The sequence below is a fragment of the Shinella sp. GW835-FHT14H05 genome, from assembly GCF_058793575.1.
In genome coordinates, this window is the sequence record NZ_JBXAFY010000019.1 from 1 (window position 1) to 54509 (window position 54509).

A 54509-nucleotide genomic window follows, 5' to 3' on the forward strand; every position below is an offset into this window, starting at 1 on the left:
TGGTCGGTGTGCCGTGTGGTGACCAGTCGGACATTTCTACTTTGCAAACCGTCGGACATTCCAACTCATCCGCCACAGTTATAACGTAACGTACAAAGAGTTAATGTTCCGCATCGAACTCGCGCTCTCTACCGGCATCGATCTGTAAGATCGCCTACCCGACGTGAAAACGGGATTGCCTGACGTTAGATTGATCATCCATGGAGCGCGAGGAATGCGCAGACATTGCAGCAATGAAAGCTGTGGGCGTATCCAAGTATTGCTCCAGCTTGCCCTCACGCATTAAGGATACAAACAAGGCGCACGATTTCGCCTGACAGTTCACCGATTTCCCTGGATTGAATTCGATATCGGTGAAGCCCGCGTACTGCTTTTCACCGTCCACTCGGTTTTTCAGCCAAACTCGGTGCGGAAAAATCGCATTAAGGTAGAGCCAATCATAGAACACCGTCGTTGGTTTCAATGGAAAGTCAAAACCGTCGAATCTAAAACCTATAAGCGCACCGGAACCGCGAAGGCGTGGATCGCGTTTTGCCTCCCTTGGCTCGAAACCATAGAGATCCGTAAACGGACCGCCGTGCTCAAATATCTTGCTTCCCTGAAAGGCGTTCTCCAACGGCATATCCCCCACAGTGGTCATGACGCGAAGATGAAAGGCGCTGAGATGCCGACCGGCCACCTCGTCCGATTTACTCGAGACCTCTAATAGTGGCTCATATCCACACTTCCTTGCGGCTGCGTGCAACGAACGGATGTTCTTCTTCTTTTGGACCTCTGCGAACCCTCCCGCCCATTGGATTTCAAAATCAATCCGCCTGACGTAGCCATCTTCCTCGGTCGTGGGAATGAAGATAGGTCGCTCTGCCATGCTTAGATATTCCTTATATAAGCGAGTGGAATGACATGCGGGACTAACACCTCATACTTTTCCGCTTGTGAGAGGCGCGCTCGGATCTCTGGGTCTTTCCAATCTGTTCGAGTATACAGGATTTCGAAGTCAATGAGCGCTTCTGCATCTGTGATTGCGACAGATTCGACGCCTGCCTTGTTGGCTACATCGTTGGTAAATCGAACACCTTCCAATTGGATAACTGAGGGGTGAATTTGGAGGAAGATGGTATCCGTAATTCTCGCCTCCTGACGTGCAACGAACTCCATGGGATGGGTGTTGCGAAAGCAGAGGTGAACGTAATTCCCCATTCCTTTCAAGGCGTCTGCATCTCTGCTCCACTCATTGCCGCCGGGAGCGGGCACCTTGACGTTCTTTTGGTTAAGTTGCGATAGCGGGTAAAGCCCTCCCATTTCTTTGATTACTGGGAGGTTCCTCCGGTCTGTAAAGTGATAAAGTAGTGGTATTTTGTCCAGTCTATCGATTGCCATGGTTCCCATCCCCTCGATGGCCAATATTGTGGGCGAAAGATTTCATTCAAATATTCGGTAATGCGATGTACGTGGAATAAACAAATGCAGCCAGTCGATTGCTGTGCGCGTTGCCAATGTCGCTGTAACCGATCTGGCGTTCCTTGTTTTCGTTAGGGCCAAGCTAAGAGAGTGTGAGCCACTTCGATGACATGCCCTGGCGCACAAGCGTGCGTCGTATGAAAACGAACGGGCCGGCCGTCTGCATTCGGAGCATCCCGTTCGGACTGGAGCCCGATGGTGGTCGAGCGAAGTGCCATAATTCTCCTGACACCACGCCTTGCCCGATCCGATTTCGCGTTCATCACGTAGCCAAGCATCATCGCCAATGGCAGCCCACGGGAATACTGGCCGGTCACGAACCGCATCAGCCCTTGATCGACATATTCGCCGACCAAGGCACGCACCCCTGTATGGTACGGAACGTTGAGCCGTTTGCATTCGCAAGCCAGATAGACGTCCTCATCGTCGCCGATCGTCAGAACGAAGTCGATATTGCTTGGTGCCGATACGTTGCCATCTGAATCCGCCGCAAGCAGAGGATACTGATAAATAATACGCCCCGGCACCAGCTTCGTTCGGATCAACGCGTAAACGAGGTGCTCAGTGATGTGATCCTCGTGCGTCAGCGTATTCTTTTTGGACTGAAGCGGCGCGATGCAAATGGGCCATGCGGCCTCGACTGCCTCGGCGACGCGCTCTTCATGTCCGCGGAACTGGGGGAGCCAAGCGTTCAGATCACCGGCCAGCATGTTGACCACCGGTTTGGCTGTGGCGCGCAACGACAGCATTGAACTCGGCCGCGATCTGCTCCGCGTCCGACAAGGCCGTCGATCTTAGCCAATGCCGAAGTTGCATCGGCTTGACGAGATACATCTCGCTGCCGATCACGAAGCGAAGGTCTGGCACGACCTGCACATTTCCTGGCAGGCGAACAGGCAAGCTGGCCTGGATCGATTGAAGAAACGGCCCGACCTCGGGAGACAGGTCTTCCCTGTATTCATCGTCTGTGGACGAAAGCGTCAGTTTCAGGACGGCGACATCGCCAGACCTAGCTGCGAGCGAAGCGTGGATCGGTTGCCGGAAGCAGGGCGCAAGGGCAGCGCGAAGCGTGGCGGCATATTCCGCGCGATGCTCATACCCGCTGTTGGCCCAGATCTTCTGCAGACCGGCGCTACGGCGGGGTTGCATGGCCGGGATGATGTACTTGAACGTGTCCTCGATCAGCGCGACGTCGTGCGCGTCTAGGCCGTAATAGTCGTAGATCAGTCGATCGATGTCATCGAGAGGATCGGATTGCACAGAAAGCAATGCGTTTGTCTTCTCGACCTCCCGATCGATCAGTTGGACGATCTTCTCCTCCGCGACCGTAGCCCTTGCCGGATCGGGCATATTCGCCGGCACATCGAATGGCAGCTTCAACAGCTCACTTTGATGAACCTTGGCGCGATCCGCGCCGAGATTGGCGGTATCGTGGAAATACACCCAGGCCGCTAGGCTGCTATTCAGGACAGCGGTGAGCACCTTCGCCGAGCGCTTTTCAGCATCGGGAAAAGCGATGGCCTGAATGGAATGCTGGAATACTAAGCTTTGCTCACAATAGGACGCGCGGACGCGGCCGACGGAACGCTCAACGCCTTGCGGGATGAGGATATGCGGGCCTGCGAATCCTTCCGTGAATCCTGCACGATGGACAAGTGATGTTGCCCATGAATCTGTTTCGACCTTCGCAAGGGCGATTGGTCGAAATGCGCGGGCGTTCAGATACGGGAAACGGGTGACGATCTCCGCCGTTATCGTGTCGTAGGTAGGATCGTTCAGCCGGTCTTCCTGAGCGGGCTTGAACCCTTGCCCGATAACCCAGTCCGTGGCCCGATCGACGGTGCCGTGGGCCTTTCGGACGTCTTTGTATTCCTTGATGAGTTTGCTCAGGGCTGGGATCGTCTTCAAATACTGAAGCAGTGTTTCATCCGGCCCACGGGTCCATAGCCGGCGCTTGAATAGCGTCGGATCAGCACCGACCAGATCCGACCGAAAGCGCAGACGGTCCGCGCGCGACAAAGTCATTACGCGCTTGAGGCGTAGATTGAGATCGGCTTTTGGCACCCAATATTCGAAGCGATAGGGAGGCTGGTCTCCCGTCGAGGGTGCATAGAGAACGAACGCGGTAGGGCGCTGCGCTCCATCGAACAACTGAAAGCAGAGGTCTGACAGGTTCAAGATCCGCCGCACGCGGGTATCGCGAAGAAGTCGCCGCCGCGCGTCCTGAGCCTCTTTCGAGGTGTTGTGCAAAACACCCATCGCCGGCAACAGAAGCGCGACCAGCCCGTCGGACTTGACGACTTTCAAGGCCTTCCAGACGAAGCCCCAGGCGATATCCTTGGCAGGATCAGGGTAGCCATTGCCTTTTGCCCATGTCTGGGCGGTCGTGACCTGACCGCTCCGCCCCTTCCAGGGCGGATTCCCGATGATGGCATCGAACTTCGGCACATCCGCAGCCGCAAAGAAGTCGGACGCCGGGAGCAGAGTATCGCCATAGAGCGATGGCAGCAGCTTTCCAGCCTTCAGGAGAGCGGGAAGGTCGGGCGGGTTGGATTGTTCAAGCAGCGCTATGTAGAGGGAGAATGCTGCCACCCGCACGGCGGAGGCGTTGATGTCGCCGCCATGGAGGCGTCGCGCGATGGACTTTAGATCGCCCCATGCCGCATGACGCTTGTTGTTCACCCGGCAATGGTATGCGACCAGGCGCTGGAACAGTCGCACAAGAAATATTCCCGACCCGCATGCCGGATCGCAGAAGATGCCTTTCGCCCGTTGGTCATCAGACAGCTCGTCCCAGAGCTGGTTGACGACGACGTCGGCCAGAAACATCGGGGTATAAAATGCACCGTCAGCGCTCTTCTTCTCGGCCTCTTCCTTCAGGAAGCGGTCATAGACCGCGCTGATGAGCCCGATCGACATATACCGGAAATCATAACCCCACAGGCGAAGCTGACCGGACGCCATTTCTTCGCGTCCATGCCGGAAGCTGGCCAGCGTTCGCAAGTGCCGCACCGCTAGTTTCGGCGGTGGCGCATCGCCTGTCTCGAATGCGCAGGGGGCGTTGAAGAGGTTACCGTTGAACGCCCCCTTCAGCCAGGTGAACAGCGATTCAAAATAGGCGGGTGTATCCGCCTCCAGCATCTCTGCGAGGCTGGAGCACATCTTGTTGGATGACTCCCGGAACACATTCTCCTTGATGATCTTGCGATCTTCCAGATACGCAATGAACATCGTCTGCATCAGCAGCGCTTGGGCGGCTTCGCCGCCGAGGTCTTCGCGCATATCGCGAAATGCCTCCAGCAGGTTCGACAGCAATACGCTATCAACGCGATCGTCCGGGTCAAAAAACGTGTCGTTCTCGAACCAGAAGCGGCCGGATTCCGTGGCATCGATGAGTTCACGGAGCTTCAGCGCGTCCGAGAGAAGCGATAGCGTCGTGATTACGCGGGGATCGGATCGCTGACCCTCCTGGCGTTCGAACGGCCTCTGAACAAGGGAATAGGCGACAAGTTCGTCCTCCTTGAGGACGAGCAGCAGGCTCATCAGGCCCTGGTTCCAGAGTATCCGGTGCAGTTCGTCGATCCGCGCAAGCGGTACGTCGGGCTCGTTCAGAAATCCGACAGTCGGCACGCCCTCGATGCAGAAGACGCCGGCGAGACCGAGATCGGTCAAAGCGAAGCAGATCGCGTCCCTATGCGGGCCTGGCTCGACTTCCGCGGCGGCGGTGTAAAATTCGGGAGCTACCCGGCGCTGAAGAGCGAGCGCCTCTCTCCAATGCGAGGCGAAGCCGTCAGCCATGCTTCACCTCCTCTAGGCTCATGCGGTGGGCATTCCTATCGTACAAATTAGAACAAATCAAGAACGATACGACCTTGTGGACTGCACAGCCGCTCACTTGTCCAACTCCAGTACCCCTTGCGGGTCGCCGGCGAACTTGCCGGACTTTGCTGCACCGCGCGGCTTCTTCCTGGCGGGTTCGAGACGCTCGAAAATTGGACCGTAATCGATATTCCGGCTCGACAGTTCGGCGAGAAGACTGGCAATTACGGCAAGATGCACGGGTATCTCACCACTTCTCTTGTTGTTCGATACCGAGTTCGGCTGCATGCCCATAAGTTCCGCAAAGCGCCGGACGGTCAGTCCTGCCTTATTCAGCTCCGTGATGAAGTCGTCGTATGTCACAGCGCCGATCACCCATGATTTAATGAGTGTAGCACATAAAATTATGTGTCTACAATTGGGTTGTTTCGAAAGAATAAAGCTCGCGGCCGGCGTTGGCTGGCCCAATTGCGGATTGCGACTACCGGAAGAAGTCAACAGGCCCTACCAGATCGCACTCTATTTCGCGGGCTTGCAAATCAGTGGTCGAAGCTCCTGCACGATGACACCAGCCTTCGGCGAAAGCATCGCGCCGATCCAGTTGTCGGAAAATGTCCCCGCCGCATCGGCCGGTGACAGCCAGATGACCTCGTTTGTATCGAGTTCGATTTTCACCTCACTGCCGATCGGACTGCCGGCGACAGTCTGGACGTAGTGGCGCTTGATCGGATGGGGCTTTCCCTCGGCGTCAATCAGTAGATTCTCGCGATATGCCATTTCGATCTTGCCGCCCCCCCCGCTCGACTCGCAATCGGTTGCCCGTTCGCATCGGATGACCGAGGAATAAGTGCAGGACCAGGTGAAGCCGCTACGCCACATCGGATTGTCCGCAGCCCATGCGGTAGGTGCCATCACCACCAGCACCGAGATCAGTCGATACTTCAAGATTCGCCATCCTTCAGTTGGCTCGAACGTCAGGTTCGGCCGTGAACATGCAGGGATGACGATAAAATATAATTTACGTTATGCGCAACGAAATCGTCGCGACGTCCGAATTGGACGTATCCACAAGACTCAACTGTCGTCCGATTTCATACCAAGCATCAGGTCTTGCAGAGGCACCTTCAGATTGGTGCTTATCCGCGTGATGACCTGAAGGGATGGATTCGCCGTCGCATCGAGAATCTGGAAATAATAGGGCGTTGTGATCTCACAAAGCTTCACCAGCTCCTTCTTTGTCAGGCCGCGCTTCTCCCGCTCACGCTCCATGACGATCGCCATGTTTCGCAGGATCATCGTCCCAAGGTCTGTATCGGCCTTCTTGCGTTTGCTCGGTGCCATAGAATAAACTATAATTTACTCGTTCGTGTTTTTGATGAGAGAGTTGCCGATGTCAGCCAAAGCCTCGCCTGCCAACGTCATCGCCGGGATCCTCCTGGCGGTCGTCATGCTGCCCACGCCCGCTACAGTGAGCGAATGGGGCTGCGAGGTTCTGTTGTGTGCTTCGTCTTCCAACCCGTCCTGGAGGGGTGTACCGGCTTGCCATCCGCCGATGAACCGGCTGATCTCCGCGATGAAGAAACCGGGCTTCGACTGGCCGACCTGCCCGGAAGGCGGAACGGGAGAGCCGGGCTATCAGAGATATGCGGAGTGCCCGGAGGGCTATCAGGTCGGGAGCAGCAGGGACCGCAACGGCTTCGCCAGGGAAGGCGATCTGTGCGTCAAGACAGTCAACGTTTGCCAGGGCAATACGCACGGTCTTTATAACTCTGATCGGCAGCGGAGCTGCATACAAACGGTCTCCATGTCTCGACCGCTCAGGTCAGAGCCTTACTTCTTCGACATCAAGAATGACACCCTTGGCCAAACCGAGCGGCATTGGTTCGAGTTGCACAAATAACCGGATTTCAGCGGTTAAGGAAGGTTTAAATCCATGCGGACTGTCAACCGTCACACCCTGCTCGGCCACGTCGGCAACATCATAAAGCTCAAGAATGTGCTAAAGGTGAACATCGCCACCAATCGCGAATGGCAGGCCGACGGCGATCGAAAAACCGCCACCGACTGGGCACAGGTGACGATCCTCGACAGGAAGCAGGCCGAGTGGATCGAAGAAAATGTCGGGCCGGGCGATCTCGTCTATGTCGAGTCCCGGATCTCGAATTCCAGCTACGAGCGGGACGGGGAACAGGTTTACACCACCGACGTCATCGCGCAGCTCTTTAATCTCCTCTCGAAGAAACCATCCTGACCACAATTTGTCGGCCACCGCCCGTTCCGGTCGGCCGCGCTCTATGCGAAGCACGAAGCCGGCCTGCGGCCGTCTCCGCCGATCCCGGTGACGATCGCTTGTCCACTCGGTGGCTATGCCCCCGGCACTGAGGCCCGACCGGGCCATATCTCTGTTTCCGCCCCATGACAGCGCCGGCCGTTCGGATCAAGGGGCAGGCGCGGCACAGCCGCTTGTCGCGCCGGCAAAAAAACGGCTTTCCGCCTGCGGCCGAACCTTCCGTTTTTTCCCCGTCACGACCCCTTGACCCGACCGACCGTCGCCGCAGGGCGGGCTGCGCCCTCCCCGCTCCGTCCGGGGGAATGTCAGAGGCCATTCCCCCGGAAAGACCGGGGAGGCTTCGCCCAAGGGGGCTTCCCCCTCGGGAAACGGGAAAAACAGGAGACAGAAAATGAGCATCTACACCGAGACCGCCCGTTTCGACACCGGCCGCGCCCTGACCGAAACCGAAATGCGCCGCATCGCGCCGTCGATCTTTGCCGTGACCGCCCATGAGAGCCGGTCCGAGCGTTTCAAACCCATCCCGACCATCGAGGTGCTGCGCGGCCTCATGAACGAAGGTTTCATGCCGGTCGGTGCCAAGCAGTCGCGCAGCCGCACCGAAGGCAAGGCCGATTTCACCAAGCACCTTATTCGCATGCGCCGCGTCGATGACGGCAAGGTCTACAATGTCGGGGATACCGTTTGCGAAATCCTCCTGAAAAACGCCAATGACGGAACCAGCGCCTACGAACTGATGGCCGGGCTTTTCCGGGTGCGGTGCCTCAATTCCCTCGTGACGCAGACCGGCACCATAGACGCCATCAAGGTCCGCCATTCCGGGGACGTGCAGCACAAGGTCATCGAGGGAACCTATCGCGTTCTCGGCGAGGCCGAACGCACCCTTGCCGCTCCGCAGGATTGGTCGACCATGCGCATGAACCCCGAGGAGGCGAGAATTCTGGCAGATGCCGCCCATGTTCTCCGCTTCGGAGACAATGAAGGCGAGACGACCACGCCGATCAAGCCGGAGCAGTTGCTTGTCCCGCGCCGTCACGACGACCGCGCCAACGATCTGTGGACGACGTGGAACGTGGTGCAAGAAAACGCGATCAAGGGTGGTTTGCGCGGCGTCGGCCGCGACGATCTCGGCAGGCCGCGCCGTGCAACCTCCCGTGCCGTCAACGGCATCGATCAGGATATCAAGCTCAACAAGGCCCTGTGGCTGCTCGGAGAAAGGATGGCCGCGCTGAAGGCGTAAGCATCGCATCTATTGTTGCTAAAGGGACGCCTGGCCGTAAGGTCGGGCGTCCCTTTGCATTTGCGAAACCGCGAGTTCGGTCAGCTCCTGTAGCCGTGTGCCTGCCCCTCGCCGCATCGAGCGGCGCGGTCCAGGACGAAGGGCGCCCCAAAGCCCCGCCCCTCGAACTCCCTTCCCGCCCATAGCTATTAGGATTTCGAGGACAAACCGTCCCGATCGCCCACCTTGTCGAGCTGGCCGCGAATATAGGCGTCGATGTAGTCGAAGACTTCCACCGCGCCAGCATCCGTCTCAATCAGGTCGATCGGCCGCCGACCGCCGAGATGGGCGTTTGCTTGGCGCGCCCATTTCAGGATTTCGCCATCGGTGCGCAGCACCGGGCGTGCCATATCCAGCATTGTCGCGAGATGGTGCGGCTTCGCATACCATGAATGCGGCTTTATGCTCGCACGGCGTCGGCCAGGGACGACATCCGGCAGTTGCGACGCGCGCAGTTCGTCCTCCGTGATATGCCGCCGGACCCAATGGGCCAGCTTTGCCAGCGAGACGTTGGCTTCCCGCTCGAGGTCGCCACCAGCGCCAACCTTGCGAGTCGGTATAACCAGGCCACGGACAATATGCGGGCAACGCGCCTCCAGCATTTCCAGGGCCGGCGCAAGGTCCGTATCGTTGGTGACGAGCACCACCTGGTCGATCTCTCCGCTGAGGGCGTCATCATAAAGCTGGAGCGCCAGATTCACATCCGACTGCTTCTCCTCCAGCTTCCAGACCTGGATCTTGTCGCAATCGCGCGGCCACCGTTTCGGGTCGTCGGCTGGAACAATATGCTGGTTGGCCTTGTAGAGGGAATAGTGACCCATCACGAAAGAAAGCCGGCCGCCGCAATGCGACGTCAGCGCATTGTGATAGTGGGCCTGCGACGAGACCGAATCCTCGCCCTTGGAAGCACTCTCGATGATCTTGGCGGTGAAATACTTGATCGCGCAGTCCGGATGCAGGGCCATCGTTGCCGGATCGGCTTCCGGCGCCGCGCGATAGAGGATTGTCGGCAGAATTTGCGTCTCGAACAGGCCCAGGACGTCAAGCCATTTGAACGCCGTCTTGCGCAGGCAGCCGTAATAAAGATTGTAGCCGTCGATATAGACGCGTGTTCTTAACGCCGGCACTCCTTGCCCCCAAGACATAAAAAAACCGGCTTGCGCCGGCTTTTTCCCCCAACCGCCCGGAGCCCATGTCTCTCAGGATGCTGGGTTAGTTGTTAGCTCTCAACATAGTGTCATGGGCCTCGCTCGTCAACCGGTTTTGACCGTCGCCTATGCGTTTGAACCAGCGATTTCGCCGTAATTTCTCGTAAAATAGACATTCTACAATCAATCTGCAAGCAGTCACCAACTGCCCTGGTCACGGTCGAGAGCCGGAGAATAGGTCAGCGGCGGTTGCGGTCCGTCCGGATGCCGTTGAGCGGGCGTAATCTTACGCTCTATCTTTTGGAGCCTCGACCATGCGTCTTGAAGTGCTCGTAGCCGGCCTGATCATGGCCTTGATCGCCCACAACTGCAAATGCCGAAATCGCGGCGTCTTGTTCAAACGCGGCGAGACATCCTGCCTTCTTGTCGACGGCGGCTCCTATCTCGCGCTGCGAGATGAAGCTGAACCTTTCGTCCTGGACCATGCTTCAGGATGGGTTGCCCATTGACCGAACGGGTGCTGCCGAGACCGACGCTGTTCAACTGATCGCTACTTCGGACGGCGTCGGAGGCGTTGTGTAGGGTGAAACTAGCCCTCACCGATCGTCTCGATGACCGCGCGGTCCTTGACGATGGCGGCAAAACCATCGTTCAGCGAAGCCATGACCGCCGCGGCCGTCATCGGGACGGTTTCGATCCTTTCCAGGCAAAGCGGGCTATCGTTGGGATCGCGACCAGCCTGCAGATGAGCACGCAAGTCCAGCAAGGCCTGCTTCGCCATGTCCCTGTCCTCGTAGAAATAGGGCGGCACGGAAGGGTCGTCCCAGCAATGTTCGCCAGGGCGCGATTTGGCGGCCACGGTATAGAGGATGAGGGTTGGCGCCGTCTCCATTGCATTTCTCCTTCAGCGATAAATCCCTGTCGGAACGGAGCGTAGCTGCAGGTTTGACGCAGGCAACTCGCAGAAATGCGAGTTGGGCCACCGCCCGTTCCGGTCGGCCGCGCTCTATGCGAGCACGGAGACAGCCTTCGGCCGTCTCCGCCGATCCCGGTGATGATCGCTTGTCCAGTCGGTGGCTATGCCCCCGGCACTGAGGCCCGTCGCCGGGCCGCATCTCTGTTTCCGCCCCATGACAGCGCCGGCTGTTCGGATCAAGGGGCAGGCGCGGCACAGCCGCTTGTCGCGCCGGCAAAAAAACGGCTTTCCGCCTGCGGCCGAACCTTCCGTTTTTTCCCCGTCACGACCCCTTGACCCGACCGGCCGTCGCCGCAGGGCGGGCTTTCGCCCTCCCCGCTCCGTCCGGGGGAATGTCAGAGGCCATTCCCCCGGAAAGACCGGGGAGGCTTCGCCCGAAAGGGGCTTCCCCTTCGGGAAACGTAAACTCAGGAGACAGACCATGACCGAACTCGCAAACTTCATCCGCATCAGCGAAGACAACACGATCAGCGGCAACATTGCCTCGATCTCTTACGACCTCGATATCACCGGCGAGGCCTTCACCAGCACCAACGCAAAAGCGCCGGTCTACCGCCTTTTTGCCAAGTCCCCGCGTGGTCGGCGCATCGAAGTCGGCGGCATCTGGAAGAAAAAGAACCAGACCGGCGGCGACTATCTCAGCCTCTCCGTCAGCACGGGGCACGGCAGGCTCAATGCCAATCTCGGCCGCTTCCCCGGTCAGGACGACGAAGACCTGATGGCGGTCATCCCGTGGGACTGATGGCACCACCGAAACACCTGATGACCGAGGGGGATCGTTCCCCTTCGGCGCACCGGGAAACCTTCGACGACGATTTCAAGGATGTCATCATGGATGCCCCCAACATCGACACGCTCGGCGTTGCGCTGGTGGAGAAGGGCTTCGCGCCCAACCTCGCCCTTCTCGACATCAACAATTCCCTGTCGGTCCCGCAAAGTTTCGACATGCCAGCGCCGTGGAGCCTGCCGTCGCGCATGTTCCGCTTTCCAATCGAGGTTTGCCGCCCCGATGACGATCAGCCGCGCACCCTCGGCCTTCGCCATCCCCTCTTGGCCGATCATCCCTACGTTCGGCATGTTGAGACCCGGCTGGGTTTCGAGATCGCGCGCAGCGGCGCGCCGAACCGTCACGGCTATTCCACCGGGCCGACCGCCCGCTGGTGGCATGCCGTCGATCTGGTCATGGCGGGGAAATGGCGCGAATTGCTGGAAACGCGAGAATTCACCGAGCGGGATTGCATCATGCAGGCCGTCGCCTTCGGGTGCCGCTACTCCCATCACGAGGACAAGAAGGCATCCGGCTATCTCTCCATCCCAGACGCCCGAAAGGTCATGGACGCAGTCGGTTCGAAAGAACCCGGCGAACATAGCGCGACGATCCGCACCTTCTCGGCCCCGAGCCTTTGCCGTCAGGAAAAGGGCGCGGAGCATTGGCCGATCAATACCGGCCGCCTGTCGGCCGAGGCCGTGGCATGGGGAATGATTTTCGGTATCGAGGATGGCTGGTTTCGCCATGACCGCGCCGGTTTCCTCCAATGGTCCGAGCTGGGGCGCGAGCGTTATGCGGCGGGCGATAGCGCCTCATATGTGCAGGCAAGCGGTCAAGCCGCCTTCGCCTTCTAGGCACTGGTCCAAGCGAGGAAGGAAAACCCCCATGGGTAAGCAGGCCGTTACCATTATCCAGACATTCCGCACCGAGCGCCGGATCACCGTGGAGGTCGATGCGGCCGATCACGAAAGCGCCATCGAGGAATTCGAGAGTGGCAGCGCCGAGGTTCCTGCCTTTGACGATCCGAGGTGGAAGACGGAGTGGAATTTGCAAAGCGAGGACTACGAATGAGCCGCTATACGATCACCCTCCTGAAAGGCGAGAGAACGGACGACGAGGCTGTCATCGGATTCGACCCGCCGTTGCGCACCTTCTTCCTTCAGGGCTTCGACACGGACGACGATTTCGGCTCGCCGGAAATCTGGCTCGGCACGCTCCTGGAGGAATTTCCGACCTTCGAAGGGATCATCGAGGCGGCGCGCAGTCGCGGCTATGAGATTCGCGGCCTTGAGCGCGCCGCCATGATTACGCTTCTGGCGGAGGCGGGCCATCGCTACGAGCCTTCCATCGCCGAGAAGCTTGGTTTCATCCTGTAGTTTCCCCCCTGCCCCGCCCTCATCTCGGAGGGGCAGGACCGCTTTTGACCGATGGCGTCCGCATCGAGCGGGCGCGCATCGGTTCGAGGGGAGCCCTCTCCCCTCCCCTCGCTCTCCCCTTCCCGCCCAAGCCTCGCAAATCGGCCATGCCTGGCTAGATGCGGGCGTTTCCGGATCCTGGTACAGAGGTAGCTAGCGTCGATTGTGCCTTTCAGCGGACCTCGCAGGTTCATAGGTTTAAGCGGAAGGGCGGAATCTTAAAAATAGATTCGTTTTGATTCAAAGACTTACACTATCCGGTCTAGACCGATTTGCGGCGCCGAGCGCGCACACCCCCTTGGCGAGCCTCTGTGGTGTGATATTTTCCGCAGCAAGCAGCCCGGTTCTTTCACGTTTTCTTTTGGTGAAAGGACCAACACGATGCAGCCCCTCAACAAGCTCAATCTCGAAGTCGTCGGCATCAGCGTTGGTGTTGAGGGCTACTTCGCCATCTCCGCCGTTCTCTTGACCTTTCTTGTGGCAGCGGCGGGCTTTTTGGCGGGTCGTAAGCTTGGCTGGTGGTGACGGTTTGCCATTGCCGCAAAGCAAAGGGCAGCTTGTCCGCGCGCTTTTCTTTCTGCCTGTGTCCCGGTGATGATGCCCGTTTTCCAGCCGCAGCGCCGTGGGACGGCGCGGCCGCGGCCGCAGCGAGCCGCAGGCGAGCGGAGCAGGCGGAGGAAACCCGCGCTCCCCAACAGCGCTGTAGGGTTTTCCGGAGCCTCGTGGGAAACGGGCGGTTTTCCATGATGGTGATTTTCTTCGGTATCCTGGTGGGGCACTGCCCGTTCCGGTTGGGTGCGCTCTATGCGAAGCATAGAGCCAGACTTCGGCCGTCTCCGCCGTTTGCCTGTCCCTTGCCGCATCGAGCGGCGCGGAGCAGGGCGAGGGGTGCCCCGAAGCCCCACCCCTCGAACACCCCTGCCCGCCGAAGAAAAAGCGGAGCGCTGCGAGCGGGCGCAGTCGGTCCCGGCTCGCCCTGCGGGCCGCTATGCTGAGCCTCCTGCGGCTGCGCTCCGTCCGCTCTCGCGCGACGAGAATTCCCGAAATCCCGCCCACGGGCGGCGCGATGCTGATTTCTCCGATGCTCTTCATCGTTAGAGGACAGCGCCTGCTCGTTTCACATCGCGGCGGCGCGTCCCGCGCGCTACGCGCCCCCTCCCCCGGCGCGGCGTCGCTGCGCTACGCCCGCCCGCCCACAAAGCCTCTCGATTTGCGCCATGGAAAGCGTCTGGCCGTAGCAGCCGCGTTCTTGTAGCTTGCCTTTGCCGCGATCTCGTCGTGATACAGTTGCGACAGGTCCAGCTTTTGCGGCACGACGCTTCGGTCGGGACAAATCTGCTTGACCTCCTGGATCGACACTACGTTCTTGACGCCGGCGGCTTTTGCGTCCCTCGGACAGACCATGACGGCTATGCGGCCGGTTCTCGCAAACGGCATAACACCGACCGGGCGACCGCGCTCCCGCCTGTTGCTCCATCGAGGCGAAAGCCCAACGAAATCAAGATGAGCCGCTCGATATCGTCAAGTTTTCGCAGGGTCGGCTCCGCTGGAATGGGCGAGCAGAGTCTACCCACGCACAGTGACGTGCATAGGAATAATTGCTCGGAATGAGCATATGTTCCCTATTTGTTCTTGTTCCCATTTGGAGTCAATCCGTCTCGTATCGAGCATTGTGGATGGGAGGGGCCAACGCCCGTTCCGGTCGGCCGCGCTCTATGCGAAGCACGAAGCCGGCTTGCGGCCGTCTCCGCCGATCCCGGTAACGATCGCTTGTCCAACGGGCGCTACGCGCCCGAAGGGGAGGCCCGTTCCGGGCCGCGTTCCTGTTTCCGCCCCATGACAGCGCCGGCCGTTCGGATCAAGGGGCAGGCGCGGCACAGCCGCTTGTCGCGCCGGCAAAAAAACGGCTTTCACCGCTGCGCGCCGAACCTTCCGTTTTTTCCCCGCCACGACCCCTTGACCCGAACGACCGCCGCCGTGGGGCGGGCTGCGCCCTCCCCCCTCTGTCCGGGGGAATGTCAGAGGCCATTCCCCCGGACAGACCGGGGAGGCTTCGCCCAAGGGAGCTTCCCCTGCGGGAAACGGGAAACCAAGGAGACCGACAATGACCGACACCAGTGCAGCAACCGAAACCATCATGGTGGCGCTGAACAAGCTCGACCGCGACCCCCTGAACGTGCGCAAGACCTATAGCAAGGAAGGCATCGAGGAACTGGCCGCGACCATTCGCGGTGACGGCTACCGCATTCTGCAGAACCTCGTCGTCCGCAAAGGTGACAAACGGGGTCGCTTCTTTGTGACAGCTGGCGGTCGGCGCCATGCCGCGCTCGACCTTCTGGCGGAGTTGGGCGAGATTGCGAAGGATTTCGCGGTCGAATGCAAGGAGCGCAGCGCCGCCGAGGCGACCGAAATCAGCCTCATCGAAAACACGCAGCGGGAAGCCATGCACCCGGTCGATGAATACGAGGCGTTCCGCGTCATGGCCGACGCCGGAAAGTCCGTCGAGGATATCGCCGCCCGTTTCGGCACCACCGAGGTCATGGTGCGCAAGCGCCTCGCCCTGGGCCGTGTCGCCCCTGCCCTGCTCGATCTTTACCGCAACCAGAATATCAGCTTCCAGCAGCTTTCGGCCTTCACCGTGTCCGACGATCACGAAAGGCAGGTGGAAGTCTGGAATAGTTTGCCATCGTGGAATTGCGATCACCGCGCCATTCGTACTGCCCTGCAAGGCGAAGCCGTAAAGGCCACCGACAAGCGCGTGAAATTCATCGGCGGGCTCGACGCCTATGAAGCCGCTGGTGGAGCCGTCAAGCGCGATCTCTTCGATGAGCAGAACGGCGGCTATGCGCTCGACGTCGCTCTTGTCGAAAAGCTTGTCGGCGACCGGCTTGAAGTCGAGGCCGAAACCGTTCGCCGGGAAGGCTGGAAATGGGTGGAGGTCGTGCCGATCATCCCGGACGAAGCCCATCGCATGCACCGGGTTTATCCCACCGGCGTTCCGTTGACAGACGAGGAACAGGCCGAGGAGGAACGGCTGGAACACGAACATGACGAGCTGGCGGAGCAGATCGAGGAAGAGGTGGCCAACGGCGAGGCCGAGCCGCGCATCGAAGCCATTCGGGCGAGGCTGGCGGTTCTATCGACGGCGCAGGAAGCCTACACCTCGGAGGACATCGCCAAGGCCGGTTGCTATGTCACGATGGACTATTACGGCAACGTCGAAATCGAGCGCGGTCTTGTCCGGCCCGATGATGAAGTCGAGGCCGGAGACGTGGGGGGAGACGGCGACGAAAGCGCCGAAGGCGATAACGAGGAGACGGAAGCAGGTGAGATGACGGTTGCGCAGCAGCCCGAACAGCGCCCCGAACCGACGTTCAAAATTCCTGCCCTGCTTGTGCAGGAGCTTACGGCGCAGAAGACAGCCGCCATCCGGGCCGAGCTTGCGCATAATCCGGACGTCGCCCTCGCCGTCGTGGTGCATGCCATGCTGGTGAACCTCTTCGGCAACTACGGCGGCAATGAGTACACGTCCCTTGAGGTAACGGTGAAAAGCGAAAGGCTGGAAAACAGCATTGCCAATCCAGCGGAGTGCAAGGGCATCGTGGCGCTGGACGAACTCAAGGAAAACTACGGGCATACCATTCCGGGCAAGCCGAGCGATCTTCTGGAATGGTGCCTTGAGCAGCCGACGTCAACGCTTCTCGACCTCCTGGCCTATGCGGCGGCAAAGTCCGTCAATGCCGTGCAACACCCGCACTATGAGCGGAAGTCGCAGCGCGCCCATGCCGAACGGCTGGCACAGGCCCTCAAGATCGACATGACGCAGTGGTACGAACCGACCGGCCAAAACTACTTCGGCCGGATCAGCAAGGCGGGGATCAAGCAGGCGGTCACCGAAGCCGCTGGCGAGGATTTCGCGCTCGGCGTTCCCGGCATGGAGAAGGCGAAAGCCGTGGAATATGCCGAACGGAAGATCACCGGAACCGGATGGCTGCCCGCGCCGATGCGGATTGCTCTCTCCGCCGAGCAGGAGCGCGAGCGGATGGCGGAGGCCGATGGCGAAGATGACGGCGTTTGCCCGTTCGACATCGAGGACAAGCCGAACGCCGAACACCAGCAGTTCCCCGAAGCAGCCGAGTAATCGGTTGCGGCAGGTCGCGCCAGTCTCCGGCGCGGCCTGCTCCCCTCGCTGAATTTCCCAAAACCAGCCGCGATGAGACGCCGGGCATCGCCCCGGCGATTGGCGACGTGCGCCCTGCGGCCCGGATAGGTGATCCCATGACCTCCCCCCGTCTCAATTCCATCGTCAAGCTGTTTGAAACCTGCCGCTACAAGCATGACCTCTACACCGTCTTTGGCGACTGGTGCGAATGCTCCGCCATATCCATGAGCAATGCCGTTGATCAGGCAAACTTCGAGAAGCGCGAGGCTCGCTATGTCGAAATCGCTCGAAAATACGGGAGCGAAACCATGGCGATATTCTCGAAAATATTCGGTGAAGTGGTCATGGCGCTGGAGGAAAAGCCGCAGGACATCCTGGGCATGACGTTCCATGCGCTCGAATTGCACAACAAGGCGAGGGGGCAATTCTTCACGCCGTATCCCATCTGCCAATTGATGGCCCGCATCATCGCCGGGAGCGCCGAGGACATGCAGCAGGCGATTGCCAAGCGCGGCTTCATGCTTGCGCAGGAACCCGCCGTAGGGAGCGGCGCAATGATCGTCGCTCTGGCCGAAGCCATCCTTGAAGCGGGCTTCAATTACCAGCAGCTTCTTCATGTGACCGCCGTGGACATCGACCCGCGCGCCGTCCACATGGCCTATATCCAATTCTCGCTCCTGCACATTCCGGCGACCGTCATCGTGGGCGACAGCCTGGCAATGCGGTTTCGGGAGGAATGGCACACGATGGCCCATGTCATGGGCGGATGGTCGGCCAAGCTTCGGCACGCAAGAGAAAACGCCGGGGGGCAACCGGAGGCGGCTCCTTCTGTTGCCGTACCGCACCGGGCTGCGGTGGTCGCCGGTGGCCCCGCCGCGCCGAAGCAAGCGACATCCGCGCCGGTTATTGAGAGGAATGGGCAACTGCGTCTGTTGTGAATTGCAGGGTACAGGCTAGAAGCCCCGACCGGATTGACCGGCCGGAACTTCTTTGAGAGGGGGGCTGGCCGGCCCCTCTCAATCTCTCCCCCATGAGGGGGCAGGGCAGAGCCCCGCCCCCTTCAAACCCCCTACCCATGGAGGGGGTGGACCACCCCCTCCAAACCTCCCCGGCCCATACGGACACGGCCCCTGACCGCGGCCGTGGGCTTATCTCTCTCTCTCTCTGATTTCCTAGTGTCGCATTCGCCCCTGCGCCGTAAAGGACGGGCGGTTCCCCCAAAATGCTGACGCATTTCGGCTCCCCCATCCACCGCCTTCGGCGGTCGCTTCGCGTTCCTTGACTGCTTGGGTCGCCAATGCGGGCTCCTTTTCGTCAGAGCGAAAAGGAGGCTTATATGACAGACCGGAAAATCACCGTTATCGACGGCGGTAGCGCGCAATACTGGAGGCAGCGGAAAGAAGGCTTCCGGCTTATCCACGAGGCGGAGCGCGCTGCGGAGCGGCTGGCCGATGCACCGATGTATCTTCACGGCGGCTACGACGAGGATGGCGACGTGATCGCGATCGAAAATCTCCGCTCTCATGACGATATGGAGGATGCGATCCGGGCGATCGAGGCGAACGAGACGGCCGTGAGTATCCTCGTAGCGCAGGGACGCACAAGGATAGGAGGCTGCGAGATCAGGGCGGTGATCAAGGCGATGGCGCCCGACTATAAAGGCATCGAGGATCCGGAACGCAATGCGCTCTGGGGACCGGGCACCGACTGAGATGCAGGCGAAAAGCGGCTACGGCCGCCTTTCGCCTTTACCTCGACGAGTGAGCCCGGTCAGCCGGTTCGACCGGCCGACCAAGCTGATGAAAGAGGGGCAAGCCCCCCTCTCAACACTCACCCCAATGGAGGAAGGGGCAAGCCCCCTCCTCCAAACCGCCTCCCCAAGGGAAGGGCCGGCCCCTCCCTTGAACCCACCCCTGGGGAAAGGGGACGGTTCCCTCCTCCCTTTCCCCAAGCCCCTATCCCTCTCCCTGGGGCGAGAGACCTGGCATCTGTGGTATATCGGGCGGGTTAGCTTCGTGGATCAGCACGAGGTTTCGCAGCTTAACAGCTGTTAAGTAGCGACCGATGCGGCCAGTCATATCGCCGAGAACTGTGCCATCTCAGGCGAACTTAACAGCTGTTAAGTCGCTAATTTCTGATCACTTGAATTCCATATCAGTGATATGTGTGGTTCCGCACGCCGCCTGCGTTAACCTTTCGTTAACGAAAAACGCCTTGAAGAATCGGATTCTGTCTGGCATCCATGACGGAAATGATCGCGTATCGCGTCCAAAACCGTCAAGAGGAAGAAATGCTTCAACCGGCTTCTCGAAGCGTCACCGATACGGCATCGAAGATCGGCAATTACACGTCGAAGCTTTCCGCGGAACTGCATGAGATGCGCGAAGGTTTCTATCCGCCGACCGCGAAGAAGACGTTTGCGCGCACCTTCTCGACGACCGACCTCGTGCGACTGCTCAAAGTACCTGAAAGCACGTTGCGGCAGCTCACCATCGAGGGGAAGGGGCCAGTACCTGAGCGGGCCGACAACAATCGACGCACCTATACCGTTGAACAGGTGAGAGAGTTGCGCGCATTTCTCGCGGAGCTTCGTCCGGACGATGCCCAAACTCTGCTGCCCCATCGGCGTGCGGGGGAGAAACTGCAAATAATCGCGACAGCGAATTTCAAGGGCGGCAGTTCCAAGACGACGACTTCCATCCACCTTGCCCATTTTCTTGGCCTCCAAGGCTATCGCGTTCTTTGCATTGACCTGGACCCCCAAGCGTCAATGACGGCATTGTTCGGGCTCCAGCCGGAATTCGATCTCGGGGAGAATGAAACGGCCTATGCTGCGATCCGGTATGATAACGACCGACGGCCGCTGACAGAGGTTATCCGGACCACGTATTTCCCTGGGGTCGATCTCGTCCCTGGAAATCTGGAACTCATGGACTTTGAGTTCGACACCCCTTCCTACCTCTCGCAGAAAAATCGTGATGATCTCGGACTGTTCTTTGAACGGCTCAACAATGCGATCGCTGGCGTAGAGGATCGATACGACATCGTGATTCTCGATACGCCCCCGTCGCTCGGCTACTCCACGCTTGCAGCACTTTATGCAGCTACGTCCCTGATCATCACGGTCCATCCCGCCATGCTGGATGTTGCGTCGTGCAATCAGTTTCTCATCATGATCTCCGATCTCAGTGAAACCTTGGCGCAGTTCGGTGCCCGTTTCGAGCACGACTTCTTCCGTTTCCTATTGACCCGCGTAAACCCGAACGATGGGCCGCAGAAATATATGTCGGGAGTTATGCGCCGTCTCTTTGGAGGCGACGTTCTGGTTGCCGATGCCTTGGAATCGACCGCCATCGCCGGTGCGGCAGTCGCCAAGAAGACCCTCTACGAGCTTGAAGCAGGCGAGGTCGGCCGAGAAGCGCTCAAGCGGGCTATCGAGAGCGCCGACCGCGTTAATTTCGAAATTCTTGAACTCGTTCACAAGGTTTGGGGGCGTAGCGCATGAAGAAGAGCATACTCCAACGGATGGCGGCGGATGCCGAGAATCGCGGTGATGCAGCTCCTGCCAGTGATGGGACGGACAGGATTGGCCTTACTCGTCGCCACTCGTCGCCCGTCATTTCCAACGTAGGAAGGGCGCTTTCCCACCTCAGCGAAGACGTCATTGTCTCTCTCGATCCCTCGAAAGTAGATGCTTCACCCTTCAAGGACAGGTTTGAGTACGATGCAGAAGCCGATGAAAAATTCGGTGCCTTGAAGTTCTCAATAGCCACGGAAGGCCAGAGAATCCCGGTCCTTGTCCGGCCTCATCCAACCAAGAGCGATCACTATCAGCTTGCTTATGGGCGCCGTAGGCGCGATGCCATTTTGGCGATCATGGCGGAGGCTGATCGTCCTGAAACCATCAAGATCAAGGCCTATGTGCGTGACCTGACCGATCGCCAGTTGATCGAGGAGCAAACGCTCGAAAATGGTCCACGAGAGGATCTCAGCTGGATCGAGAAAGCTATGTGGGCCGTGCAGCTGAAAGGCAGCGGTATTTCTCAGCGTGAAATCGCTTCGATCATGGGGCTATCCGAAGTCGCGGTCTCACAAATGTTCCGCGTAACGTCCGCCATTCCGGAAGACATCATCTTTGCAATAGGCCGCGCTCAGGCAGCGGGCCGCCCGAAATGGACCGCGTTTGCAGAACTGCTGAAGGACGCGAGCAAGATTGACGCCGTCCGAAAAATTGTCCCCACGGCCGAGTTTCAACAGGCAGACGGTGCTGGGCGTATTTCCCTGGCAATGCGGGCGACCACCTCGCCGGTGTCTCAGGCGGAAGAACACGTACAGGAAGAAATCCTTGATTTCGTCATTGGCGGCCGTGTTTTCGGCCGCATGAAATCTACCTTGTCGGGAACGATCGTGACGATCCCGAAAAAGGAGCAGGTCTTTGCGCGGTGGCTGGCAGAACGAATGCCGGAGCTGATGCGTGAGTTCAACGCGGCCGATCCCTCGCAGTAAGCGGGGTTTCGGCTGAGAAAATCAATTGGTCGGAAGGAGAGACCGCCGCAAAAGAAAAAGACCCCCAAAGCGTTACCGCCGTGGAAGTCTTCCTCTGATCTAAGCACCCAGAGAATCGCATTTCCACGAATCACAGTCAAGAGTCTTTGGCGCCGTTTTGGTGAGTGGATTTCTTTTGCCTTTTGAGAGGTGAAGGAAAATGCAGATAGGACGTGTAGCAACGCCCCACGGGCGGCCGATGACGCTTGCCTTGGTGAGAGGTCAGCTCGAAACGGCTGATCGCCGCCCGAGCGAGGCGGTCAACAAATGGAAGGTCTTCAACGACATCGGCGAGACGAAGGACGTTTTCGGCCTTCAGGATCGTTCAATCACTGTTCTGCAGGCGCTGCTGAGCTTCTATCCAAGCGACGAGCTTTGCGATGAAAGCGGCGGCCTTGTCGTGTTCCCATCAAACAGCCAGTTGTCCATGCGCGCCCACGGCATTGCCGGCACGACCTTGCGCCGACACCTCGCGGCGCTGGTAGACGCCGGTTTGATCGAACGTCGCGATAGCCCGAACGGCAAGCGCTATGCGCATCGGGGCAGGGGAGGGGAGATCGAGGCCGCATTCGGCTTCAGCCTGGCGCCCCTGCTTGCCCGTGCGAGCGAGTTGGCCAGCCTTGCGCAGCAGGTCGCCGCAGAGCGCCTTCAGTTCAAGCGCGCCAAAGAAGCGTTGTCGCTTTGCCGGCGCGATGTCCGCAAGCTCATCTCCGCGGCCATGGAAGAGGGCGCTGATGGTGATTGGGCGACGATCGAAGCTATGTTCATCGGCCTCCTGGCGCGTCTCCCGCGCTCGCCTCACCGCGAAGACGTCGATGCGGTGCTCGAAGAAATGGAGTTTTTGCGCGAGGAAATCATCAACCGCTTGGAAATTCAGGTAAAAGCAGAAAAAATGGACGTCTATGACCACCATAACGGTCGTCACATACAGAATTCAAAACCCGAATCCTTCCATGAACTTGAACCTCGCTCAGAAAAAGAGCAGGGCGAGAAGCCGAGCAAGAAACCGAAACAGATCGCCGAGCCGCTGAAGGCATTCCCGTTATCGCTGGTGCTGAGAGCGTGCCCGCAGATTGCCGATTACGCGGCGGGCGGGCGGGTTGAAACCTGGCGCGACCTAATGTCGGCCGCGGTCTTGGTCCGGTCGATGCTGGGCGTCAGCCCGTCGGCCTATCAGGAGGCGTGCGAGGTGATGGGGCCTGAAAATGCTGCGGTTGCCGTCGCCTGCATCCTGGAGCGTGCCGAGCACATCACTTCCCCCGGCGGCTACCTGCGCGATCTCACCCGCAAGTCGGCGCGCGGTGAATTCGGCCTTGGGCCGATGCTGATGGCCGCGCTCAGGGCGAATGGCGAAGGCGAGAAGCGAAGCGCATGATCGCCCGCCTCCTGCCCGCATCAAGAAATGTCGGGGATCCGATCGGCAATCTTCAGCAGATAGTCATCGATGGCTTCCTCGATGTAGCTGTTAAACTTGCGCCGCTCGATAGCGGCGAGGATCTTCAGCTTCTTGTGGACCTCGACGCGGATATGGATACCGGTCGTGACCTTCTCGGTGTCCCGGAAACGCTTACCGGCGATGGGATCGCGGCTTTCGCCCTTAGCGACCAGGTCGCGGAACTGGGTCCGGCCGGCCGCCGCTATTGGCGATGCGCCACCATCATCGTCGGTTTTCGCCGGCGGAGGAGAGGCCATGGGCTTTTCGCGGACGGATGGCCGGTCGCGGCCGGTCGAGATCAGCCCGAGGACGAGATTCTTGCTGTCCGATCCTTCGCTCATAGCAGAGCCTCCTTCGCCGTCGACCTGTAGAGGGTGAGCAGCTCGCCGAGTAGCGTTTCCATCTCGGCGATTGCCTTCGGGTCGGATTTCGCGGCGGTCTGGAGCGTGCCGGCGGCGCCGATCGACTGATAGGAGGCGCGCCGGGCGATCGTCTGCGACGCAAGGGCGACACCGCTCTCCCGCAGGATTTCGCGCAGCGGCTCGTGGGCCTTGGCCCGGCCGGTGACAAGGTCATGCTGGTTGATGACGATCATCGCCGGCAGCTTGCGTTTCTGGTCTTCCTCGACCACCGGAATATGGTTCAGTGCAAGCTGCATTCCGGCGACCACATCATCCTGGGTGGTTTGTAGCGGGATCAGAACGATGTCGGCACAATAGAGACCGGCGAACAGGTTTTCGTTCGTGGTTCCCTCGATATCGATGAAGACGATCTTTCCTTCGAATTGGCGCTCCAGCGCCATCTTGTAGATCCGGTTCGGGTCGAGGCAGCTTACCGCCTCCAGCCGGTCCGGCCAGACGTTCATCTGTTTCGACATCGTGACCCAGCGCATGGTGTTGGCGCGGCTGTCTGCGTCGATCAGAAACACGTCGTTGCCAGCATGGGCGGCCGTTCCTGACAACGCCCGGACAAGCGTGGTTTTCCCGGTTCCGCCTTTCGGGTTGGCGATGGTGACGATCATTGTGGCTCCTTATAGTGGTAAACTATATTTAATTCCTTCGTCCTCTCTCCGCAACGAAATCGTTGCCCGTTGTTCATTGCCCATTGACGATTGACGATTGATGACTGCCCGCTGACAACGGGCAACGGTGAACGGGCAATCATCAATTGCCCGTTGATTATGAGCAATTTCCCTTTTGTAACTAACCGTTGTTAATGGGTAATTGCCAATTAACCGCGATGCCGCTGTTAACCAGAGCACGAACAACGGGCAATTGTTGATATGAAGCGTATTGGCGGGGAAGCTTCGTCCAGGCAGGGGATCGAGAGCGCTTGTCCGTTTGAAGCTGTTTTGGTGGATAAAATATAGTTTAGTTTTATGTGGCAGGATAGTCAAGTTTGTGGTACAAACTCGACGTCGCCCCGCCTCCGGCAGGGCAGTGGTTCGCGCCTCTGGCGCTCCGGGTCGCCTCCGGCAACCTGGCAAGCGGGAAGGAAAAGATGCGGAGCGAGGTGTTGAGGGTCCGACTGCAGCCAGAGGAGCGCGATGCGCTCGCCGCGCTGTGCGAGGAAGGGCGCACCGCCAGCGACGTCATCCGGCTGCTGTTTCGCGAACAGGCGGGCCTTCCGCTCCCGGTCGGGCCAGCCGAGGCCGACGCCCTGCGCGGGACGAACGAGGAACTGCGGCGCATCGGCATCAACCTCAACCAAGCGGTCCGGGCGATGAACGAGGGTCGCGTCGGTTACGAACCGCATCTCGACGCGGCCCTGCGCACCCTCCTCGATGGCGTGTTCCGGCTGCGCGCCGACGTCGATCTGATGCTGCGGATCAGCCGCAAGGAGCGGAGGGGAGCTGGCCGTGGCGCATGACTGGTCCGGACTGCTTGGTGAGATCGAGGCTTTTTCCGCCCGCCGCGCCACCTCGTTGATCGACGAGGAAGAGGAGCTGCGTCGCCGGCGCGTGATCGGGGTCGCTCTGTCGGGCGGGGAGCCGCCGCGCCGATTTGTAGCCAAGGGCATCGCGAGCAAGGCGCACCCTGGCGCCGTGTCGAGAAGTGAGCCGACAATCGCGTCGATCCTGCAAGCGCCGCTGTCATCGCAAAAGGGTGTCATTGCGCTGGTCGGAGCTTTGGGTGTCGGCGACCAGAGGGGGGATGATGACGAGCTGAAGAAGTCGGCCGGCGGGGGAGGGGGCGGGGCGTCCTTTGCAGCCGCGCCCAGTGTCGCCCGTCCTCTGAGCGCGCGGGGCGCAGCGAAGGACAGGTCCAAAGCGGAGACGGCAAGCCGCGCGGCGATCGCCGCCGGTGCGCAGCCGGTGGTGATCAAGGTGACGTCGACCGTATCGAGCCGGGCGTCGGCTGCTGGCCTGATGAACTATCTCGGCACACGGGAAGTCGAGAACGAAAACGGCGAGAAGGGCAAGGTGGATATCCCGGTTTACGATCAGGATGGCCTTGCCATCACCAGCCGCGAAGAGCGCGCCGCCGCGCTCGCGGAGTGGGGCGCGGATTTTCGCGACGCCTATGCGGTCAACGCGCTCGCGACCTTTTCCATCACCCTTTCCGATGAAGTCGACGACGACACGCTCCACGATGCCCTGAACGCCGCCTTCGGGTCGAAGCCCTTCCTCTATTCGCGACATCCGGACGGCAGGGTCTCGATCTATGCGGTGACCAATCTGCCGGCGAAGAAAATCGCCGGCGCGTTAAAGGCACGCGAGAAAGGCGAATGGCCGGCGCGCGCCTTGGAAAATACAGAGTCCGATTTCGCGCGCCGGCTGGCCGACGCCGGCGTGTCGGCCGAGGTCCGCATTCTCGGTGCAGCCGTTTCGGAGAAATCCGGCCGCTACTTCCTCGAAAAGTTCCTGCGCACCGAGAAGTCCATCACCACCAGCGAAGGCGATCCGGTCAAGCGTGGTTCCAGCGTCAAGGAAAAGGCGGATGGCATCTGGCGCGCCTGGTCCTCGCACATTCGCACCGTTGAGCCGCGCAACGCGTTCCATGTCATCTTCTCGGCACGGGCCGGGACCGATCCGGAGGCGATGACCCGCGCTGTTCGGGATTTTCTTAGCGAGCAGGTCGCCGGCCATCGTTGGATCACCGCCCATCATCCCGATACCGGTCACGTCCACGTCCATGTGATGATCTCGGCGCGCGACGATGTCGGCAAGGCGCTGCGGCTGACCAAGCCCGAGCTGTACGAATGGCGCGAGCGGTTTGCGACGAAGGCGCGGGAGCAGGGCATCGCTATGGTCGCCACCCGGCGTGCGGATGTGGCGGCCACGCGGCCCTATAGCCAAGCGCAGGCCGGCGCATATGAACGGGGCAGACAAGATCCTCGCTATCTCAAGACGCCGGCTGTCACCAATCGCGTCGAGCGCAAGCGTGCCGGCGTCGTCGATCGCGCGTCTCTCTCCAATGGAAACCTGGCGCTCGCCCCGAAATGGCAGGCGACCGCGAGCGCCCTGAAGCGGGCCGGCGCGGAACCTTCCGTGATTGCGGCGGCCGACCGGTTCGTAGCTGCGGTAACCGCTCAAGCACCGCATGCTGCTCGGGCCAGCGGCTTCGTCCTGCTCCGGTTGGACGTCGAACAGACCATGGAACGCGAGACGGTAGCTGTCATTATCGAGGGGGCCGTCGGCGTCGAGGCCAAGTTGATTTCCGCCGAGGGGAAGTCCGTCCGGGTTCTGGCGCCCACGACCGCGAGCGTCAGCAAGATCGAGCGCGAGCTAGCCAAGCAGAACGACGAGTTTGGCCCCGGTTCCGAGATGCGGTCCGTTGCCCGAGATTTCCAGGCGCGGTTGCTGGCGCATGGATTGCGCGCCGCCGTCATCGTCGAGGCGGCCGGCTCCGTCAAGCATGGTGCGCCGTCTCCTTGGCTGCAGAAGAAATTCGATGCCTTGGCGGGGCAGTCCGCTGCGCCGCCGGACGAGCCTTTGGCGGAATTCAAGACCCTGATCGCAACCATTCAACAACAGAAGGAAAAGGCCATGCCCCTATCGTTGGAACAGTTCGACGAGCGCGTCTCACGGGCGAACAAATCCATGGACCGCCTGGAGACGATGGTCGATAGCAGCGCTGAGCGACAGGCCGTCGAGGAGATGCGCAAGGAAATCTCCGCGCTGTTCGAAGAGCAGCGTCGTGACATCCAGATGCAGCAGATGCGCTCGGTCAACGACACAGCGGGGGCAGGGGGCACGCCGCCGCCGGCGCGCGTCGACGAGGCGCGCACTCAGGATCGGCCAGCGCCGGCAACGGTCGATCCCGCAATCGCGGCCCAGCAGCAGGCCATTGCCGCGGGTCGCGCTTCCCGCGCGGCGCGAGAACAGGCTGGCGCGTCGAGGGCTGCCCAGGACGAGCAGCGTCAGCAGATCCTTCGGCAGGCGGAACAGGAACGCCAGCGCGGCAACGACCGCGACGGGGCCGAACGGTAGGTGCGCTTCCCTATTCCTCCATCAAGCCGTCGAAGACTTCCAAGAGGGCGTTGACGATGGCCTGGCCAAGCGCATTGGCAGAGACGGCAACCTCATCGTCGCCCTGGTCTCGGGTGGCGATCGCAAGGTTGCCGCCTTCCTCGGCGACAATCGCTTTCGCCCGCTCGATGGCCCAAAGAGCGAAATCGCTCCGGTTGGAGATCGTCATCGTCTCGGTGGTCTCATCCATGGCGTTTACTCTCCGTCGGCGCAGCACAACCCGCTGTCAGTTTTCCTCTTGCTGAGATCCAGCCATATCGCTTGGCGGGTATCGGGGGAACCATCTTCAGAATCTGGGGTCAGAACAAGAGCTGCTCGAAATCGTACGCTAAGACCGAACGGAGCGGGAACGTCATGCAGCGCGGAGGATTCTTCCAGGAAGTCGCAATGGCCTGAAGCCTTCGGGCATCTGCTGCTCGGTGTCCCAGGAATAGATGCCGGTGAGATTTATGTGCTCCCAGCTGAGTGGCGAGACATGCTTGAGCAATATGTCGGGGATAGTTCGACCACTTTGACGCAGATGGGCTACGGCACGGCTGAGATAAACGGTATTCCAGTGGACGATGGCGCTGACGACAAGGTTGAGGCCCGAGGCACGGAATGCCTGACTTTCGAACGATCGGTCGCGGATTTCGCCGCGCTCATGGAAGAAAACGGCCCGCTTGAGCTTGTGGGCGGATTCTCCTTTGTTAAGACCGGCTTGACATCGCCGGCGAAGTGCCGGGTTGGAATACCATTCGATCATAAACAGGGATCGCTCGATGCGCCCGAGCTCACGCAGGGCTTTCGCCAACTGGCTCGGTTTCGAGGATGCCGCCAGCTTTTTGAGGATCATTGAGGGCGCAACAGAGCGTGTCGTGATTGATGCCGCCAGATGGAGAAGGTCATCCCAGTGTTCCAGAATGAGGGCGGTATTGATCGGCGCGCCGATATGGTTGGCCAGTGCTGGATATGAGTCGGCCTTTTCGAAAGTATGGAACTTCCGGTCCTTGAGATTGCGCAGCCGAGGCGCAAAACGCTTTCCGATCAGAGTGAAGAGGGCAAATACATGATCGCTCGCACCTCCGGTATCGGTAAAGTGCTCCTCGATCTCCAGGATGGTGTCGTGGTCGAACAGGCCGTCGAGAACATAGGCTGCCTCGCTCTCGGTCGGGCTGATCGGCAGAATGCTGAAATAGCCGTACTGATCGGAAAGGTGGCTGTAAAATTTCGAGCCTGGCTCGCTGCCATAATGCAGGTTGATATCACCGCGTTTGGCGGCACGATCACTGGCCCGGAAGAACTGACCATCAGATGATGCGGTCGTCCCTGTTCCCCAGAGCTGGGCGTGGGGATGACGCGCATGGGCGTCGGTCACACATGCCTGCGCTGCGCGATAGGTTTCCGTGCGGGCATGGAACATGCGCATCCATCCGATCTGATGGGCGCTGATCCCCTTGGAGGCTCCGGCCATACGTTTCGGGCCAAGATTGGTGGCGTCCGCGAGCGTGCCGGCGAGCATGGCCGGAATGTTTTGCGGTGAATCGCCCGTTCGAACATGGGTGTCCGTTGCGGTCGCCGTTTCGACGGCGGATAGTAAGGCGGCGCGCCGGTCCTGTGCTGTTGCTGTTCGTTTTCCAAAATAGGAAAGCAAATGCGCGATATGCTCGCGGCGAGTTTCCTCCCGCCTGGCATAGGAACGGAAACTCTCCGGATCAGCATCCAATTGTTCGGCTATATAATTGAGCATCGCCCTCGGCGGAATTTCGTGCACCATGAGAGCCCGGCCCGGATGCCGCATCATGCAAAGCTGGACAGCAAAGCCGAGCTGGTTATGTTTTCGCCTGCGGACTTCGATCTCCAGCCGGTCCGATGGAGATAGAGTGTAGTGACGGATCAGACTATCCTCATCGGTCGGTACGCCGAACAGCTCCTGTTGATCCTGAATTTTGAGAAACTTCCGCCGCGCCATTTTTTACTCCATACAAACTTGCGTCGATGGTTCCGGGCATGTCCGGAAACGGTCGTTTGCGTACAGGCCTAAATCACCCTGTCCACAAATTATCTTGACTTATTTGTGGACAGGCATCACCTTTCGGACAACCTATTCGGACGAAATTGAACCTTATGCCACGCACCTTTGCCTATGTCCGTGTCTCCACGACCGGACAGACCACCGAAAACCAGATTCAGGAAATCGAAGCGGCCGGCTTCCACGTCGAGCCACGCCGTATAGTCACCGAGACCATCTCGGGCAGCGTCGCCATTGCGCAGCGCCGGGGTTTCTCGCGACTGATGGATAAACTCGAAGCCGGGGACGTGCTCATCGTCACCAAGCTCGATCGGCTCGGCCGAGATGCGATCGATGTCAGTACGACGGTCAGGAAACTGGAGGAGCTGGGCGTGCGGGTCCATTGTCTGGCCCTCGGCGGCGTCGATCTGGCGAGTTCCGCCGGGAAGATGACGATGAGCGTCATCAATGCCGTCGCTCAGTTCGAGCGTGATCTGCTGATCGAACGCACGCAGTCGGGCCTCAAACGAGCCAAGTCGGAAGGCAAGACCCTCGGCCGTCCCGCTCGGCTCAATGAGAAGCAGAAATTGGATGTTCTCTCGGATTTGGCGGGCGGGATGAGCGTTTCCGCACTCGCCAGAAAATTTGACACCAGCCGCCAGACCATCATGCGTGTCAGGATCGAGGGCGACCGCTCCGTTTAAGCCGTGACTTGAGTAGGCACCCGTTTCCCTTTCGCCTCACCCCGCGCAGCAGGACAGTTTTTTCACATCCCTGTCGAAGGTCTGAGCCGCAAGCTTCAAACCTTCGACAGTCGTCAGATATGGAAAGATCGTCTCCGAGAGATCATCGATCGTCAGGCCGCAGCGGATGGCCAAGGCTGCCGTCTGAATGCTGTCAGCACCCTCTGGTGCAAGGATGTGAGCGCCAAGGAGTTTCCGGGTTGACCCGTCGGCGACCAGCTTGATCAGGCCGCGCGTGTCGCGCGCCGCCAGCGCCCGCGGCACATTGTCGAGGGAAAGGACGGAGGTGCGAACCGAATGTCCGGCAGCCCGCGCCTGCGCTTCGGTCATGCCGACGCTCGCCACCTGCGGATCGGTAAAGACCACGGCGGGCATTGCGGTGTTGTCGTAACTCAGGCTGTTGCCGTTCAATGCGTTCTTGGCGGCGAGCTTTGCGCCATAGGCGGCCATGTAGACGAACTGATCTTTTCCGGTTACATCGCCGGCGGCATAGACGCCCGCCTTCGAGGTGCGCATGCGATCATCAACGATGATGGCCCCGGCCGGTGTCAGGTCTATACCGGTTTCAGCAAGCCCAAGGGCTTCAGTGTTCGAGCGGCGTCCCGTCGCCACAAGAATCCGCTCGGCAGTCAAGATTTCCGGACGTCCGTCCCGCGCGATGGCGAGGGCAACACCACCATCATCGGTCTTGCGGGCGGACTCGTAGGTAATGCCGCTGACGATTTTAATCCCCTCATCGGCCAGATAGGTGGCAAGCGCAGCGCCGATTTCGGGTTCAGCCTCCGGCAGAAGCCGGCTGCGGAACACGAGTGTCACTTCGACACCGGCCCGTGCGAAAGTCTGGGCAAGCTCCACGCCGATGTAGCCGCCGCCAAGCACTATCATCGAGCGTGGCAGCTCGGTCAGGGCGAGCGCTGTCGTGCTGTCGAGCGGCGATACGTCAGCGATCCCCGGAATCCCCGGCAACGCCGGACGCGCACCGGTGGTGATGATAATTCGCTCGGAGCCGATGTGCTGGCCCGCGACCTGGACACCGCCGTCAACGAGGCGGGCCGGACCTTCGTGGTAGACCACATTGTTGTACTCCGGCAGCAGATCAGCGTATTTCGCCTGTCGCAGACCGGCAACCAAAGCGTCTTTCTGGGCGATCTGAGCGGTCCAATCAACCACGCGTGCGCCGCTTTCGATCCCATCAAACCGGGCAGCCGCATCGTTGGCGTGACGTACAGCCTCCGTGGCCCGGATCAGGGCTTTCGAGGGCACGCAGCCGATGTTGACGCATGTACCGCCGATCGTGCCATGCCCGACAAGAGCCACTTGGGCGCCTAGTTCGGCGGCCGTGATCGCGGCGGAGAAACCGGCCGAGCCAGCTCCGACGACCACAAGATCATAACGGCCGTTGCCTTTGTTGGAAGTTGGAACGTCGCAAGCTTCACACATTCAATTCACCTTTGTTGTCTTGTTATTCATCGAGCAGCAATTGGCATCCGCTGATGAGGCGGAACGCCGACGCCGGTAAAGATAAAGTGCGGACGCCCCAATCGCGGCGAGAGCGATCGGGATCAGCACATAGCCGGCCGCTGCGAACCATGCGGAAAAGCCAAAAGAGCCAGCGGCGACCAAAAGAAATGGCGCGGCGCAACAGATGACGGCGAGAAACCCGACTTCGCCAAGGCCGATGAACTTTCCATCTGTCATGCTGAACCTCCTTACTGCGAAACGCCGGACGGATAGCCAGCATTGGTGGTTGCGGTGATCAGCGCGGCGACATTCGTCTGGCTGTCGTCAAAGCGCACCTTCGCGATCGCCGCGCCGGTCGCCTCCGATACATCAACATCGAGCACGCCTGGAACGTTGCTGAGCGCCCGCTTCACAATCGGGCCGCAGAGTTCGCAGGTGGCATTGGCAACATTCAAGGTTACGGTCTGCTCGGCGGCAAAAGCGTGACCACCCGTCAGCAGGGACGCAGTAAGGGCAATGAGGGGCAGGATTTTCATGAGATTCTCCTTGGGATTAAGCATCGAGGACAAGGCGGGCGGCGTAGGGAAAGCCCACGGCGATAATGATCAAGACAGTTGCGACCCAAAGGCCGATCTTGGCGTTCCGATGGGATGATGGACGCGCGCAGTAGGAACCCTTGGCGCATTCAGCCGCCTTCGGCCTGCGATAGACGAGATAGAAACCGTAGCCGAGGCAGGCGAGCGCGATCGTGATAAACACAGGCTGGTAGGGTTCGAACGCGGTCAAATTGCCGATCCACGCGCCGCTGATGCCAGCGAAGAACAAGGCAAAGGGCAGCACGCAACAGGTTGCTGCGCCCAGTGCCGCAACGATGCCGCCGACCGACAGCAATGCTGCCCGATCAAAACCCTTTTCGGCTGGCTCTGTGACTGTATTTGCCAGCGTCCGTGTTTCATCCTGCATCATCGTTCACATGCTCCCGCAATTGATCTATCGTGACCCTAGTGCCTGTAGCGACTACAGGGTCAAGCGAGAAATTTTCACGGATTTGTGCGAGCTATGTGATGACACAGAATGATGAATTTTCGATCGGCGTGCTGTCCGAGCGCAGCGGCGTCAACATAGAGACGATCCGCTATTACGAGAAAATCGGCGTCATGCCGAAGCCCGCCCGCAGCGCAGCGGGTTATCGTATCTACACAACTGAACACGCAAGGCGGCTGCATTTCGTGCGGCGCGGCCGTGAACTCGGCTTCAGCCTGGACGAGCTGCGCGGCCTGCTTCGCCTGGTCGATGGGCATACCTACACCTGCCGGGAGGTCCATGCGCTCACCATCGAACATTTGAAAGATATCCGTCAGAAAATCGCCGATCTGCGGCGTCTGGAGCGGGCCATGTCGAATATGGCGGCGCAATGCACCGGCGATCAGGTTCCAGAATGTCCGGTCATAGATGCCCTTTTTGAAATGCGGTCAATCAAGCGTTCCCGCTCCGTTCAAGCTTAGCGTACGATTTCGAGCAGCTCTTGTTCTGACCCCAATCTTACCTTGGGACTGAATTCCGATCCCTGGGATATCCATGAAGCGGCGCATCATCTCGATACCGGCGGCGATCGAGTGGATCTTCTCCGTCAGCGGTGCGATTTTCTCGCAAGCTTCCATTACAGATGCAGCAATGGCAGTACATATGACCGCGGCTGTCGACCAAGCCGACGGTGCGCAGGTGTATTTGGCCCGGAAGGATTGCGATAGGCATCCCCGATCAGACCCCTCTGTCCATTTCCTTGTGTCACATCTGCAGTCGAGTCACTGTTAGCGCAGTACCGTTCGTGCTATAAAGCAGGGGATCCAATCCCATTGGAGTGTCTCATGAGACAGCTCGGCGCGATACTGACAGCGATCACTCTGGCGACGCTTGGAACCGCGAGCGAAGCTCAAGAGCGACAGCCTTTTCATGTTGCCGAGTTCCCGGACAACAGGATTATCAGCTTGGCCATTCTCATGTCCGAAGCGTCCGCCGACTTGCAGTTTGATTACGACGTCGAGGTGGAGCTGACCGAGCATGACCCTGATGGCCAGACGATCTTTGCCGACGATGGGCACCATCTGGTTCGGGTGCGGTGCACGGCGCCGAGAGCTGTCAAGGTGGGGAGCATTCTCTACAAGCTGGGGACGCCTGCTGTGGCGGACGACTGGAAAGGAGACCTCTGGAAGACCCTCTGCTTCCAGCCTGTCTCATAGTAGAGTTCAAAGCGGCAGCACGGGAGTCGAAAAGAAGTATTTTTCCTCTGAGCGAACAGCCGCGCCTCGTGCGAGGCGCGGCTTCGCAGCCTTACTTAACCTGGGTGACGGTCAGCTTGCCATTGACCCGCTCGGCAACGAACTGGACCTTGGCGCCGACCTTGAGCTTTTCCAGAAATGCTTCGTCGGCGACTTGGAAAACCATGGTCATAGCGGGCATTTCGAGGCTTTTCAGTTCCTCGTGAATGAGCGTGACCTTCTTGGCCTTCTCGTCCACCTTCTTCACTGTACCGTTCGTAAACTCTTGGGCGAATGCGCCAGCGGTGGAGGCGAGCGCGATTGCGGCGGCGAGGGTAATCTTCGCGATGGTTTTCATATCAGCTTCCTTTCTGATTACTTCTTGGCGACCGTGACGTCGCCGTGCATGCCCGCATCGTAATGGCCGGGCACGAGGCAAGCGACCTTGAAGACGCCATCATTGGTGAACTTCCAGACGATCTCCCCGGTCTTGCCCGGGGCGAGGCGGATCGCATTCGGGTCGTCATGTTCCATCTCCGGGAACTTTTCCATGACGGCCTTGTGCTCCATGACCTTGTCTTCCTGGTCCAGAACGAACTCGTGATCGAGTTCACCGGCGTTCTTGATCGCAAACACGATGGTCTGGCCCTTGCGAACCTTGAAGTTGTTCGGGGTGAAAATCATCTTGCCGTCGTCCGTCTCCTTCATGGTGACGCGGACTGTCTGCGTTGCCTTGGACTTGTCGCCAGGTTCCCCGACAGTCATTTCTCCGTGGCCACCTTCATGGGAGCCCGAGGCAAGGACCGGCGTCGCGAGAGTGGCCAGCAGGAGGCCAATGAGTACAGTTTTCATAACTCTGTCCTTTGGTTGAGAGTATTTAATCAGCCGTGATCCGAGTGCTTCGGAGTGAGCTTTGTCTTTGCATCCTTGGCCTTAGGAATGTCCGGAAGCGCTCCCGTCCATTCCCAAGCCTGCGTACCGGGTGGGTTTTCATACCAGCCCGGGTCGCTATAATCGCCCGCTGAGATGCCCTCGCGGACCTTCACCACGGAGAACATGCCCCCCATTTCGATAGGGCCGTGGGGACCCCATCCAGTCATCATGGGAACGGTGTTTTCCGGTATCTCCATCGACATTTCGCCCATATCCGCCATACCGGCGGTTCCCATGGGCATGTACTCGGGACGGAATTGCCTGATCTTCTTCGCAACCTCCTTCTTGTCGACACCGATGAACGTCGGGATTTCGTGTCCCATCGCATTCATGGTGTGGTGCGACTTATGGCAATGGATTGCCCAGTCGCCGACATACTTGGCATCAAACTCGTACGCCCGCATCGCACCGACCGGGATGTCGATGCTGACTTCCGGCCACCGCGCCTCCGGCCGAACCCATCCACCGTCGGTGCACGTCACCTCGAAATCATATCCGTGCATGTGGATCGGGTGGTTGGTCATCGTCAGGTTGCCGACGCGCACACGCACCCTATCGTCCTTGGAGACGACCAACGGATCGATGCCAGGGAAGACACGGCTATTCCAGGTCCACAGGTTGAAGTCCGTCATTTCCATGACACGCGGGACGTAAGTCCCGGGATCGATGTCGTAGCCACTGAGCAGAAATACGAAGTCCCGGTCGACGGGCATGAACTTCGGGTCCTTTGGGTGAATAACAAAGAACCCCATCATGCCCATCGCCATCTGGACCATTTCGTCCGAGTGCGGGTGGTACATGAAGGTGCCGGACTTCACGAGATCGAACTCGTAGACGAACGTCTTGCCGACGGGGATGTGGGGCTGTGACAGACCACCGACACCGTCCATGCCTGACGGGAGGATCATCCCGTGCCAGTGGATGGTTGTGTGCTCCGGCAGCTTGTTGGTCACAAAAATGCGAACACGGTCCCCCTCGACCGCCTCAATTGTCGGTCCCGGGGACTGGCCGTTGTACCCCCAGAGATAGGCTGTCATGCCTTCCGCCATCTCGCGCTCGACAGGCTCCGCGACAAGGTGGAACTCTTTGACGCCATTGTTCATGCGGTAGGGCAATGTCCAGCCGTTCAGCGTTACGACGGGGGTGTAGTCCGGACCTGTCGTCGGGCGCACAGGCGTCTGCGTGGTGGCGGAGTCCATCACGGCTGCTTCTGGAAGCCCCATGTTTGAGGTCTGTCCCCAGGCAGTGGATGAGACGATTGCCGCGCTAGCAGCACCGGCTCCAAGAAACTGTCTTCTATTGAACATCTTCGTTTCCTTTCTCAGTGCCCGCCGCTTTCGGCTTCCTCAGCCGACGCGACTTCGGTCTCCGCCGATGCGGAACCAGTGCTGCCGCCATAGATGACGGGTGCAAGGTTCGCTTCCGCGAGCCAGAAGTCGCGCTTGGCGTTGACGGCAAGGATGGTGGAGTCGATCTTTTCGCGGGTGTCCGCGATCAGTTCGAACGTGCTGGTGATCATGCCGTTGTAGGTAAGGAGGGACTGTTCCTCGATTGCACTACGAAGCGGCAGAACACTGTTTCGGTAGTGACGGGCGATGTCATAGTTCGACCGGTATGCCACGTAAGCGGACCGAGCCTCGGAGCGAACGTTAACCGCTTTTTCCGCAAGCTGATTGGCCGCTCGCATATAGGCGAGTTCGCCTTTCCGCATACGGGCCTGACCGGAATCGAAGATCGGTATCGTGAACTCCAATGACGCGGTCTTCGAGATGCTGCGATGGGTTTTCCCATCCTCACGCTCTCGTTCCTGCTCCAGTGTGCCGACCAGCTCGATGTCGGTGACAAACCGGGTGACATCCTCCAGCTTGTAGGACTGGGCAGTCGCATCAAGCTCCAGGCGTGCGACCTGCAGGTCCATACGTTTGTGGATCGCTTCGGCTTCGATGTCGTCCCGCTTGATCAAGCCCTTCGGCAGCGAAGGCAGGCGGTTCGGAATCTGGAAGTTGATGTCCGAACCCGACAGCCCCATCAGCCGGATCAATTCTTCCTTGGCGAGTTTCGCTTCCAGACGCGCCTTCGCAGTTTCGCCCGTCAGCTCGGCATAGAAAACGTGCTCACGCGCCTGATCGGCCTTCGCCATCGATCCGGCTTCGCCTATCTTCTTCGCCAACTCAGAGGCGGCGTCGGCGGCAACCTTGGCCTGGTTGAGATAAGCAACATTCTCCCATGCAGCTACTGCATTGATCCATGCGCGGCGGGTTTCTGAAGCCAGCGAGATGGTTTCCAATGCTGCGTTCAACTGTGCCTGCCGGAACCGGGTCTCCGCCAGTTTGATGTTCTTATCATAGGTGACCAAAGCAAGAATGTTTGCGGCAATGGCACCTTCCAATACCCGGTACGCTTCGAGACCAGGGGTGCCGATACCGGAAAGTCCCACCGAGAACGACGGGAGGACAGACAGTTGTGTCTGCCAAGCGTCAGCCGCACTGTCGCCGAGATCGGCGTAAGATGCCTGCAAGCCCTTGTTGTTCAAAAGTGCGACCTGTACGGCGGTCTCGACGTCTATGGTCTTTTTGGCCATCAGCGCCTTTACGCGTTCGCGTGTCTGCTCAGCTTGTTGGCGGTTCTGCACCCAGACAGTCTGCTTACCGGTCGCCTCGGAACCCCTCGCAGAGGCGTTGGCGAAACCCGCATCTTTTGCTGAGTACCCCGTGCTGACGCAACCCGTTGCGAAAATCGGAAGCACCAGGGTCGAGATCAGTTTGATCTTCAGCGATCCCATCATGCACCTCCGCCGGGTGCTTGAGCATCGTTGAGACCACGCCACGGCTTGGGATCGACCGGCATGCGGTGGGAATAAGCACCCACGGCGTTCTGGTAGGCGATGGGGGCAACATCGACTACCGTGTCGGGATGATTAGACGAGGCAACGACTTCGGGCAGCGTGGATGCGCATCCGCTCACAACGAACGGAAGAGCAGCCACCAGTAACAAACGGTTCATGGTGAAAATCCGAGAAAATAGATGACAGGCGCGTCAGAGCGCGTAATCGCGCAAGACACAGCAACACCCTCAAAGGGCCGCTATTTCTCAGATATTAGGAGGCAGATGCAGACGTGGTGCCAAGCCAACATAGCGCGTGTCATCGATAAAGCCGTGGACCGGTTCGAGACGCGGATGGGCTAGCGTCGTGCTGCCGCAGTCAATGGCCGCGACGCCACAATAGTCCTGACAGCAGCTTTTCTTCGAGCTTTTGGAGTCGGCATGGTCGTGTTGATCGCCATGGTGATCAACGTCGGCCATGGCAGCGTGATCGCTGCCATGGGACATTAAATGGTCCGCCTCGACCTGGGGCGCTTCGACCGGCACTTCCGGATGCATTGCAGCGTTGACCGTAGACAAGCTATATCCAGCCAGTGACACGAGGATCACCAGTCGAAAGGCCAGCGCTACCGCTGCAGATGCGAATCGAAAAATTCCGCTCATACTTAAGTAAATCGCTAGACCCTTGAACATTGTCAATCGACGCTTCTCTCAATCATGGATTCGCGACGTTTGTGTGGCATATCCACCACGCGCTAAAATAGGGAAGCACGCTCGGCAGCTCGTGAGCCGACGAGCGTGTGCTGGCAGTGCCGTCAGTTGCTGCGCTGTTTTTTCAGGTAGTCTGCCTGCGGATCGATGATCGATACTGAGCCGTACCGGCTGTTGGTACGTTCGACCCTGCCGTTGTCCAGAACGCGAAAGCTGACATCGGGGTCGGACACGGACGATGCTGCATCACCCGGATTGCCGTGTCCCTGCGTAATCTTCGCGATGGGCGAAGCGGTTTCGCTGAGAATGGTGTTGGCGAAGGCACCGGAGGTGACGGACAGCAAGGCGACAGCGGTGACGGCGATTCGTTTCATCATGATCTATTCCTCGTTTAAGACTGCTACGTGCAGCATCTGGAATTTAGATCGCTCGTTTTTCGCCCACCTGTCCCGCACTATACAAATTTGTAAACCTGGGATCACAGCATCTGCCGCAAGAATGCCCAAATCTCAGAGCGTTGAAGTGAGCTACCGGTTTCACTACAGGGCCAAAACTCAAGAAGAATTCTTTGCCGCATGAAAATACTTATAATCGAAGATGATCACATCACAGGAACCTACATTCAAAAGGGTTTGAGCACTGCAGGGCACGCAGTAGACTGGCTCCGGGATGGCCGTGACGCGCTCGCGGCGGGCTTGGACCCAGGGTACGATGTTCTCGTTGTAGATCGAATGATCCCTGGTCTGGATGGCCTGAATCTCGTCAAAGGCTTACGAGCAGCGTCGGTACGAACGCCGGTGTTGTTTCTCACGGCGATTAGCGGTGTGGACGATAGGGTCGAGGGTCTAGAAGCAGGCGGTGATGATTATCTGGTGAAGCCTTTTGCGTTTTCAGAACTAACTGCTCGGATTGGTGCCCTCGTTCGACGCCCCCCAATCGCAATAGAAAGGACAAAGTTGCGGGTAGGCGACTTGGAGATGGACCTGGTCACCAGAACCACCTGTCGCGCGGGGCAGCGCATCGAACTCCTACCGCGCGAGTTCTCGCTACTGGAATTGTTGATGCGGAATGAGGGGAGGGTCCTTACAAAAACGATGTTCCTCGAAAAGATATGGAACTTCAATTTCGACCCGCAAAGTTCCGTTGTGGAAACCCACATCAGCCGCCTGAGGGCGAAGATTGACAAACCATTCGAGAATCCACTTTTGCACACCGTCAAGAACACCGGTTATACCTTGCATGCTCGCGGGTAGCGTATTCAAGAGCACGGCTGTCCGGCTCGCAATTATCTATATTGCACTTTTTGTGATTGCCTACCTCGTAGCCAATATCGCGGCCTACCAGATGGTGATTCGATTCCTCGATGACAGGTTGAATGCCAACGTCATGGAACGATATCGGGAAATTACCTCAGCTTACGAGGGGCGCGGTCTCGTCGGCGCAGTTCGGATGATCGAGAGCCATGGCCCTGCCATCAGGGGCCAGGAGACGATGTACACACTGCGAGGCCCCGCTGGCGAACTGGTCGCCGGTAACGCGGAGCTGGCAGATGTGCCAGCAGGGTTCTCGCTGCTCCGGCCGGAGGACCAACACGCAAGCGCGTCGCACTACAAGTTGTTCCGAGGCCCATTGGGTGAAAACGATCTGACCGTTGGTATCAGCTACCGCGACACCGACGAACTGGCCCGGATAGTTTTGATAAGTTTCGGGTGGGCGACCGCGATCATCCTTGCCGTCGGTATGACTGGAGCGGCGATCCTGGCCTATCGCACTCGTAAGCGCATCTTCGTTCTCTCCCGCACCGCGCACGAAATTGGACATGGCGAGCTTTCCAAACGGCTTCCAGTTTCATCTCGGATGGATGAAATCGACGTCCTTTCGTCTGAGGTCAATGTCGCGTTGGCGCGGCTGGAATTGAGCGTTTCTACCCTGAAACAGGTAACCACGGACGTCGCTCACGATCTGAAGACACCGATTGGGCGGACCTTCCTTGTCCTTGAGGATGCCATGGAATCCGATGGGGTCGGGGATATGAGAGGCGGGATCGAAGCCGCCTTGGTCGAACTTAAATCCATTGCCGACACGTTCGACGCCCTCCTGCGGATCGCGCAGATCGAGGCGCGCATCCGAACAGAAAACTTCACCGTGTTCGATCTGAAGCCCTTGGTCACTGACCTTTACGAAATCTACGAGGCTATCGCTGTCGAGGGTGGATACGAGCTGTCCCTGAGTATCGGAAGTGGAGCTTGCCTTATAAATGGTGATCCCGATCTCATCCGGCAGTTGTTGGCCAACCTTCTGACGAACTCAATGAGGCATACGCCAGACGGGTCGAAAATCGCTTTAGAACTCTCGCGTGGCCATCGCACCATCAGTTTGGGCGTTTCAGATAACGGCTCTGGGATTCCTCGTGAAGAACGGAAACGCGTTTTCGACCGATTTTATCGCCTCGAAAAGAGCAGAACGACAACCGGGTCTGGATTGGGTCTCAGCCTGGTCAAGGCAATCGCCGAGTTGCACGGCGCAAATACGGAACTGCTGGATAACGAGCCCGGTCTCCAGGTCGTCACAAAGTTTCGAGAGGCGGAGAACGGGAACCTTTAAGCTCTACCAGGGTTTGCATTTGAGTTTTGGGAGCTTTGAATGCAGGTGCGAACCCAACTTCGGGAAGTTCTGCGCGCGATCAGTGTTTTGCTGATGGTGCTCCACGTCATGGCCGCTACACCCGCTGGGGTACACCAAATGGGGTGTCGCGAGGTTGAGGTTAGCACAAGCGATTCCCACCGGGAGATGCTGCCCACGGGCACTTGCTGCACCAACCTTCATTGCTGCCCGGTCATCCAGGACGTTTCGACACCTGGGGCACCGCTTGCGATCCGATATCTCCCAGAAATGCGGCTTCAGACAGATGTCGCCCTCGTGCTCGACAAATCCATCGACCCGCCCCCTCGAACCCTGTCGCTGTGACGTGTTTTCCTCTCACAAACAGGAGTTCAAAATGAAAATCCTTCTGAAATCATCCGTCGCCGCAATCCTACTGGCCACCGTAGTCGGCTCGTTCCCGGCCGCAGCACAGATGGCGTATCCGGAGAAATGTAAGTCCGACATGGCCAAACCCGGTGACACCACGATGCAAGGCCACGAAATGTCCATGCCCGAAATGACTGACTACCAGAAAGACTCGATGGACGGCATGAAGATGATGAACATGAACATGATGCAGGGAATGATGAAAAAAGACCCTGACGTCTCGTTCGTGTGCGGAATGATTGCGCACCATATGGGTGCAATCAGCATGGCTGAGGTCGAACTGAAACACGGCGATAACGCTGAGGCCAAAGCGGCAGCTCAGAAAATCATCGACGATCAAACGAAGGAGGTCGAAGAGCTGACGTCCTGGGTCGAGAAGGAGGTCAAGTGATGCATCATCAATCCTCCGAGATGAAAGCCTGCATCGAAAGCTGCTTGGCCTGTTACAGCGAGTGTCTATCTATGGCGATGGGGCACTGTTTGGAAGTGGGCGGCAAGCATACTGAGCCTGCGCATTTCAAGCTGATGATGGCCTGCGCCGAGATTTGCCGGACGTCGGCTCAATTCATGCTCATCGGTAGCGGGCACCATAAGCACATTTGCCGAGAATGCGCCGAGATTTGCCGCCAGTGTGCCGATGATTGCGAACGGGTCGGCGATATGCAGGGCTGCGTCGACGCATGCCGCAGATGTGCGGAAAGCTGTGAACAGATGGCCGCGTGACCTGACGTGGGCCCCGCCACCCCCCCTCTGGGGCCCCTCCCCCTCCTCTTCGGCCCCACCACTTCATTTACGTGCAGCGCGCAACGATGACGACGTTCGTGAGCATGTAGAGGTTGGCACGAATTGTGATTTCCTCTTGGCTGCGGGTACTCACTACGGTGCGTTGGGGTCCATGGTAGGCTCGCAGAAATCTGAGCTTCCCTGTGTACCGCTACAGAACTCACGTCTAGGCTATCATAGGGCCGCGCTTCTAAGCCTGAGCGAGTTGCCAATTACGCTCACCGACGACAGCGCCATGGCTGCCGCTGCGATGATCGGAGACAAGAGCAGCCCGAAAGACGGGTATAGAATACCGGCTGCCACTGGCACACCCGCCGCGTTGTAGATAAAGGCGAAGAACAGGTTTTGGCGAATATTTGCCATCGTTGCTCGGCTGAGCTGACGGGCACGTACAATTCCCTGTAGGTCGCCTTTCAGCAGGGTGACACCAGCACTTTCGATAGCAACGTCGGTACCGGTACCCATGGCGATGCCAACGTCGGCAGCTGCCAGGGCAGGAGCATCGTTGACACCGTCGCCCGCCATGGCAACGATTTTGCCCTCGCTTCTCAGTCTGGAAACAATCTTGCTTTTGTCTTCGGGAAGCACCTCTGCCTCTACTTCCGAAATCCCCAGACGACGTGCCACCGCAAGCGCCGTCGTCTTGTTGTCGCCAGTTAGCATCACCACCCTGACCCCTTCCGCGACAAGGTCCTTGACGGCTTCCGGGGTTGTCGCCTTCACGGGGTCGGCGATAGCAAACAATCCCTCGACATGCCCATCGGCAGCCATGAAGATGACCGTTGCGCCCTCGTTTCGCAGTTCTTCGGCGTGAACTGTGACCGAGGATACGTCGATACTGTTTTCTTCCATGATCCGGTGGCTGCCGAGGATTAGCTTTTTGCCATTGACGACCCCCGTCACGCCCTTGCCCACCGGGCTGTCAAAGTCCTGAGCATCCCCAACGGCGATTCCGCGTTCTGTCGCCGCGTTGACAATAGCAAGGGCGAGCGGGTGTTCGCTCGACCTTTCAAGCGTCGCTGCCGTCTGGAGCAGGTCAGTTTCGGAGACACCGTCACGCGGAACGATAGCGGTTAATTTTGGCCGACCCTCGGTTAGGGTTCCGGTTTTATCGACTACGAGCGTATTGACCTTTTCGAACCGCTCAAGTGCCTCCGCGTTCTTGATGAGGACACCAAGCCCAGCACCTCGGCCAACGCCGACCATAATCGACATGGGTGTAGCGAGGCCGAGCGCGCACGGGCAGGCGATAATCAAAACTGCGACAGCTGCAACAAGCCCATGGGCGAAGCGCGGCTCAGGGCCAATAAAGAACCAAACAAAGAAGGAGATGATCGCCACGGCGATGACTACCGGCACGAACCACCCGGAAACTTCGTCTGCCAGACGCTGGATAGGAGCCCGAGAACGCTGAGCCTCTGCAACCATTTTCACGATCTGGGCAAGCATGGTGTCCTTGCCGACCTTACCGGCTTCCATGATGAAGCCACCGGTCTGGTTCATCGTGCCTCCGATCAGCTTTGAACCAACTTCCTTTGTAACCGGCATCGATTCGCCGGTTATCATGGATTCGTCGATGGAGCTGCGACCTTCCAGCAGGGCACCATCGACCGGGATCTTTTCACCCGGCCGAACACGCAGGCGGTCTCCGACCGATACAGCGTCGAGGCCAATATCCTCGTCGCTACCGTCGTCGTTGACGCGCCTTGCGGTCTTTGGAGCCAGATCGAGAAGCGCACGTATAGCCCCCCCGGTCTGTTCCCGCGCCCGAAGCTCCAGTACCTGGCCAAGCAACACGAGAACCGTGATCACCGCCGCCGCCTCGAAATAAACGGCGACTGCACCCTCGCTGGAACGAAATGTTTCCGGGAAGATACCCGGCATGATCGTCGCGACCACGCTGTAAATCCAGGCGACGCCGGTGCCCATCGCAATGAGCGTAAACATGTTCAGGTGGCGGGTGATGATGGACTGCCAGCCTCGTTCAAAGAATGGCCAGCCGGCCCAAAGAACCACCGGTGTCGCCAAAACCAGCTGGACCCAGTTCGAGGTCTGTGGCCCGAGCACCATGTGCAGGTTCGTCAGGTGCCCGCCCATTTCCAAAACAAGCACCGGCACAGACAGGATTAAACCGATCCAGAATCTGCGGGTCATGTCGGCCAGTTCGGGGCTTGGGCCCGTCGCGACCTCCGGTGTTTCCGGTTCCAGAGCCATGCCGCAGATTGGGCAGTTTCCCGGCCCTGGCTGACGAACTTGGGGATGCATCGGGCAGGTGTAAACGACACCCTCGACTTCATCGACGGACGTTGCAGTCTTTAGTGGAACCACGTTCGATGAGTGATCATGGCCATGTTCGTGTCGATGGTGGGCATGCCCACGATGTTCGCTCGTCATGTCAGCCTCCCGTTAAATTGCGCCGTCATAGGTGATGAACGACATCATACCCGTCGCCATATGGTAGAGGTGGTGGCAATGCAGCGGCCAGCGACCCTGGTTTATCGCATCGAAGGCGATGGTAACCTGGGTCATGGGCGGAAGGACCACAGTGTCGCGCACCGCGCCTGTCAGTTTCTTTCCGTTGATCTCGACGACCTGGAAATGGTGACCATGCAGGTGCATAGGGTGAGCCATCATCGACATGTTGTGCATCGATATCTGTACTCGCTGCCCCTTGGCGACACTCAGCGGCTCCGTCTCTCCGATACGCCAAGTGTACTTCGCCATGTCGCCAGTGAGCATCAAAGTGTATTGACGATCAGGAGGACGGACCGCCAGCGGCGTCAGGCTCAGGAACTGCTGCTCCAGTGCGAGGTCGAGGACGGGACCCTTTTCCGTGCCCAGGGCATCGATTTTGTCCACTTGGGCGTCGGCGGTGGCAAGGACGATGCCTGTTCGTTCCTTGGCTCCTTCGCGCAGGGCCAAAATGGGAAAAGTGCCCGGTCCGGCGGGCAGTTTCACTCTGATATCGACGCGCTGGCCCATGGAAACAGGGAAGCGACGTCCGACGATTGGGACGATATCTATTCCGTCGACTGCAATCAGCTCACCGTCGACGGAGCCTGTGTCGATGGTGAAGGCCGTCGCTGTGGCACCATTGATGATGCGCAATCGGACTCGGCCACCCTTCTCCACCTGAACAACCTCGGGATCATCAAGGGTCCGGTCGTTGGCGAGATAGGCGTCGTATTCGATGTCGTTGAGGTCCATGGTCTGCATGTCCATCGTCGGCATCGCCGTGGCTGCATCACCATCCATCGGCATCTGGTGACCGGCATGCTTGTTCGTCAGGATGGTCGACATGTCGCCATGGTCCATCAACATCCCCTGCGCAGACCCTTCAGACTGGAGGCCCGCCAGCAACTCTTCGGGCGATCTGAACGAAAAATCATGGAGGAGGACCACCACTTCCTGTTCGTCAGTTGCCCGATCTCCGGCGGTACGTACAATCAAAGGTGCCGCCAAAAGGCTCTGTTCCTGAAGGGTGTGGGCATGCATCCAGTGGGTGCCGCCGTTGCCAACGGGGAAATCGTACAGTCTGGTTTCTTTCGCGTTCAAAAGCGCCGCAGGATTGTCAGGAACTCCATCCATACTCCATGGAGGCGTTAGCCCATGCCAGTGGATCAAGGTTTCCTCTGCTGTTTCATTGAGGAGGCGGACATTGAACTGTGTTTCCGCGTCCAGGACGAGTCCTGCTCCGCCGTTGCGGTTCGTGAGCCCGAACACGGATGCAGGCTTACCGTTCACTTCAAGCACACGTTTTCCGATAATCAAGTCGGTCACGGGTGCGCTGGCTCGGGCGACGGCGGCACCCAGTGGAGAAATTGCCGCTGCGCCGATGGCCAGCGTTTTCAAAAAATGTCGACGATGCATGGTGTCTCTCTCGATCTCGGTCGGCATGCCGACCATGTTGTTGATGATTGTGCCGCGCGTGGGCACGAGGTCGTCAGGCAACAGATCGAGGGGGTTCAAACCCAGGTGAGGGGACATGCCCTGAAAGGCGCACCAGCCAATGTATTTGTGGGCGAGCGGAAAACGGCGCTCTTATCTCTGGGATTGAATCGGCAATCGTCGTAAGGCAGACCGGGCAAGGGGAGCTGCAGCAAGTCTTGTCATTGAGCGCATCATTTGACTTCGCCGCACGGTGGTGATCCTGCTCATGCACGACGGCTGAACTTTGTGCGCTATAACATGTGTGGGCGACGGCGTGCGAAACAGGCGCGCTTGAGAAGATTGCGGCGGCGATTAGCGCTACCACAACCCTCCAGAAGCCCGATCTCTTGTCACACCAGCTCATTGCTCAACTCGCCTTCGCCCACATTGAACGTTACTCGTTCAAGCCCTGCTGACATTGATCTCTGTCAACACAGCCGCTCGTACGGTCATCCTGCGCCTTCCAACAGTGGGAAGGTCAAGAGGTTTTTTGAATATTGCGCTTTCATCCCCGTCTGGCCGCAGGGCACTCCGAGGTGATTTACCACTGTTCGGTTATAATTGGGGCGATCCTGCATCTATGACGCAGTTCGGTCATAAGCCTCTGCCAGCTAGCAATGGACGTGAACTCTTGGACAAGGTTTCCCCAGCGATGATGAGGTAGCAAGTCCAGCGTTTTTTCAACGGAATGGCAACCGCTATCGCACCGGTTTATTCAATCCACGACATACCTGAGCGTTGGCGCAGAGGCTTAAATGGCAAAACACATCCCGAAAGTGAGCCACATGTCGCGATGTCTGGGGACTGTCGCTGTGCTTGTGCTCTGCGTCACGCTTGCTGAAGCCGCGGCCAACGTGGGCAGCGTTGTCGTCAATCGCCAGCGGGACATGAAGGAAATTGCGGTGGCGGCGAAAACCATTGCCGCGATGTTCAAGGCACCCGATACGTATTCGTCGGCTACCTTCGGAGAAGCGGCGAGCACGGTTAGCGAGCGGGCGGGTCAGCGATTGACCGATCATTTCGGCGTGATCGGAGCCGCAGAAGGGTCGAAAGTAACCGAGGCACTTACGACCGATTATGATCGATTTGAAAAACTGGCTGCCGATCTCAAGGCCTATGCAGAGGTATTGGCCAAGGCTGCTGACGAACACCCGAATGCCATGACGGACGATATGCGGATGAACGAGGGGGAGCTTATGGAAGGTGGCATTCTAGGTTCCCGGAAAAAGATCGATGCATCCGCGATGTCGGCGGAGCATGCATTCCATATGATGTTGCAGACCTGCACGTCGTGCCACTCGAAATTCCGCGCGAAGTAGCGCGACTCCTTTGAGGAGCCGACAACCTTCATTCGGATGCCGGTCGTCAAATCGCGTGAACACCGAACTTGGCGTCGATTCCTGGAAGATCGTTGTCGGGGGCTTTGGCGATTTCGTCGATGATCGGACAGTCGGGCCGCTCGTCACCATGGCAATTGTGCGCCAGGTGCTTGAGTGTTCTGGACATCGCCTGGATAGCCGCAGCCTTCCTCTCAAGCTCGGCAACATGTTCAAGCGCGATGGCTTTGACATCCGCGCTACTGCGGGATTTATCGCGCCAGAGGGTGAGGAGGGTCTTCATCTGCTCAACTGAGAACCCCAGGTCCCGGGACCTGCGGATGAACTTCAGTGTGTGGATGTCGTTCTCGCTGTAGGTTCGATAGCTCGATTCCGTGCGGTGGGCAGGCGCGATGAGTTTGATCTGTTCGTAGTAGCGGATCATTTTGGACGAGACGCCGCTCGCCTTGGACGCTTCTCCGATGTTCATTTCTTGTCTCCCTATTGAGTAGGGCTGCCCATAGGACAGCCTATAATTACGGATTAACCGAGCGAAGGCGCAGCGCGTTGCCGACGACAAAGACGCTGGACATCGCCATAGCGGCAGCCGCGAAAATCGGCGACATCAGCGTGCCGTTGACCGGGTACAGCACTCCCGCAGCGACAGGGATCAAGCTGACGTTATAGGCGAAAGCCCAGAACAGGTTCTGCTTGATGTTCCGGATCGTTGCCTTGCTGAGAGCGATAGCTTTCGGCACGCCGTTCAGATCGCCAGACATCAGCACCACGTCCGCACTCTCGATTGCGATGTCGGTGCCAGTGCCGACCGCCAGGCCAACATCCGCCTCCGTAAGAGCAGGAGCATCGTTGATGCCGTCGCCGATAAAGGCAATCTTGCGGTTCCCGGTGCGCAAGCGCTTGACCGCATCTACCTTTCCTTCGGGCAGGACCTCGGCGACCACCTCGTCGATGCCGAGTTGGCGAGCGATGACGTTGGCGGTGCGCTTGTTGTCGCCGGTTATCATAGCGACCTGCAAGCCCAAGGCATGCAGCGCCTTGATAGCAGCCGGTGTTGTGTCCTTGATGGGATCGGACACCGCAATGACCGCAGCCAACTTGCCGTCGATGGCGGCGTACAGGGGAGATTTCCCTTCATCGCCCAAAGTAGCAGCCTTGTCGCTCACGCCTGATAGATCGACACCCGCCTTCCGCAAAGCACGATCCGCGCCAACAAGGACCTTGCGATCATTCACCGTGCCTTCAATTCCGAACCCAGGGGTAGCCTGGAACGCAGATACGGTTTGTGAGCCGATACCTTCTTCCTTTGCCGCGGACACAATCGCTTCCGCAATCGGATGCTCAGACAGGGCTTCGAGACTGGCGATGAGCCCAAGAACCTCCTGCCGGGTGAACCCATCTTGAACGATCAGATCCGTCAATTCCGGTCGCCCCTTCGTCAGCGTACCAGTTTTATCGAGCGCGACGACATCGGCTTCACGAAGGCTCTGAAGCGCTTCGCCCTTCCTGAACAGAATTCCAAGCTCGGCAGCGCGCCCAGTGCCGACCATGATCGATGTCGGTGTCGCGAGGCCCATGGCACACGGGCAGGCGATGATCAGCACGGCGACGGCGTTCACCAATGCAAAGCTCAACGCAGGCGAGGGGCCGAGCACATACCATGCCGCAAAGGTGAGAACTGCCGCCAGAATGACGGCGGGGACGAACCATCCGGTCACTTTGTCGACCAGAGCTTGAATCGGAAGCTTCGATCCTTGTGCCGCTTCAACCATTTTGATGATCTGCGCCAGAAGGGTGTCCCCGCCGACCTTGGTCGCTTTAAAAGTGAAGGAGCCGGCCTTGTTGATGGTCCCTCCGACCACCCCAGTTTCGGTGGTCTTCTCGACCGGTACAGGTTCGCCTGTGATCATGGACTCGTCGACATAGGAACTCCCATCGACGACAACACCATCGACGGGCACTTTCTCACCAGGCCGGATGCGGATGACGTCACCGACGACAACATCAGTGATCTCGGTCTCCACGAATTCGCCGTCACGCGAAACGAAGGCTGTTTTTGCCTGCAGCCCGATCAACCGTTTAATTGCCTGGCTGGTTTGACCTTTGGCGCGGGCCTCCAGGAATCGACCCAGCAGGATCAGGGTAACGATGACCGCCGCAGCTTCGTAATAGACATTGGCCGTACCCGCTGGCAGCAGATTGGGAGAGAAGGTGGCCACAACGGAGTAGAGCCATGCCGCTGCTGTCCCCAGAACGACCAGCGAGTTCATGTCCGGGGTCCAACGGATTAGGTTCGGCACGCCCTTTTGGAAAAACCGCAGTCCGGGTCCAAACAGCACGAAACTCGCCAAGGCAAACTGCAGATACAGATTGTTCTGCATGCCAATGGTGTTCATGATCAACTCGTGAACGCCGGGAATGAAGTGGGACCCCATCTCCAGCAGAAACAATGGGAGGGTCAGGGCCACTGAGAAGATGAGAAGCGATTTCAGCTTTTTGATTTCTTCGCCACGACGATCTTCAGCGTCGTCGGTAACCGCAACTTGATGCAAGCGGCGGATTTCATACCCAGCCTTCTGAACCGCAGCCTCCAAGGCGACCATGTCGGCAGCACCTGCTGCGCGAACAGTCGCCCTCTCGGTAGCCAGGTTGACGGTGGCATCGACTACGCCGGGTACGGCTTTCAAGGCCCTCTCCACGCGCGCCACGCAGGACGCGCACGTCATTCCTTCGACACCGAATTCCTGGACGACAAGTTTGGGCTCATAACCAGCCCGTTCAATCGCTGATACGACCGCTTGGGTGTCTGCTGCGCCCGTAAACTGGACCGTCGCTCGTTCCGTGGCCAGGTTCACGTTCGCCGATGCGACGCCCGGCACTGCAGCAATAGCCTTTTCAACGCGCAGAACGCAGGATGCGCATGTCATTCCCTCGATGCCAAAATCGGTGGCGATGGGTAGCGGAGAGGCTGGGGTGATCTTAGAAATCGCAGTCATCGAAGGAATCCTTTTCCTAACTGCATAGATAGGTAAGGCTTCCAAAGATGGTAAGGTCAAGCGTTTCTTTGGGGAAATCGGTCCCTTGGGAAAATGGGGCCGCTCCCGACCCGTTTGGACCGGTTCTGGATCAACCAACTTCCTTGGACGTGATCGACATACTGTTCTCGCAATGTCCGGCGATCATTTGTCGGCTCGACTAGGCGTCTCGTGGTGAACTGAACGTTCCGTCACTAGCTCGAGGTTGGTTTCGTGCTGACGAGAGGGATGGCACTCGCAGTGCCGTTAAGATAACTGCGGCTTCGAAAGTTGGCTCCTGTCCGTAGAGCCCGGTCGCATGACGCGATCCCGGATGAGAAGGAACGTTCTCTCCACACAATACCAAAGCGCTGCTGCGACAGCGAAGCTCGTCGCAAGATAGATGAGGAAGCCCAAACTTCCTTGCAGGTTCTCCTCTCCAAAAAGGAGGCGGTCTACGTGGTAAACTGACTTGTGCGAGAGATAGAGGCTGTACGCTAACGTTGCTATGGAAGCCGCGCCTGGAACTGGCCATCTCGTTATGACGTGGTCCAGATCGAGCATAGCGCCTAGAATGAGGGCGATGCCCAGGGAGACAAGCGGAAATCCGACGACTGCACCCAGCTGCGCTTGGAATACGAGGAACAGGTTCGCGCCTTCGAGAGGGCCGCGTAGTGAGAACAGGATCAAGGCAATCGCGACAAAAGCGACGCCTAAAGGCAATGCCACCTTCGGTGGCGCGTAGCGCCGGTAGGCATCGGGATAAAAGTGTCGAAGACCGGCAAGGGTAACGCCGAACAGAAGGCCATCAAGACGTGTATATGTGGGATAATACACATCTCTTAGATAGACAGAGAAAGCATCTCTGAAGTTTCCGGTTTCCACGAGCACAGCGACCTGTGTTTCCCAAAGTGTGTACCGGAGTATCATGCTTGCGAAAATCGCTGCGGCCGCAACCACCAAGGCGCGTTTTGTGTTGATCCGACGATACAACAACAGAACAAGGATCGGCAGAATGAGATAGAAATGCTCCTCCACACAAAGCGACCATGCCTGGGAAAAGGCTCTCCCGATACGTGGATCAAAGTTGAAGTTCACCATGAATGTGGCGAAGCTCCAAAGCGGTTGCATTGTCGGGGCGTCGCGCAGAGGGGGAAAAAGTGCGTATAGGCCCAGGACAGTAAAGAAAGCTGGGAAGATGCGGAATGCGCGACGAATGTAAAACGACTTGATGTCCAAACGGCCCGTTCGCGATATCTCCTTGAACAGCTGGCTTCCTATCAGGAATCCGCTCAACACGAAGAAGACGTCAACACCCAACCACCCATAGGTTCGGACACCAAGGAGAACCGACGGTGTCGCCTCCACAGGAAGGTGCACCAGCATTACGAGAAGTATTGCGGCCGCCCGCAGGAGGTCCGGCCCGATTGCTCGTGAGCGCATGCCCACTATCGTATCGCCCGGAGAGAATTGCGTAGGAATGGATTGAGCGGAGTCCGCTCCTGAAGCAGAGGTCATCGTGTTCATCCTCAACGCTGCACGGCAAGACAGCGCCTTCATGGGTGTGTAGCGAAACCTTAGCTTGTATTTTCCCTATCGGAAGGAGCGGTAATTTTTCCACAGTATTAAGCTAAATTTTTCATTAAATTTTAGCGAGGCGACATATGTGGCTTTTTGTGCCTATCGGCGCAGAAATTGAGAGCGGATTGAAGGGCTGAAACTACTCGCCGGTCTGCTTTACCGAGCATCTGACCACCAGAGCAGAACTCAGCTTGTAAATCAGGGCTACTGTAAAGGAGCACCGAGGCAGCAATTACAAAGTAGCGAGTGCATGCATACCGACCAACGTAGCGATCATACACGCTGCGATGAATCCTAGCACCGCCAGACACCGATTTGCCTTGCGGACAATGTTCGGCCGGGCCCGGCGTTTTGGACGCGGACGATGGGGCGGAATCAACTGGCCACCTTGCCGAAATTTTTTCTTACCGCCGGTCGTGGCAACGCCCTCGCGCCAGAATGAAGACGAGCTGCGGGGTTGGCGCAGCTCGTCCAATCGATCACTTCGAGAGTGACGGCGTGTAACCCGCGTCAGTGATCGATGCGCTGATCACCTCCGTCGCAACACTGGTTTCTATCGTCACTGTCCTGGTGCCAAGATCGATTTTGGCGATGGCGTCGGGATCGACTGCCTTTATCGCCTTGTCGACTGAGCCCACACAGTGGCCGCACGTCATATCGGGAACATCGAACTTAATCATGGGAGGTCTCCAATTGCTTTGACTGACCGAATGTGGGGCTTCCAACAATGGGAAGGTCAAGGGGGGCTGGAAAATTTCCGCGTTAGTCCGTCGCGCCTGTTCGTGTAATAGCCTACTTCACAGCGAACGTTCCCTGTGACAGAGTCGGCATATGGTTGTCATCGCGGCGCTCCGGCGCGTCCTTTTGCTGTTTGCTGTACTGGGGTTGCTGTTCGCCCCGGCCACTATCGGCATGGCGATGGCCGCGATGAATCCCGATGCTGGCGCGCAGATGGAGATGGATGGCGACGCGGATATGCCGTGCTGCCCAGACGAGCAACCGATCAAGAAGTTCGATTGCGGCAAACCATGCCCGCTGGCTTTGATATGCTCGACCAGTCTCGTCGTGAATTTCGGCTCCAATGCCGACTGGAAGGTTCTCGTCACCATGCGGAACCTGACGTTCTCGCTCCCCAGCGATAACGACCTCCTATCAACCTTCGCTGAACCACCCACTCGCCCGCCAAGGGCGTAATCTCACAGGCTTCCGTATGAGCAGGTTGCGATCTGCCTGAATGTGAACGCATGAGCGACGCTTGCTGCGTCCTCCGGTGAGATATCAATGAAAAACATCCCACAAACTATGCGGCTGCTGACAGCTGTTCTTTTCGTGCCGCTTCTTCCTTACACCGTCTCGGCTGGCTCGGCGAACTATGAGTTCCATCTGGCTGAGACGTCAGTGGCCCAGGGTCCTGAGGCGGTGGTCACCGTTCTCATCAAAGATAAACGGTCCGGCAAACCCGTGTCAGATGCCGTAATCTTCGCCACCCGCCTTGACATGGCCCCTGAGGGGATGGAGGCCATGACCACGACATTGGACCCGCTTCCCTCCGAAGAAGCTGGCGTCTATCGCTTCAAGGCCAACCTCTCCATGGAAGGAGGATGGCGATTTAAACTGGCCCTAAAGGTCCAAGGTGAATCAGAGACGGTCCAAGGCGAGCTGGTTCTGCAGGCAAAGCCATGAGAGTCGGCAGGATTCTTCTCGCTTCGGCCGTGTTGATCGCCGTCGGGGCAGGGACCTATGCGGCTGGCATCAACGGCATCGGTCGAGAGCACGTCGAACGTTTTGTTTCGTCAAGCGTAGGGTCTCCGCCTGCAAGAAAACAGGCAACGGGCAAAGTGATCTATTTCCGGCATCCAGATGGGCTGCCGGAATATTCCGCCGTTCCGAGGCAAACACCAGACGGCCGGTCATTTCTTGAGGTGCGTCAAAGCGAGGACGTCAGCTTCGACGCGGTCCAACAGGAAAATGAAAATGCGATAGAGGCGACCGAGCGCAAGGTCCTATACTACCGCAATCCCATGGGCCTCGCTGACACATCGCCGGTTCCAAAGAAGGACTCCATGGGGATGGATTACCTTCCGGTCTACGAGGGCGAGCAGCTTAAAGATGGCGAGCTACGAGTGCCTCTGGGCAAGCTGCAGAAAA

Annotated in this window: 57 protein-coding genes and 3 pseudogenes (1 of these 60 running past the window's edge); 28 read left to right on the top strand and 32 right to left on the bottom strand. The window is 58.7% G+C overall.

Translation table 11 applies throughout. The annotated features are described in order from the left end of the window. Positions 1-154 precede the first annotated feature (154 nt). The 7 genes from AC1Q6Z_RS30905 to AC1Q6Z_RS30935 all read right to left on the bottom strand — a co-directional run bounded on the left by AC1Q6Z_RS30905 (position 155) and on the right by AC1Q6Z_RS30935 (position 6561). On the bottom strand, positions 155-868 hold the full coding sequence (locus AC1Q6Z_RS30905; RefSeq protein ID WP_492650204.1) for a DarT1-associated NADAR antitoxin family protein: 714 nt from the start codon (positions 866-868) through the stop codon (positions 155-157). A gap of 2 nt (positions 869-870) precedes the next feature. Beyond that, positions 871-1380, bottom strand: a complete 510-nt coding sequence (locus tag AC1Q6Z_RS30910; protein WP_492650205.1) for a DarT ssDNA thymidine ADP-ribosyltransferase family protein — start codon at positions 1378-1380, stop codon at positions 871-873. Between the two features lie 152 nt (positions 1381-1532). Then, positions 1533-2210, bottom strand: a complete 678-nt coding sequence (locus tag AC1Q6Z_RS30915; RefSeq protein ID WP_492650206.1) for a hypothetical protein — start codon at positions 2208-2210, stop codon at positions 1533-1535. Continuing rightward, entirely contained in the window at positions 2158-5259 is a 3102-nt protein-coding gene (locus AC1Q6Z_RS30920) for an HsdM family class I SAM-dependent methyltransferase (RefSeq protein ID WP_492650207.1), read from the bottom strand. The genes AC1Q6Z_RS30915 and AC1Q6Z_RS30920 overlap by 53 nt, the downstream gene beginning before the upstream one ends. Positions 5260-5352: 93 nt before the next feature. Further along, entirely contained in the window at positions 5353-5643 is a 291-nt protein-coding gene (locus AC1Q6Z_RS30925; protein WP_492650208.1) for an XRE family transcriptional regulator, read from the bottom strand. Between the two features lie 156 nt (positions 5644-5799). After that, positions 5800-6225, bottom strand: a complete 426-nt coding sequence (locus AC1Q6Z_RS30930) for a hypothetical protein (protein WP_492650209.1) — start codon at positions 6223-6225, stop codon at positions 5800-5802. Positions 6226-6354: 129 nt separating this feature from the next. Beyond that, a complete protein-coding gene (locus AC1Q6Z_RS30935; RefSeq protein WP_492650210.1) occupies positions 6355-6561 on the bottom strand; it encodes a helix-turn-helix domain-containing protein in 207 nt (68 codons plus the stop codon). 109 nt (positions 6562-6670) lie between these two features. On the opposite strand from AC1Q6Z_RS30935, the gene AC1Q6Z_RS30940 reads away from it, so the two are divergent. The 3 genes from AC1Q6Z_RS30940 (at position 6671) to AC1Q6Z_RS30950 (ending at position 8810) form a co-directional block, all read left to right on the top strand. Next, positions 6671-7180 (top strand): hypothetical protein, encoded by a 510-nt coding sequence (locus AC1Q6Z_RS30940; RefSeq protein ID WP_492650211.1) that lies wholly within the window; start codon positions 6671-6673, stop codon positions 7178-7180. Positions 7181-7213: 33 nt separating this feature from the next. Then, positions 7214-7531 carry a single-stranded DNA-binding protein gene (locus tag AC1Q6Z_RS30945; RefSeq protein WP_226923643.1) on the top strand — a complete coding sequence of 106 codons (318 nt, stop codon included), beginning with the start codon at positions 7214-7216 and terminating at the stop codon, positions 7529-7531. Between the two features lie 430 nt (positions 7532-7961). Continuing rightward, positions 7962-8810, top strand: coding sequence for a DUF932 domain-containing protein (locus AC1Q6Z_RS30950; protein WP_492650212.1), 849 nt, complete (start codon positions 7962-7964; stop codon positions 8808-8810). A 188-nt stretch (positions 8811-8998) separates the two neighbouring features. On the opposite strand, the gene AC1Q6Z_RS30955 is transcribed toward AC1Q6Z_RS30950, so the two are convergent. Further along, entirely contained in the window at positions 8999-9976 is a 978-nt protein-coding gene (locus AC1Q6Z_RS30955; RefSeq protein WP_492650213.1) for an antitoxin Xre/MbcA/ParS toxin-binding domain-containing protein, read from the bottom strand. 335 nt (positions 9977-10311) lie between these two features. On the opposite strand from AC1Q6Z_RS30955, the gene AC1Q6Z_RS30960 reads away from it, so the two are divergent. Further along, on the top strand, positions 10312-10506 hold the full coding sequence (locus tag AC1Q6Z_RS30960; protein WP_492650214.1) for a hypothetical protein: 195 nt from the start codon (positions 10312-10314) through the stop codon (positions 10504-10506). Positions 10507-10586: 80 nt separating this feature from the next. Here the strand turns inward: AC1Q6Z_RS30960 and AC1Q6Z_RS30965 are convergent, their stop codons facing one another. After that, entirely contained in the window at positions 10587-10889 is a 303-nt protein-coding gene (locus tag AC1Q6Z_RS30965; protein WP_492650215.1) for a hypothetical protein, read from the bottom strand. Between the two features lie 505 nt (positions 10890-11394). On the opposite strand from AC1Q6Z_RS30965, the gene AC1Q6Z_RS30970 reads away from it, so the two are divergent. From AC1Q6Z_RS30970 to AC1Q6Z_RS30990, 5 genes are all read left to right on the top strand, one after another. Beyond that, positions 11395-11715, top strand: a complete 321-nt coding sequence (locus AC1Q6Z_RS30970) for a DUF736 domain-containing protein (protein ID WP_492650216.1) — start codon at positions 11395-11397, stop codon at positions 11713-11715. After that, a complete protein-coding gene (locus AC1Q6Z_RS30975; protein WP_492650217.1) occupies positions 11715-12596 on the top strand; it encodes a hypothetical protein in 882 nt (293 codons plus the stop codon). The genes AC1Q6Z_RS30970 and AC1Q6Z_RS30975 overlap by 1 nt, the downstream gene beginning before the upstream one ends. Before the next feature lie 31 nt (positions 12597-12627). Next, entirely contained in the window at positions 12628-12813 is a 186-nt protein-coding gene (locus AC1Q6Z_RS30980; RefSeq protein WP_492650218.1) for a hypothetical protein, read from the top strand. Continuing rightward, positions 12810-13118, top strand: a complete 309-nt coding sequence (locus AC1Q6Z_RS30985) for a hypothetical protein (RefSeq protein ID WP_492650219.1) — start codon at positions 12810-12812, stop codon at positions 13116-13118. Before AC1Q6Z_RS30980 ends, AC1Q6Z_RS30985 begins: the two co-directional genes overlap by 4 nt. Positions 13119-13538: 420 nt before the next feature. Next, complete coding sequence (locus AC1Q6Z_RS30990) at positions 13539-13682, top strand: hypothetical protein (protein ID WP_492650220.1); 144 nt, start codon at positions 13539-13541, stop codon at positions 13680-13682. Positions 13683-14336: 654 nt separating this feature from the next. Here the strand turns inward: AC1Q6Z_RS30990 and AC1Q6Z_RS30995 are convergent. After that, positions 14337-14603: pseudogene (locus AC1Q6Z_RS30995) on the bottom strand (Y-family DNA polymerase); the annotation flags it as partial. Between the two features lie 658 nt (positions 14604-15261). On the opposite strand from AC1Q6Z_RS30995, the gene AC1Q6Z_RS31000 reads away from it, so the two are divergent. The 6 genes from AC1Q6Z_RS31000 (at position 15262) to repC (ending at position 23239) form a co-directional block, all read left to right on the top strand. Next, entirely contained in the window at positions 15262-17298 is a 2037-nt protein-coding gene (locus AC1Q6Z_RS31000; RefSeq protein WP_492650221.1) for a ParB/RepB/Spo0J family partition protein, read from the top strand. 137 nt (positions 17299-17435) lie between these two features. Beyond that, entirely contained in the window at positions 17436-18257 is an 822-nt protein-coding gene (locus tag AC1Q6Z_RS31005; RefSeq protein ID WP_130520893.1) for an N-6 DNA methylase, read from the top strand. Positions 18258-18655: 398 nt separating this feature from the next. Continuing rightward, positions 18656-19030, top strand: a complete 375-nt coding sequence (locus tag AC1Q6Z_RS31010) for a hypothetical protein (RefSeq protein WP_226923637.1) — start codon at positions 18656-18658, stop codon at positions 19028-19030. A 579-nt stretch (positions 19031-19609) separates the two neighbouring features. After that, on the top strand, positions 19610-20824 hold the full coding sequence (repA, locus tag AC1Q6Z_RS31015) for a plasmid partitioning protein RepA (protein ID WP_306041757.1): 1215 nt from the start codon (positions 19610-19612) through the stop codon (positions 20822-20824). Beyond that, positions 20821-21825 (top strand): plasmid partitioning protein RepB, encoded by a 1005-nt coding sequence (gene repB, locus AC1Q6Z_RS31020; RefSeq protein WP_226923634.1) that lies wholly within the window; start codon positions 20821-20823, stop codon positions 21823-21825. The genes repA and repB overlap by 4 nt, the downstream gene beginning before the upstream one ends. A 199-nt stretch (positions 21826-22024) precedes the next feature. Continuing rightward, positions 22025-23239: a plasmid replication protein RepC gene (gene repC, locus AC1Q6Z_RS31025; RefSeq protein WP_226923745.1), complete on the top strand. Its 1215-nt coding sequence runs from the start codon at positions 22025-22027 to the stop codon at positions 23237-23239. A gap of 20 nt (positions 23240-23259) precedes the next feature. Here repC and AC1Q6Z_RS31030 read toward each other — a convergent pair whose 3' ends face one another. After that, on the bottom strand, positions 23260-23640 hold the full coding sequence (locus tag AC1Q6Z_RS31030) for a hypothetical protein (RefSeq protein WP_226923743.1): 381 nt from the start codon (positions 23638-23640) through the stop codon (positions 23260-23262). Continuing rightward, on the bottom strand, positions 23637-24320 hold the full coding sequence (locus tag AC1Q6Z_RS31035) for a ParA family protein (RefSeq protein ID WP_226923742.1): 684 nt from the start codon (positions 24318-24320) through the stop codon (positions 23637-23639). The genes AC1Q6Z_RS31030 and AC1Q6Z_RS31035 overlap by 4 nt, the downstream gene beginning before the upstream one ends. A 377-nt stretch (positions 24321-24697) precedes the next feature. On the opposite strand from AC1Q6Z_RS31035, the gene AC1Q6Z_RS31040 reads away from it, so the two are divergent. Continuing rightward, positions 24698-25168 (top strand): MobC family plasmid mobilization relaxosome protein, encoded by a 471-nt coding sequence (locus AC1Q6Z_RS31040; RefSeq protein ID WP_226923740.1) that lies wholly within the window; start codon positions 24698-24700, stop codon positions 25166-25168. Then, a complete protein-coding gene (locus tag AC1Q6Z_RS31045) occupies positions 25158-27731 on the top strand; it encodes a relaxase/mobilization nuclease domain-containing protein (RefSeq protein WP_226923738.1) in 2574 nt (857 codons plus the stop codon). Before AC1Q6Z_RS31040 ends, AC1Q6Z_RS31045 begins: the two co-directional genes overlap by 11 nt. Before the next feature lie 10 nt (positions 27732-27741). On the opposite strand, the gene AC1Q6Z_RS31050 is transcribed toward AC1Q6Z_RS31045, so the two are convergent. The 3 genes and pseudogenes from AC1Q6Z_RS31050 to AC1Q6Z_RS31060 form a co-directional block, all read right to left on the bottom strand. Further along, on the bottom strand, positions 27742-27960 hold the full coding sequence (locus AC1Q6Z_RS31050; RefSeq protein ID WP_226923736.1) for a hypothetical protein: 219 nt from the start codon (positions 27958-27960) through the stop codon (positions 27742-27744). Positions 27961-28122: 162 nt separating this feature from the next. Beyond that, positions 28123-29313 (bottom strand): annotated as a pseudogene (locus AC1Q6Z_RS31055) (Tn3 family transposase); the annotation flags it as partial. Positions 29314-29322: 9 nt separating this feature from the next. Beyond that, a pseudogene (locus AC1Q6Z_RS31060) lies at positions 29323-29721 on the bottom strand (DUF4158 domain-containing protein); the annotation flags it as partial. 155 nt (positions 29722-29876) lie between these two features. Between AC1Q6Z_RS31060 and AC1Q6Z_RS31065 the strand changes: the two are divergent. Then, positions 29877-30464, top strand: a complete 588-nt coding sequence (locus AC1Q6Z_RS31065) for a recombinase family protein (RefSeq protein WP_003501080.1) — start codon at positions 29877-29879, stop codon at positions 30462-30464. A gap of 36 nt (positions 30465-30500) precedes the next feature. On the opposite strand, the gene merA is transcribed toward AC1Q6Z_RS31065, so the two are convergent. The 4 genes from merA to AC1Q6Z_RS31085 are packed head-to-tail and all read right to left on the bottom strand — an operon-like array spanning position 30501 to position 32930. Beyond that, a complete protein-coding gene (gene merA / locus AC1Q6Z_RS31070; RefSeq protein WP_492650222.1) occupies positions 30501-31943 on the bottom strand; it encodes a mercury(II) reductase in 1443 nt (480 codons plus the stop codon). Continuing rightward, positions 31944-32201 carry a mercuric ion transporter MerT gene (gene merT, locus AC1Q6Z_RS31075; RefSeq protein ID WP_023517539.1) on the bottom strand — a complete coding sequence of 86 codons (258 nt, stop codon included), beginning with the start codon at positions 32199-32201 and terminating at the stop codon, positions 31944-31946. An 11-nt stretch (positions 32202-32212) separates the two neighbouring features. Beyond that, positions 32213-32500 carry a cation transporter gene (locus AC1Q6Z_RS31080; RefSeq protein ID WP_010661778.1) on the bottom strand — a complete coding sequence of 96 codons (288 nt, stop codon included), beginning with the start codon at positions 32498-32500 and terminating at the stop codon, positions 32213-32215. Positions 32501-32516: 16 nt separating this feature from the next. Then, positions 32517-32930: a mercuric transporter MerT family protein gene (locus AC1Q6Z_RS31085; RefSeq protein ID WP_277921147.1), complete on the bottom strand. Its 414-nt coding sequence runs from the start codon at positions 32928-32930 to the stop codon at positions 32517-32519. A gap of 98 nt (positions 32931-33028) precedes the next feature. Here AC1Q6Z_RS31085 and AC1Q6Z_RS31090 point away from each other — a divergent pair, with 98 nt between their 5' ends. Together AC1Q6Z_RS31090 and AC1Q6Z_RS31095 are read left to right on the top strand one after the other, a co-directional pair. Further along, positions 33029-33469 carry a MerR family transcriptional regulator gene (locus tag AC1Q6Z_RS31090; protein ID WP_023517540.1) on the top strand — a complete coding sequence of 147 codons (441 nt, stop codon included), beginning with the start codon at positions 33029-33031 and terminating at the stop codon, positions 33467-33469. A gap of 363 nt (positions 33470-33832) precedes the next feature. Further along, a complete protein-coding gene (locus AC1Q6Z_RS31095; protein WP_226923734.1) occupies positions 33833-34204 on the top strand; it encodes a hypothetical protein in 372 nt (123 codons plus the stop codon). A gap of 91 nt (positions 34205-34295) precedes the next feature. Here the strand turns inward: AC1Q6Z_RS31095 and AC1Q6Z_RS31100 are convergent, their stop codons facing one another. The 7 genes from AC1Q6Z_RS31100 to AC1Q6Z_RS31130 form a co-directional block, all read right to left on the bottom strand. Continuing rightward, entirely contained in the window at positions 34296-34580 is a 285-nt protein-coding gene (locus tag AC1Q6Z_RS31100) for a copper-binding protein (protein WP_226923732.1), read from the bottom strand. 17 nt (positions 34581-34597) lie between these two features. After that, positions 34598-35074 (bottom strand): cupredoxin domain-containing protein, encoded by a 477-nt coding sequence (locus tag AC1Q6Z_RS31105; protein WP_226923731.1) that lies wholly within the window; start codon positions 35072-35074, stop codon positions 34598-34600. A 29-nt stretch (positions 35075-35103) separates the two neighbouring features. Continuing rightward, complete coding sequence (locus AC1Q6Z_RS31110; protein WP_306041598.1) at positions 35104-36462, bottom strand: multicopper oxidase family protein; 1359 nt, start codon at positions 36460-36462, stop codon at positions 35104-35106. A 14-nt stretch (positions 36463-36476) separates the two neighbouring features. After that, complete coding sequence (locus tag AC1Q6Z_RS31115; RefSeq protein ID WP_226923750.1) at positions 36477-37937, bottom strand: TolC family protein; 1461 nt, start codon at positions 37935-37937, stop codon at positions 36477-36479. Further along, positions 37937-38158, bottom strand: coding sequence for a hypothetical protein (locus tag AC1Q6Z_RS31120; protein ID WP_226923729.1), 222 nt, complete (start codon positions 38156-38158; stop codon positions 37937-37939). Before AC1Q6Z_RS31120 ends, AC1Q6Z_RS31115 begins: the two co-directional genes overlap by 1 nt. Positions 38159-38245: 87 nt before the next feature. Further along, entirely contained in the window at positions 38246-38677 is a 432-nt protein-coding gene (locus AC1Q6Z_RS31125; RefSeq protein WP_492650223.1) for a hypothetical protein, read from the bottom strand. A 116-nt stretch (positions 38678-38793) separates the two neighbouring features. Next, positions 38794-39066, bottom strand: a complete 273-nt coding sequence (locus AC1Q6Z_RS31130; protein WP_226923725.1) for a hypothetical protein — start codon at positions 39064-39066, stop codon at positions 38794-38796. Between the two features lie 198 nt (positions 39067-39264). Here AC1Q6Z_RS31130 and AC1Q6Z_RS31135 point away from each other — a divergent pair, with 198 nt between their 5' ends. The 4 genes from AC1Q6Z_RS31135 to AC1Q6Z_RS31150 all read left to right on the top strand — a co-directional run bounded on the left by AC1Q6Z_RS31135 (position 39265) and on the right by AC1Q6Z_RS31150 (position 42442). Next, positions 39265-39942, top strand: a complete 678-nt coding sequence (locus AC1Q6Z_RS31135) for a winged helix-turn-helix domain-containing protein (protein WP_226923723.1) — start codon at positions 39265-39267, stop codon at positions 39940-39942. After that, a complete protein-coding gene (locus tag AC1Q6Z_RS31140; RefSeq protein WP_226923721.1) occupies positions 39929-41293 on the top strand; it encodes a sensor histidine kinase in 1365 nt (454 codons plus the stop codon). Before AC1Q6Z_RS31135 ends, AC1Q6Z_RS31140 begins: the two co-directional genes overlap by 14 nt. 394 nt (positions 41294-41687) lie before the next feature. Further along, positions 41688-42110 (top strand): DUF305 domain-containing protein, encoded by a 423-nt coding sequence (locus tag AC1Q6Z_RS31145; RefSeq protein ID WP_306041589.1) that lies wholly within the window; start codon positions 41688-41690, stop codon positions 42108-42110. Next, positions 42110-42442 (top strand): four-helix bundle copper-binding protein, encoded by a 333-nt coding sequence (locus AC1Q6Z_RS31150; protein WP_226923718.1) that lies wholly within the window; start codon positions 42110-42112, stop codon positions 42440-42442. The genes AC1Q6Z_RS31145 and AC1Q6Z_RS31150 overlap by 1 nt, the downstream gene beginning before the upstream one ends. 234 nt (positions 42443-42676) lie before the next feature. Here AC1Q6Z_RS31150 and AC1Q6Z_RS31155 read toward each other — a convergent pair whose 3' ends face one another. Then, complete coding sequence (locus AC1Q6Z_RS31155) at positions 42677-44896, bottom strand: copper-transporting P-type ATPase (protein WP_226923716.1); 2220 nt, start codon at positions 44894-44896, stop codon at positions 42677-42679. 12 nt (positions 44897-44908) lie between these two features. Beyond that, positions 44909-46372, bottom strand: a complete 1464-nt coding sequence (locus tag AC1Q6Z_RS31160; RefSeq protein WP_226923748.1) for a multicopper oxidase family protein — start codon at positions 46370-46372, stop codon at positions 44909-44911. Between the two features lie 815 nt (positions 46373-47187). On the opposite strand from AC1Q6Z_RS31160, the gene AC1Q6Z_RS31165 reads away from it, so the two are divergent. Next, a complete protein-coding gene (locus AC1Q6Z_RS31165; RefSeq protein WP_226923714.1) occupies positions 47188-47751 on the top strand; it encodes a cytochrome c in 564 nt (187 codons plus the stop codon). A gap of 46 nt (positions 47752-47797) precedes the next feature. On the opposite strand, the gene cueR is transcribed toward AC1Q6Z_RS31165, so the two are convergent. The 4 genes from cueR to AC1Q6Z_RS31185 all read right to left on the bottom strand — a co-directional run bounded on the left by cueR (position 47798) and on the right by AC1Q6Z_RS31185 (position 53041). Then, entirely contained in the window at positions 47798-48238 is a 441-nt protein-coding gene (gene cueR / locus AC1Q6Z_RS31170; protein WP_226923712.1) for a Cu(I)-responsive transcriptional regulator, read from the bottom strand. Between the two features lie 46 nt (positions 48239-48284). Beyond that, the gene (locus AC1Q6Z_RS31175) at positions 48285-50762 is read right to left on the bottom strand and encodes a heavy metal translocating P-type ATPase (RefSeq protein WP_226923710.1); all 2478 of its coding nucleotides are present in this window, start codon (positions 50760-50762) and stop codon (positions 48285-48287) included. Positions 50763-51047: 285 nt separating this feature from the next. Next, positions 51048-52307, bottom strand: coding sequence for an acyltransferase family protein (locus AC1Q6Z_RS31180; RefSeq protein ID WP_226923708.1), 1260 nt, complete (start codon positions 52305-52307; stop codon positions 51048-51050). 533 nt (positions 52308-52840) lie between these two features. After that, the gene (locus tag AC1Q6Z_RS31185) at positions 52841-53041 is read right to left on the bottom strand and encodes a heavy-metal-associated domain-containing protein (protein WP_226923706.1); all 201 of its coding nucleotides are present in this window, start codon (positions 53039-53041) and stop codon (positions 52841-52843) included. Between the two features lie 151 nt (positions 53042-53192). On the opposite strand from AC1Q6Z_RS31185, the gene AC1Q6Z_RS31190 reads away from it, so the two are divergent. The 3 genes from AC1Q6Z_RS31190 to AC1Q6Z_RS31200 all read left to right on the top strand — a co-directional run. Further along, a complete protein-coding gene (locus AC1Q6Z_RS31190; RefSeq protein WP_226923704.1) occupies positions 53193-53555 on the top strand; it encodes a hypothetical protein in 363 nt (120 codons plus the stop codon). Between the two features lie 87 nt (positions 53556-53642). Beyond that, positions 53643-54044 carry a FixH family protein gene (locus AC1Q6Z_RS31195; RefSeq protein ID WP_082342937.1) on the top strand — a complete coding sequence of 134 codons (402 nt, stop codon included), beginning with the start codon at positions 53643-53645 and terminating at the stop codon, positions 54042-54044. After that, a protein-coding gene (locus tag AC1Q6Z_RS31200) for an efflux RND transporter periplasmic adaptor subunit (protein ID WP_050746975.1) crosses the window boundary here: on the top strand, positions 54041-54509 show its start. The gene runs 947 nt beyond the window's last position; 469 of the gene's 1416 nt are visible here — the first part of the coding sequence; its start codon is at positions 54041-54043; its stop codon lies off the right edge, out of view. Before AC1Q6Z_RS31195 ends, AC1Q6Z_RS31200 begins: the two co-directional genes overlap by 4 nt.

What these genes read in the sequence shown, in the direction of transcription:
- AC1Q6Z_RS31010 (WP_226923637.1), top strand. Translation starts at nt 18,656, where the DNA reads ATGACAGACCGGAAAATCACCGTTATCGACGGCGGTAGCGCGCAATAC.
- AC1Q6Z_RS31090 (WP_023517540.1), top strand. Translation starts at nt 33,029, where the DNA reads ATGACACAGAATGATGAATTTTCGATCGGCGTGCTGTCCGAGCGCAGC.
- AC1Q6Z_RS30950 (WP_492650212.1), top strand. Translation starts at nt 7,962, where the DNA reads ATGAGCATCTACACCGAGACCGCCCGTTTCGACACCGGCCGCGCCCTG.
- AC1Q6Z_RS30970 (WP_492650216.1), top strand. Translation starts at nt 11,395, where the DNA reads ATGACCGAACTCGCAAACTTCATCCGCATCAGCGAAGACAACACGATC.
- AC1Q6Z_RS30980 (WP_492650218.1), top strand. Translation starts at nt 12,628, where the DNA reads ATGGGTAAGCAGGCCGTTACCATTATCCAGACATTCCGCACCGAGCGC.
- repB (WP_226923634.1), top strand. Translation starts at nt 20,821, where the DNA reads ATGAAGAAGAGCATACTCCAACGGATGGCGGCGGATGCCGAGAATCGC.
- AC1Q6Z_RS31155 (WP_226923716.1), bottom strand. Translation starts at nt 44,896, where the DNA reads ATGACGAGCGAACATCGTGGGCATGCCCACCATCGACACGAACATGGC.
- AC1Q6Z_RS30975 (WP_492650217.1), top strand. Translation starts at nt 11,715, where the DNA reads ATGGCACCACCGAAACACCTGATGACCGAGGGGGATCGTTCCCCTTCG.
- cueR (WP_226923712.1), bottom strand. Translation starts at nt 48,238, where the DNA reads ATGAACATCGGAGAAGCGTCCAAGGCGAGCGGCGTCTCGTCCAAAATG.
- AC1Q6Z_RS30960 (WP_492650214.1), top strand. Translation starts at nt 10,312, where the DNA reads ATGCGTCTTGAAGTGCTCGTAGCCGGCCTGATCATGGCCTTGATCGCC.
- AC1Q6Z_RS31115 (WP_226923750.1), bottom strand. Translation starts at nt 37,937, where the DNA reads ATGGGATCGCTGAAGATCAAACTGATCTCGACCCTGGTGCTTCCGATT.
- AC1Q6Z_RS30945 (WP_226923643.1), top strand. Translation starts at nt 7,214, where the DNA reads ATGCGGACTGTCAACCGTCACACCCTGCTCGGCCACGTCGGCAACATC.
- AC1Q6Z_RS30915 (WP_492650206.1), bottom strand. Translation starts at nt 2,210, where the DNA reads ATGCTGTCGTTGCGCGCCACAGCCAAACCGGTGGTCAACATGCTGGCC.
- AC1Q6Z_RS30965 (WP_492650215.1), bottom strand. Translation starts at nt 10,889, where the DNA reads ATGGAGACGGCGCCAACCCTCATCCTCTATACCGTGGCCGCCAAATCG.
- AC1Q6Z_RS31135 (WP_226923723.1), top strand. Translation starts at nt 39,265, where the DNA reads ATGAAAATACTTATAATCGAAGATGATCACATCACAGGAACCTACATT.
- AC1Q6Z_RS31185 (WP_226923706.1), bottom strand. Translation starts at nt 53,041, where the DNA reads ATGATTAAGTTCGATGTTCCCGATATGACGTGCGGCCACTGTGTGGGC.
- AC1Q6Z_RS31065 (WP_003501080.1), top strand. Translation starts at nt 29,877, where the DNA reads ATGCCACGCACCTTTGCCTATGTCCGTGTCTCCACGACCGGACAGACC.
- AC1Q6Z_RS31110 (WP_306041598.1), bottom strand. Translation starts at nt 36,462, where the DNA reads ATGTTCAATAGAAGACAGTTTCTTGGAGCCGGTGCTGCTAGCGCGGCA.
- AC1Q6Z_RS30985 (WP_492650219.1), top strand. Translation starts at nt 12,810, where the DNA reads ATGAGCCGCTATACGATCACCCTCCTGAAAGGCGAGAGAACGGACGAC.
- repA (WP_306041757.1), top strand. Translation starts at nt 19,610, where the DNA reads ATGCTTCAACCGGCTTCTCGAAGCGTCACCGATACGGCATCGAAGATC.
- AC1Q6Z_RS31165 (WP_226923714.1), top strand. Translation starts at nt 47,188, where the DNA reads ATGGCAAAACACATCCCGAAAGTGAGCCACATGTCGCGATGTCTGGGG.
- AC1Q6Z_RS31180 (WP_226923708.1), bottom strand. Translation starts at nt 52,307, where the DNA reads ATGAACACGATGACCTCTGCTTCAGGAGCGGACTCCGCTCAATCCATT.
- AC1Q6Z_RS31005 (WP_130520893.1), top strand. Translation starts at nt 17,436, where the DNA reads ATGACCTCCCCCCGTCTCAATTCCATCGTCAAGCTGTTTGAAACCTGC.
- AC1Q6Z_RS31175 (WP_226923710.1), bottom strand. Translation starts at nt 50,762, where the DNA reads ATGACTGCGATTTCTAAGATCACCCCAGCCTCTCCGCTACCCATCGCC.
- AC1Q6Z_RS31050 (WP_226923736.1), bottom strand. Translation starts at nt 27,960, where the DNA reads ATGGATGAGACCACCGAGACGATGACGATCTCCAACCGGAGCGATTTC.
- AC1Q6Z_RS31000 (WP_492650221.1), top strand. Translation starts at nt 15,262, where the DNA reads ATGACCGACACCAGTGCAGCAACCGAAACCATCATGGTGGCGCTGAAC.
- AC1Q6Z_RS31190 (WP_226923704.1), top strand. Translation starts at nt 53,193, where the DNA reads ATGGTTGTCATCGCGGCGCTCCGGCGCGTCCTTTTGCTGTTTGCTGTA.
- AC1Q6Z_RS31160 (WP_226923748.1), bottom strand. Translation starts at nt 46,372, where the DNA reads ATGCATCGTCGACATTTTTTGAAAACGCTGGCCATCGGCGCAGCGGCA.
- AC1Q6Z_RS31095 (WP_226923734.1), top strand. Translation starts at nt 33,833, where the DNA reads ATGAGACAGCTCGGCGCGATACTGACAGCGATCACTCTGGCGACGCTT.
- AC1Q6Z_RS31105 (WP_226923731.1), bottom strand. Translation starts at nt 35,074, where the DNA reads ATGAAAACTGTACTCATTGGCCTCCTGCTGGCCACTCTCGCGACGCCG.
- AC1Q6Z_RS30905 (WP_492650204.1), bottom strand. Translation starts at nt 868, where the DNA reads ATGGCAGAGCGACCTATCTTCATTCCCACGACCGAGGAAGATGGCTAC.
- merT (WP_023517539.1), bottom strand. Translation starts at nt 32,201, where the DNA reads ATGACAGATGGAAAGTTCATCGGCCTTGGCGAAGTCGGGTTTCTCGCC.
- AC1Q6Z_RS31030 (WP_226923743.1), bottom strand. Translation starts at nt 23,640, where the DNA reads ATGAGCGAAGGATCGGACAGCAAGAATCTCGTCCTCGGGCTGATCTCG.
- AC1Q6Z_RS30940 (WP_492650211.1), top strand. Translation starts at nt 6,671, where the DNA reads ATGTCAGCCAAAGCCTCGCCTGCCAACGTCATCGCCGGGATCCTCCTG.
- AC1Q6Z_RS31085 (WP_277921147.1), bottom strand. Translation starts at nt 32,930, where the DNA reads ATGATGCAGGATGAAACACGGACGCTGGCAAATACAGTCACAGAGCCA.
- AC1Q6Z_RS31150 (WP_226923718.1), top strand. Translation starts at nt 42,110, where the DNA reads ATGCATCATCAATCCTCCGAGATGAAAGCCTGCATCGAAAGCTGCTTG.
- AC1Q6Z_RS31080 (WP_010661778.1), bottom strand. Translation starts at nt 32,500, where the DNA reads ATGAAAATCCTGCCCCTCATTGCCCTTACTGCGTCCCTGCTGACGGGT.
- repC (WP_226923745.1), top strand. Translation starts at nt 22,025, where the DNA reads ATGCAGATAGGACGTGTAGCAACGCCCCACGGGCGGCCGATGACGCTT.
- merA (WP_492650222.1), bottom strand. Translation starts at nt 31,943, where the DNA reads ATGTGTGAAGCTTGCGACGTTCCAACTTCCAACAAAGGCAACGGCCGT.
- AC1Q6Z_RS31035 (WP_226923742.1), bottom strand. Translation starts at nt 24,320, where the DNA reads ATGATCGTCACCATCGCCAACCCGAAAGGCGGAACCGGGAAAACCACG.
- AC1Q6Z_RS30935 (WP_492650210.1), bottom strand. Translation starts at nt 6,561, where the DNA reads ATGGCGATCGTCATGGAGCGTGAGCGGGAGAAGCGCGGCCTGACAAAG.
- AC1Q6Z_RS31195 (WP_082342937.1), top strand. Translation starts at nt 53,643, where the DNA reads ATGAAAAACATCCCACAAACTATGCGGCTGCTGACAGCTGTTCTTTTC.
- AC1Q6Z_RS30990 (WP_492650220.1), top strand. Translation starts at nt 13,539, where the DNA reads ATGCAGCCCCTCAACAAGCTCAATCTCGAAGTCGTCGGCATCAGCGTT.
- AC1Q6Z_RS31145 (WP_306041589.1), top strand. Translation starts at nt 41,688, where the DNA reads ATGAAAATCCTTCTGAAATCATCCGTCGCCGCAATCCTACTGGCCACC.
- AC1Q6Z_RS31140 (WP_226923721.1), top strand. Translation starts at nt 39,929, where the DNA reads ATGCTCGCGGGTAGCGTATTCAAGAGCACGGCTGTCCGGCTCGCAATT.
- AC1Q6Z_RS31100 (WP_226923732.1), bottom strand. Translation starts at nt 34,580, where the DNA reads ATGAAAACCATCGCGAAGATTACCCTCGCCGCCGCAATCGCGCTCGCC.
- AC1Q6Z_RS31120 (WP_226923729.1), bottom strand. Translation starts at nt 38,158, where the DNA reads ATGAACCGTTTGTTACTGGTGGCTGCTCTTCCGTTCGTTGTGAGCGGA.
- AC1Q6Z_RS31130 (WP_226923725.1), bottom strand. Translation starts at nt 39,066, where the DNA reads ATGATGAAACGAATCGCCGTCACCGCTGTCGCCTTGCTGTCCGTCACC.
- AC1Q6Z_RS30910 (WP_492650205.1), bottom strand. Translation starts at nt 1,380, where the DNA reads ATGGCAATCGATAGACTGGACAAAATACCACTACTTTATCACTTTACA.
- AC1Q6Z_RS30920 (WP_492650207.1), bottom strand. Translation starts at nt 5,259, where the DNA reads ATGGCTGACGGCTTCGCCTCGCATTGGAGAGAGGCGCTCGCTCTTCAG.